At 67.3% G+C, this 57,671-nt stretch carries 45 protein-coding genes, 1 tRNA gene and 1 pseudogene (1 of these 47 running past the window's edge); 27 read left to right on the forward strand and 20 right to left on the reverse strand.

Annotated elements, in window-relative coordinates; all coding sequences use genetic code 11:
- Positions 1 to 220: 220 nt before the first annotated feature.
- Positions 221 to 3,382, reverse strand: coding sequence for a cellulose binding domain-containing protein (locus ABZU32_RS34065; protein WP_354929052.1), 3,162 nt, complete (start codon positions 3,380 to 3,382; stop codon positions 221 to 223).
- Between the two features lie 454 nt (positions 3,383 to 3,836).
- Between ABZU32_RS34065 and ABZU32_RS34070 the strand changes: the two genes are divergently transcribed.
- The 10 genes from ABZU32_RS34070 to ABZU32_RS34115 all read left to right on the forward strand — a co-directional run bounded on the left by ABZU32_RS34070 (position 3,837) and on the right by ABZU32_RS34115 (position 16,084).
- The gene (locus ABZU32_RS34070; RefSeq protein WP_354928918.1) at positions 3,837 to 5,516 is read left to right on the forward strand and encodes a sodium:solute symporter family protein; all 1,680 of its coding nucleotides are present in this window, start codon (positions 3,837 to 3,839) and stop codon (positions 5,514 to 5,516) included.
- A 107-nt stretch (positions 5,517 to 5,623) separates the two neighbouring features.
- Positions 5,624 to 5,944, forward strand: a complete 321-nt coding sequence (locus ABZU32_RS34075; protein ID WP_354928921.1) for a hypothetical protein — start codon at positions 5,624 to 5,626, stop codon at positions 5,942 to 5,944.
- Between the two features lie 87 nt (positions 5,945 to 6,031).
- Positions 6,032 to 7,015 (forward strand): LuxR C-terminal-related transcriptional regulator, encoded by a 984-nt coding sequence (locus ABZU32_RS34080; protein ID WP_354928923.1) that lies wholly within the window; start codon positions 6,032 to 6,034, stop codon positions 7,013 to 7,015.
- Between the two features lie 171 nt (positions 7,016 to 7,186).
- Positions 7,187 to 8,305, forward strand: coding sequence for a cellulose binding domain-containing protein (locus ABZU32_RS34085; RefSeq protein WP_354928926.1), 1,119 nt, complete (start codon positions 7,187 to 7,189; stop codon positions 8,303 to 8,305).
- A 243-nt stretch (positions 8,306 to 8,548) separates the two neighbouring features.
- Complete coding sequence (locus ABZU32_RS34090) at positions 8,549 to 11,881, forward strand: BTAD domain-containing putative transcriptional regulator (RefSeq protein WP_354928929.1); 3,333 nt, start codon at positions 8,549 to 8,551, stop codon at positions 11,879 to 11,881.
- A gap of 90 nt (positions 11,882 to 11,971) precedes the next feature.
- Positions 11,972 to 12,976, forward strand: a complete 1,005-nt coding sequence (locus tag ABZU32_RS34095; RefSeq protein ID WP_354928932.1) for a hypothetical protein — start codon at positions 11,972 to 11,974, stop codon at positions 12,974 to 12,976.
- Positions 12,977 to 13,192: 216 nt separating this feature from the next.
- Positions 13,193 to 13,339, forward strand: coding sequence for a hypothetical protein (locus ABZU32_RS34100; RefSeq protein ID WP_354928935.1), 147 nt, complete (start codon positions 13,193 to 13,195; stop codon positions 13,337 to 13,339).
- Positions 13,340 to 13,653: 314 nt separating this feature from the next.
- On the forward strand, positions 13,654 to 15,054 hold the full coding sequence (locus ABZU32_RS34105; protein WP_354928938.1) for a CHAP domain-containing protein: 1,401 nt from the start codon (positions 13,654 to 13,656) through the stop codon (positions 15,052 to 15,054).
- Positions 15,055 to 15,153: 99 nt separating this feature from the next.
- Complete coding sequence (locus ABZU32_RS34110; protein WP_354928941.1) at positions 15,154 to 15,831, forward strand: M15 family metallopeptidase; 678 nt, start codon at positions 15,154 to 15,156, stop codon at positions 15,829 to 15,831.
- A gap of 179 nt (positions 15,832 to 16,010) precedes the next feature.
- Positions 16,011 to 16,084: transfer RNA gene (locus tag ABZU32_RS34115), tRNA-Ile, on the forward strand.
- A gap of 204 nt (positions 16,085 to 16,288) precedes the next feature.
- Here ABZU32_RS34115 and ABZU32_RS34120 read toward each other — a convergent pair.
- The 11 genes from ABZU32_RS34120 to ABZU32_RS34170 form a co-directional block, all read right to left on the reverse strand.
- A complete protein-coding gene (locus tag ABZU32_RS34120; protein WP_354928944.1) occupies positions 16,289 to 17,632 on the reverse strand; it encodes a tyrosine-type recombinase/integrase in 1,344 nt (447 codons plus the stop codon).
- A 14-nt stretch (positions 17,633 to 17,646) separates the two neighbouring features.
- Positions 17,647 to 17,838 (reverse strand): helix-turn-helix domain-containing protein, encoded by a 192-nt coding sequence (locus ABZU32_RS34125; RefSeq protein WP_354928947.1) that lies wholly within the window; start codon positions 17,836 to 17,838, stop codon positions 17,647 to 17,649.
- Positions 17,835 to 19,451, reverse strand: coding sequence for a replication initiator (locus ABZU32_RS34130; RefSeq protein WP_354929055.1), 1,617 nt, complete (start codon positions 19,449 to 19,451; stop codon positions 17,835 to 17,837). The genes ABZU32_RS34125 and ABZU32_RS34130 overlap by 4 nt, the downstream gene beginning before the upstream one ends.
- Before the next feature lie 38 nt (positions 19,452 to 19,489).
- On the reverse strand, positions 19,490 to 19,639 hold the full coding sequence (locus ABZU32_RS34135; RefSeq protein ID WP_354928950.1) for a hypothetical protein: 150 nt from the start codon (positions 19,637 to 19,639) through the stop codon (positions 19,490 to 19,492).
- Positions 19,636 to 21,063 (reverse strand): FtsK/SpoIIIE domain-containing protein, encoded by a 1,428-nt coding sequence (locus ABZU32_RS34140; protein ID WP_354928953.1) that lies wholly within the window; start codon positions 21,061 to 21,063, stop codon positions 19,636 to 19,638. Before ABZU32_RS34140 ends, ABZU32_RS34135 begins: the two co-directional genes overlap by 4 nt.
- 84 nt (positions 21,064 to 21,147) lie before the next feature.
- Positions 21,148 to 21,459 carry a hypothetical protein gene (locus ABZU32_RS34145; protein WP_354928956.1) on the reverse strand — a complete coding sequence of 104 codons (312 nt, stop codon included), beginning with the start codon at positions 21,457 to 21,459 and terminating at the stop codon, positions 21,148 to 21,150.
- Complete coding sequence (locus ABZU32_RS34150; protein ID WP_354928959.1) at positions 21,456 to 21,728, reverse strand: hypothetical protein; 273 nt, start codon at positions 21,726 to 21,728, stop codon at positions 21,456 to 21,458. Before ABZU32_RS34150 ends, ABZU32_RS34145 begins: the two co-directional genes overlap by 4 nt.
- Positions 21,728 to 22,144: a plasmid replication, integration and excision activator gene (locus tag ABZU32_RS34155; RefSeq protein ID WP_354928962.1), complete on the reverse strand. Its 417-nt coding sequence runs from the start codon at positions 22,142 to 22,144 to the stop codon at positions 21,728 to 21,730. The genes ABZU32_RS34150 and ABZU32_RS34155 overlap by 1 nt, the downstream gene beginning before the upstream one ends.
- Positions 22,145 to 22,266: 122 nt before the next feature.
- The gene (locus ABZU32_RS34160; protein WP_354928965.1) at positions 22,267 to 22,983 is read right to left on the reverse strand and encodes a GntR family transcriptional regulator; all 717 of its coding nucleotides are present in this window, start codon (positions 22,981 to 22,983) and stop codon (positions 22,267 to 22,269) included.
- A 93-nt stretch (positions 22,984 to 23,076) separates the two neighbouring features.
- Positions 23,077 to 23,379 carry a hypothetical protein gene (locus ABZU32_RS34165; RefSeq protein ID WP_354928968.1) on the reverse strand — a complete coding sequence of 101 codons (303 nt, stop codon included), beginning with the start codon at positions 23,377 to 23,379 and terminating at the stop codon, positions 23,077 to 23,079.
- Entirely contained in the window at positions 23,376 to 23,786 is a 411-nt protein-coding gene (locus ABZU32_RS34170; RefSeq protein WP_354928971.1) for a hypothetical protein, read from the reverse strand. The genes ABZU32_RS34165 and ABZU32_RS34170 overlap by 4 nt, the downstream gene beginning before the upstream one ends.
- Positions 23,787 to 23,908: 122 nt before the next feature.
- On the opposite strand from ABZU32_RS34170, the gene ABZU32_RS34175 reads away from it, so the two are divergent.
- Positions 23,909 to 25,126, forward strand: a complete 1,218-nt coding sequence (locus ABZU32_RS34175; protein ID WP_354928974.1) for an XRE family transcriptional regulator — start codon at positions 23,909 to 23,911, stop codon at positions 25,124 to 25,126.
- Here ABZU32_RS34175 and ABZU32_RS34180 read toward each other — a convergent pair.
- The gene (locus tag ABZU32_RS34180; RefSeq protein ID WP_354928977.1) at positions 25,107 to 25,667 is read right to left on the reverse strand and encodes an NUDIX hydrolase; all 561 of its coding nucleotides are present in this window, start codon (positions 25,665 to 25,667) and stop codon (positions 25,107 to 25,109) included. The two genes, ABZU32_RS34175 and ABZU32_RS34180, sit on opposite strands and share 20 nt — an antisense overlap.
- Before the next feature lie 282 nt (positions 25,668 to 25,949).
- On the opposite strand from ABZU32_RS34180, the gene ABZU32_RS34185 reads away from it, so the two are divergent.
- The 3 genes from ABZU32_RS34185 (at position 25,950) to ABZU32_RS34195 (ending at position 34,819) form a co-directional block, all read left to right on the forward strand.
- Entirely contained in the window at positions 25,950 to 26,276 is a 327-nt protein-coding gene (locus tag ABZU32_RS34185) for a CU044_2847 family protein (protein WP_354928980.1), read from the forward strand.
- A 74-nt stretch (positions 26,277 to 26,350) separates the two neighbouring features.
- Entirely contained in the window at positions 26,351 to 30,379 is a 4,029-nt protein-coding gene (locus ABZU32_RS34190; RefSeq protein ID WP_354929058.1) for an AAA family ATPase, read from the forward strand.
- Between the two features lie 1,128 nt (positions 30,380 to 31,507).
- Positions 31,508 to 34,819, forward strand: coding sequence for a BTAD domain-containing putative transcriptional regulator (locus ABZU32_RS34195; RefSeq protein WP_354928983.1), 3,312 nt, complete (start codon positions 31,508 to 31,510; stop codon positions 34,817 to 34,819).
- A 147-nt stretch (positions 34,820 to 34,966) separates the two neighbouring features.
- On the opposite strand, the gene ABZU32_RS34200 is transcribed toward ABZU32_RS34195, so the two are convergent.
- Entirely contained in the window at positions 34,967 to 35,110 is a 144-nt protein-coding gene (locus tag ABZU32_RS34200) for a hypothetical protein (RefSeq protein ID WP_354928986.1), read from the reverse strand.
- Between the two features lie 227 nt (positions 35,111 to 35,337).
- Between ABZU32_RS34200 and ABZU32_RS34205 the strand changes: the two genes are divergently transcribed.
- A complete protein-coding gene (locus ABZU32_RS34205) occupies positions 35,338 to 38,478 on the forward strand; it encodes a BTAD domain-containing putative transcriptional regulator (RefSeq protein WP_354929061.1) in 3,141 nt (1,046 codons plus the stop codon).
- A 415-nt stretch (positions 38,479 to 38,893) separates the two neighbouring features.
- Here the strand turns inward: ABZU32_RS34205 and ABZU32_RS34210 are convergent, their stop codons facing one another.
- From ABZU32_RS34210 to ABZU32_RS34230, 5 genes are all read right to left on the reverse strand, one after another.
- Entirely contained in the window at positions 38,894 to 39,499 is a 606-nt protein-coding gene (locus ABZU32_RS34210) for a hypothetical protein (protein ID WP_354928989.1), read from the reverse strand.
- A gap of 236 nt (positions 39,500 to 39,735) precedes the next feature.
- A complete protein-coding gene (locus ABZU32_RS34215; protein ID WP_354928992.1) occupies positions 39,736 to 40,161 on the reverse strand; it encodes a VOC family protein in 426 nt (141 codons plus the stop codon).
- A gap of 27 nt (positions 40,162 to 40,188) precedes the next feature.
- The gene (locus ABZU32_RS34220; RefSeq protein WP_354928995.1) at positions 40,189 to 40,878 is read right to left on the reverse strand and encodes a type 1 glutamine amidotransferase domain-containing protein; all 690 of its coding nucleotides are present in this window, start codon (positions 40,876 to 40,878) and stop codon (positions 40,189 to 40,191) included.
- 352 nt (positions 40,879 to 41,230) lie between these two features.
- A complete protein-coding gene (locus tag ABZU32_RS34225) occupies positions 41,231 to 42,226 on the reverse strand; it encodes a zinc-binding dehydrogenase (RefSeq protein WP_354928998.1) in 996 nt (331 codons plus the stop codon).
- 336 nt (positions 42,227 to 42,562) lie between these two features.
- Positions 42,563 to 42,796: a hypothetical protein gene (locus ABZU32_RS34230; RefSeq protein ID WP_354929001.1), complete on the reverse strand. Its 234-nt coding sequence runs from the start codon at positions 42,794 to 42,796 to the stop codon at positions 42,563 to 42,565.
- Positions 42,797 to 43,782: 986 nt separating this feature from the next.
- Here ABZU32_RS34230 and ABZU32_RS34235 point away from each other — a divergent pair.
- Both ABZU32_RS34235 and ABZU32_RS34240 read left to right on the forward strand, forming a co-directional pair.
- Positions 43,783 to 43,986, forward strand: a pseudogene (locus tag ABZU32_RS34235) (RNaseH domain-containing protein); the annotation flags it as partial.
- On the forward strand, positions 43,932 to 44,822 hold the full coding sequence (locus ABZU32_RS34240) for an RNAseH domain-containing protein (RefSeq protein WP_354929063.1): 891 nt from the start codon (positions 43,932 to 43,934) through the stop codon (positions 44,820 to 44,822). The pseudogene ABZU32_RS34235 and the gene ABZU32_RS34240, both read left to right, overlap by 55 nt.
- A 324-nt stretch (positions 44,823 to 45,146) precedes the next feature.
- On the opposite strand, the gene ABZU32_RS34245 is transcribed toward ABZU32_RS34240, so the two are convergent.
- On the reverse strand, positions 45,147 to 46,607 hold the full coding sequence (locus ABZU32_RS34245; RefSeq protein WP_354929004.1) for an MFS transporter: 1,461 nt from the start codon (positions 46,605 to 46,607) through the stop codon (positions 45,147 to 45,149).
- 121 nt (positions 46,608 to 46,728) lie between these two features.
- On the opposite strand from ABZU32_RS34245, the gene ABZU32_RS34250 reads away from it, so the two are divergent.
- The 10 genes from ABZU32_RS34250 to ABZU32_RS34295 all read left to right on the forward strand — a co-directional run.
- Entirely contained in the window at positions 46,729 to 47,355 is a 627-nt protein-coding gene (locus tag ABZU32_RS34250; RefSeq protein WP_354929007.1) for a TetR/AcrR family transcriptional regulator, read from the forward strand.
- A gap of 234 nt (positions 47,356 to 47,589) precedes the next feature.
- Positions 47,590 to 48,594 carry a winged helix-turn-helix domain-containing protein gene (locus tag ABZU32_RS34255; RefSeq protein WP_354929010.1) on the forward strand — a complete coding sequence of 335 codons (1,005 nt, stop codon included), beginning with the start codon at positions 47,590 to 47,592 and terminating at the stop codon, positions 48,592 to 48,594.
- Between the two features lie 261 nt (positions 48,595 to 48,855).
- Entirely contained in the window at positions 48,856 to 48,999 is a 144-nt protein-coding gene (locus ABZU32_RS34260) for a hypothetical protein (protein WP_354853622.1), read from the forward strand.
- A gap of 84 nt (positions 49,000 to 49,083) precedes the next feature.
- Positions 49,084 to 50,226 carry a SagB/ThcOx family dehydrogenase gene (locus ABZU32_RS34265; protein WP_354929013.1) on the forward strand — a complete coding sequence of 381 codons (1,143 nt, stop codon included), beginning with the start codon at positions 49,084 to 49,086 and terminating at the stop codon, positions 50,224 to 50,226.
- Positions 50,186 to 51,244, forward strand: coding sequence for a SagB/ThcOx family dehydrogenase (locus ABZU32_RS34270; protein WP_354929016.1), 1,059 nt, complete (start codon positions 50,186 to 50,188; stop codon positions 51,242 to 51,244). The genes ABZU32_RS34265 and ABZU32_RS34270 overlap by 41 nt, the downstream gene beginning before the upstream one ends.
- A 100-nt stretch (positions 51,245 to 51,344) precedes the next feature.
- Positions 51,345 to 52,298, forward strand: coding sequence for a ThiF family adenylyltransferase (locus tag ABZU32_RS34275; RefSeq protein ID WP_354929019.1), 954 nt, complete (start codon positions 51,345 to 51,347; stop codon positions 52,296 to 52,298).
- A complete protein-coding gene (locus ABZU32_RS34280) occupies positions 52,288 to 53,262 on the forward strand; it encodes a hypothetical protein (protein ID WP_354929022.1) in 975 nt (324 codons plus the stop codon). Before ABZU32_RS34275 ends, ABZU32_RS34280 begins: the two co-directional genes overlap by 11 nt.
- 95 nt (positions 53,263 to 53,357) lie before the next feature.
- Positions 53,358 to 55,082 carry an ABC transporter ATP-binding protein gene (locus ABZU32_RS34285; protein WP_354929025.1) on the forward strand — a complete coding sequence of 575 codons (1,725 nt, stop codon included), beginning with the start codon at positions 53,358 to 53,360 and terminating at the stop codon, positions 55,080 to 55,082.
- A complete protein-coding gene (locus ABZU32_RS34290; RefSeq protein WP_354929028.1) occupies positions 55,075 to 56,904 on the forward strand; it encodes an ABC transporter ATP-binding protein in 1,830 nt (609 codons plus the stop codon). Before ABZU32_RS34285 ends, ABZU32_RS34290 begins: the two co-directional genes overlap by 8 nt.
- Positions 56,905 to 57,415: 511 nt before the next feature.
- On the forward strand, positions 57,416 to 57,671 hold the 5' end (the start) of the coding sequence (locus tag ABZU32_RS34295) for a S9 family peptidase (RefSeq protein ID WP_354929066.1). 1,094 nt of this gene lie beyond the right edge of the window; only the first 256 of its 1,350 coding nucleotides appear in the window; the start codon lies at positions 57,416 to 57,418; the stop codon falls past the right edge of the window.

Here is a 57,671-nt window from a genome sequence, read left to right on the forward strand (position 1 = left end):
TCTGGGTTATTTCACATCTACTACCCCACCTCCACTAACAGATCCCAACACACCCACCCCCCCGCCGGCCCACGGGCCCCGGCCCCGGGGCGGGCCCCGGCCCCGCGTCCGTCACCACGCCGGCCGGCCGGGTCCCGGCCGGTCGGCGGCGCGGGTGGCCCGTCGAGCCGGTGTCACCGATGGGCCCGGCGGCGGGTGTCCGCCGGGCCGGTGGCCGAGGTCAGCCGGCGGTGCAGGTGACCGGCGACGGGACGGCGTTGGTGCCCGTAGAGGAGGCGCCGAAGCCGAAGGTGGTGGAGGCGCCCGCCGCGAGGTTGCCGTTGTAGGAGACGTTCTTCACCGTGACGTTGGCGCCGCTCTGGGTGAGGGTGCCGTTCCAGAGCTGGGTGATGGTCTGGCCGTTGGCGAAGGCCCACTTCACCGTCCAGCCGGTGATGGCGGCGGTGCCGGTGTTCTTGACGGTCACCTCGCCCTGGAAGCCGCCCGGCCAGGAGTTGGTGACCGCGTAGGTCGCCGTGCAGCCACTGTTGCCGCCGCCGGAGGTGGTGGTGAAGGTGACCGGACTGGAGGCGGTGGAACTGTTGCCCGCCGCGTCACGCGCCACCACGTAGAAGGTGTAGGACGTGCTCGCGCTCAGGCCGGACAGCGTGAAGGTATTGCTCGTCGCCGTCCCCACCTTCACATCCGTCGTCCCCGCCTCCCGGTACACGTCATACCCGCTCACCCCGACGTTGTCGGTCGACGCCGTCCACGACAGCGTCGCTCCAGACGAGGTCACCGCCGACGCCGTCGGCGTCCCCGGCTTCGACGGAGCCGTCGTGTCGGTGGTGCCGCCGGAGGTGGTGGTGAAGGTGACCGGACTGGAGGCGGTGGAACTGTTGCCCGCCGCGTCACGCGCCACCACGTAGAAGGTGTAGGACGTGCTCGCGCTCAGGCCGGACAGCGTGAAGGTATTGCTCGTCGCCGTCCCCACCTTCACATCCGTCGTCCCCGCCTCCCGGTACACGTCATACCCGCTCACCCCGACGTTGTCGGTCGACGCCGTCCACGACAGCGTCGCTCCAGACGAGGTCACCGCCGACGCCGTCGGCGTCCCCGGCTTCGACGGAGCCGTCGTGTCGGGGGTGCTGCTGCCGTCGCGGTCGCCGTAGATGATGCCGCGGCCGTTGGTGCCGATGTAGACGCGGCCGTAGACGCGGGGGTCGCCGGTCAGGGCCTCGCCGATGTTGCCGTACTGGTGCTGGTCGTCATTGACGCGGATCCAGGTGCCGGCGGTGTCGTCGGACCGGTAGACGCCGTAGACGCCGTCGACCCGTCCGGCGAGGTAGAGCGCCTGGTAGGTCTTCCCGGGCGCCGCCTTGCCGAAGCCGATGTTGGTCGCCTCGGTCACGCCGCTCACCTTGGTGAAGGAGGCGCCGGAGTCGGTGGAGTGCCACAGGCCCCCGGTGCCGCCGGCCAGCCAGATGTCGCCCTCCGTGCCGGGCAGAGCCTTGAACTTGACGCCCGTGGAAGGCAGGCCGCCGGCCGCGGTCTTGGTGAAGGCGGCGCCGCCGTTGGTGCTCACGTAGAAGCCGCCGTTGGCGAAGGCGTAGAACTTGTTCTTGTTGACCCGGTCGGACTCGACGATCGCGTTGGAAGGCACGCCGGAGGACTGGCTCCAGCTGTTGCCGTAGCCGACGGAGTAGACGACCGGCTGACCGGAGTCACCGGGCGCCCAGACGAACCGGCTGCCGTCGGCGGCCGCCGCGACCGTGCCGCCGTTGTTGACGCCGCCGGGTTCGGTGCCCTGGAACCAGTTGGCCCCGCCGTCGGTGGAGAAGGCCACGTGGCTGTCGTTGGGCCGGTCGGAGTCGGTGAAGTCGCCGGCCCTCACCATGATGCCCGGGTTGGTCTCGGCGTAGTCGAGGCTCCTGGTGCTGGTGAAGACGGGCTGGGTGAACATCATCGACGGGACCTTGGTCAGGTCGTTGTGCCGGAACCCGCCGATGTCGCCGAGGCCGCTGACCAGGGGCGCGCCGGACGGCGGGCTGATCAGGTCCAGGACGGCGGTCTCCTCCAAACCGATGACCGTGGGCTTGATGGTGAACTGCCCGCCGGTGTCCCACTTGGTGAGGTCGGTGGTGCCGTAGATGGTCGCGCCCGTGCCGTACATCATGCGGTCGGAGTTGAACGGGTCGATCTCCAGCGACTCGGTCATCCACCCCAGCTTGGGGGTGACCTCGGGCGGGGCCGGGTTGGTGCCGAAGGTCAGCCACGGCGTGGCGGAGATGTCCATCTTGTAGCGGAACGAGCGGTCGGGATAGCTGGTGAAGTCCCACACGCGCGTCCAGGTGGCGCCGGAGTCGGTGCTGCGGAAGAAGATCACGTCCGGCCACCAGGAGACCTGCGTGGCCACCATCAGCGTGCCCGGGTGCTGGCGGTCGACCGACAGGCCGCTGTAGCCGAAGTAGTCGTCGGAGCTGCTGGACGGAATGGGGCTGATCTGGGTCCACGCCCCCGTAGCTGTCGTGTACCGCCACACCTCGCCCTTGGCCCCGTCGTACGGCCCGCCGGTGTCGCTCGTGGCGATGTAGAGATAGCCGTTGGTCGTGTCCAGCACGCCCTTGTGCGCGATGTAGCCGGTCGGCTGGCCGGAGACCCGCTCCCAGCTCGTCCCGCCGTTGGTCGTGCGGTAGACGGTGTTGCTCTTGTCGGCGACCCCGACGTAGATGGTCTGGGTCGCGCTGCCCGAGCTGCCGGTGCGCTTGTCGAAGGTCACCCACACGACGCCCTGGTTGTCGCCGTTGTAGGCGTCACCGGGGCTGGCCACATAGTTGCCGGCGTTGGGGAAGTTGGTCACCTTGGCCCAGGTGGCCCCGGAGTCGGTGCTGCGCCACAGGCCGTTCCCGCTCGGCGCCCCGAAGTACAGGACGCTGTTCTTGTTGGGGTCGATGGCCAGCCGCTCTCCCATGCCGCGGCCGGGCATGTTGCCGCCCAGCTTGAACGGCAGCGGCGAAGCCTGCCAGGTGGCGCCCTTGTCGCTGGAGCGCAGGATGGCGCCGTTGTTGGGGTCCCAGGAGTTGGTGTACATGCCGGCGGCGGCGTAGACCTTGTTGGGGTCCACGGCGTCGGTGGCGATGCTGACCACGCCGTTGTAGCCCCAGTTGTCGAACCCGACCCAGTCGAGCAGCGGGGTCCACGTCTGGGACGACGCGTTCCACCGGTAGGCGCCGCCGATGTCGGTGCGCGCGTAGATCAGGTCCTTCTGGCTCTGGTTGAAGACGATGCCGGGGACGAACCCGCCGCCACCGATCTGGACGTTCTTGAAGGTGTAGGGCTCGGACGCGGCGGCCGCCGAGGGCGGCGCCTGCACACCCGCGAGGAAGCTGGCGGCGAGCGCCATCGCGAGCATGCTGAGGAGCTTCTTGCGCATGAACGGTTCCCTTCGGATCGCCTCGAAACGCTTCGAGAACGCGGTCTACCGCCATGCACGATCAGGTGGGACCCTGACCGTCGACCTCCAGCGTGCATGGTACCGATGAGGCTCCTGACAGCCTCCGCCGAAGGTTCACACAACCCGTGCCAGGGCGTCAATAGTTTGGCGCTCAAACATTCTCCGGCAGGCGCGGGCGTGCGCCGGCCCGGCGGGAACCCTCGGCGGCGGGGCGGGAAAGCGGCCGGCGGCGACCCCGCCGGCCGGCGGGGACGGGGCCCGCGCGCCTGGCGGAGGCAGGCCCGCGGGACGACCAGGGACGACCGGGACGACGACCGGGGTGCGGCAAAGGCACGGCCACCGGCGGATCTCACAAGTGGCACGAAGCGGCAGGTGAAACCATGAAATTTCCGGGTAACGGGCGATGGTGCCTCATCACCTGACTCTCGCGGCGCAGGATCTGCGGCTGGACGTCAACCCTCTTGACTACCTCATCCTCGCGCTGTACTTCGTCACCGTCCTCGGCATCGGCTTCGCCGCGCGCCGGGCCATCAAGACCAGCCTGGACTTCTTCCTGTCCGGCAGGTCCCTCCCCGCCTGGATCACCGGCCTGGCGTTCCTGTCGGCCAACCTCGGCGCCACCGAGATCCTGGGCATGGCCGCCAACGGCGTGCAGTACGGCGTCGCCACCGTGCACTACTACTGGATCGGCGCCGTCCCGGCGATGGTGTTCCTCGGCATCGTGATGATGCCGTTCTACTACCGGTCGAAGGTGCACAGCGTCCCGGACTTCCTGCGCCGCCGCTTCAACGGCCAGACGCAGCTGCTCAACGCGATCACCTTCGCCGTGGCGCAGATCCTCATCGCGGGGATCAACCTGTACGCGCTCGCGCTGGTGATGGGCGCGCTGCTCGGCTGGCCGCTGATGCTGTCGATCGTGGTCTCGGCGGCCATCGTGCTCGCCTACGTCGTGCTGGGCGGACTGTCGTCGGCCATCTACAACGAGGTCATGCAGTTCTTCGTCATCCTCGCCGGCCTCATCCCGGTCACCGTCCTCGGCCTGATCAAGGTGGGCGGCTTCTCCGGGCTGGCGGACAAGGTGCGGCGGTCGGCGCTGGGCGAACCCGGCCTGCACGCCTGGGCGAACACCGGGTCGGCCGACGCCAACCCGCTCGGGGCGCACTGGATCGGCATCGTCCTCGGCCTCGGTTTCGTGCTGTCGTTCGGCTACTGGACGACGAACTTCGCCGAGGTGCAGCGCGGGCTGTCGGCGCGCAACACGCGGGCGGCGCGGCTCACCCCGATCGTCGCGGCCTACCCCAAGCTGATGATCCCGGCCGTGACCGTCATCCCCGGCCTGGTGGCGCTGGTGCTGTTCAGCGATCTCGGCAAGCCCGGCGGCCCGCAGTACAACTACGCGATCCCGCTCCTGATGGGCAAACTGCTGCCGAACGGCGTGCTCGGCATCGCGGTCACCGGCCTGCTGGCCTCGTTCATGGCCGGCATGGCGGCCAACATCAGCGGCTTCAACACCGTCTTCACCTACGACATCTGGCGCTCGCACGTGAAGAAGGACAAGCCCGATGAGTACTACCTCAAGCTCGGGCGCCTGGCCACCGTGGGCGGCGTCGTGCTCGGCATCGGCACCGCGCTGATCGCGGCAGGGTTCAGCAACATCATGAACTACCTGCAGACGCTGTTCTCCTTCTTCAACGCGCCGCTGTTCGCGACCTTCATCATCGGGCTGTTCTGGAAGCGGATGACCGCGTGGGCCGGTTTCTGGGGCCTGCTGACCGGCACGCTCGCCGCCTTCGCGTCCTACATCCTGTTCAAGGCGGGTGTGCTGGACTTCGGCACCGAGCTGAACGCCACCTTCTGGGGCGCCGGCACCGCGTTCGTGGTGGACGCGGTGGTCTCGATCGTGGTCACGCTGCTCACCACCCCCAAGCCCGAGAGCGAGTTGCGCGGCCTGGTGTACGGGCTCAGCGACGCCTCGATCGCCGACGACGCGCTGGCCGGTGACACGGCCTGGTACCGCTCGCCGGTGGTGCTGGGCATCGGCGCGGTGATCCTGGGCGCCGCCCTCTACATCCCGTTCATCTGACCCATGCCGTTGCCGAACCGATCCGCTGCTCCGCCACCGGACCGCCCGACCACCATCCCGGCGACGGCCGGGCAGACGACCGTTTCGTCCCCGATCGGAGACCTGCTGTGAACGACGAGAGCGACCGCAAGCGCGTCGCCCGGCTCTTCGACATCCGCCGCATCATCGGCGGCCTGTTCCTCATCTACGGCGCCATCCTCACCGTCGTCGGACTGCTGGACGGCGCGGAAGCGGTGCGCAAGGCCGAGGGAATCCGCATCAACCTCTGGACCGGCGTGGGCATGATCATCGTCGGCGCCGTCTTCCTGGTGTGGGAGCGGCTGCGTCCGGTCGACGCGCCCGATCCTTCCGCGGCACAGGACATGGAGGACATCGACAACACCAAAAAGGAGGCTGAGAACGAGACCGGCGAGCGGAGCGCGCCGTAGTCCGGACGCGGCCCTCACCTGCCGGAACGCGGCAAAGTGAGGTCGTATGTGGCCGAATATCCCTATTTCGGGTGTCATGATGGGGACATGCTGGAGCCGGTTGGGCTGAACTCCGTGGAGGAACTGACGTATCGGCTGCTGGTCTCGGCCGCCGAGGCGGAGGTCGGGGAACTCGGGCGGCACACCCGGCTCGGACCCGAACAGGTGGGAGAAGCGCTGCGGTCGATGGCCGCCAAGGGCCTGGTCCGCGAGGTCTCCCCCGGACGGTTCGCCGCCGTCGCGCCCGACATCGCGCTCGGCGCGTCGCTGCTGCGGCGCCAGCAGTCGCTGGACTGGGCGCGCCGCTCCCTGGAGGAGCTGTCGGAGGAGTACCGCGCCAACGTCCGCCGCAGGGACGCCGCCCAGCTCATCGAGGTGCTGCCCAACCGGGCCGCGATGCGCGAGCACCTGCTGCACATGCAGGACAACGCCCGGGAGGAGATCCTGGGCTTCTGCCTGGCCGGCCCGGTCGCGATGACCGCCGCCCAGAACGACGCCGAGCCGTCCGCGCTCGCCCGCGGCGTGACCTACCGCGTCATCTACGAACGCGCGCTGCTGGAGGAGCCCGGCATGCAGGCCGACGTCGCCCAGGCGATCAAGCTGGGCGAGCGGTCCCGCGCCATCCCGCGGCTCCCCGTGCGGCTGACCGTCGCCGACCGCCGCATCGGCCTGCTCACGCTCGTCCAGCGGCCGGGCCTGTCCGAGCCCACCGCGGCGCTGATCCGCGGCGGCACCCTGCTCGACGCGCTGCTCGCCCTGTTCGAGAGCCAGTGGGACCGCGCGACGCCGTTGAGCGTCATGGACGGCGGCGCCCTGTCGCTGGAGGCCGAGACGGCGCCCTGCCCTCTCGACCCCGACGACCTCTACCTGCTGTCGCTGCTGGTGGCGGGCGTGCCCGACAAGTCGATCGCCAGCCAGCTCGGCATCAGCCAGCGCACCGTCCAGCGGCGCGTCTCGGGCATCATGGAGGCGGCCGGCGTCCAGACCCGCATGCAACTGGCCTGGCACGCCGCCCGCGAACGCTGGCTGTGACGGCGACCGTCCTCAGTGAGGGAACGCCATGCGGAGTCAGGGCCCGTCCTTTGTAACTTTCACCGCCGGGCGCCATGTCATCGCAGGTCGAACCGGTTAAGCAGGCCACCTCCTTCCTAGCGGGGACGCCGCCTCCATACCATCGCCACGCGGACGAGGCGGAGGTGGAGCATGGCGACCGGACGCGCACTCCTGGCGATCATGGCGGCGATGATCGGGGTCCTGGCGTACACGGCGCTCGCGCTCGTGCCGCCGGCCCGCGCCGCCACCGTGCGGATAATGCCGCTGGGCGACTCCATCACCGGCTCCCCCGGCTGCTGGCGCGCCCTGCTGTACAACAAGCTGGTGCAGGGCGGCTACAGCGTGGACATGGTGGGCACCCTGCCGCCCCAGGGATGCGGGGTGAGCTACGACGGCGACAACGAGGGCCACGGCGGCGCGCTGGTCACCACCGTCGCCGACCAGAACCAGCTCCCCGGCTGGCTCTCGGCGACCCGGCCCGACGTCGTGCTGATGCACTTCGGCACCAACGACGTGTGGAGCAACCGCGCGACCAGTACGATCCTGGCCGCGTACGGCAAGCTGGTCGACCAGATGCGCGCGAGCAACCCGAACATGAAGATCCTCGTCGCGCAGATCATCCCGATGAACCCGGGCTCCTGCCCCGAGTGCGCCCAGCGCGTCGTCGCGCTCAACTCCGCCATCCCCGGGTGGGCGCAGTCCAAGAGCACCACCCAGTCGCCGATCGTGGTCGTCGACCAGTGGACCGGGTTCAGCACCTCCAGCGACACCGGGGACGGGGTGCACCCCAACGCCACCGGCGACCAGAAGATGGCGAACAAGTGGTACCCGCCCCTGGCCGCCCTGCTCGACGGCGCCACCCCGACGCCCCCCGTCACCCCGACCCCCACCCCGCCGACCACTCCGTCGCCGCCGGTCACGCCGACCCCGACCGCGCCGACCACCCCCTCGCCCCCTCCGCCCGGCGGCTGCGCGGCCACCTACCGCGTCACGAACTCCTGGCAGGGCGGTTTCGGCGCCGAGGTCACCGTCAGGAACAACGGCACCGCTTCGCTCAGCGGCTGGACGGTGAGGTGGACCTTCGCCAACGGCCAGACGGTCACCCAACTGTGGAACGGAACCGTGAGCCAGAGCGGCGGCGCCGTGACGGTCGGAAACGCGAGCTACAACGGCGACCTGGGCGCCGGCGCCTCGACCACCTTCGGGTTCAACGGCAGCTGGACGGGCGCCAACAGCGTCCCCTCGGCCCTCACCTGCACCTCCCCCTGACCGCCGAACGGAGGGTGGACGGCCCCTGAGCGCCCGGGCCGCCCACCCCCGCCCCCCCGTGGACACCGTCGCCGAGATCGCCGGCCCTGTCGGTCACGCACCGGATCATCTACGCTGGCTCCCACCGCGAGGCGGGTAACGGTCAGGGGGAACTCCCCAATCGTGTCGAACCGTTGCGTTGGACGAAGGCCGTCCACGGTTCACGTGTTCGGTGCCCCCGGGAGGTCGTCGCTGGAGGAATCCATGGAGTTCCGGCTCCTCGGTCCCATAGAGGTCTGGAACGGCGGCCGTCAGGTGCCGCTCGGGGGGGCGAAGCCGCGAACCCTGCTCACCGCGCTGCTCATCGACGAGGGCCACGTGGTCGGGGCCGAACGGCTCATCGACGCCATCTGGGGCGCGGATCCCCCGGAGACCGCCCGGGCGGTGTTGCAGACCTACATCTCGTCGCTGCGACGATCGTTCGAACGCGCGGACATGCCCCCCGTCATCGTGTCCCACCAGGCGGGTTACCTGGCCGACGTCCCCGCCGGCGCCGTCGACCGTTCCGCGTTCGAGACGCTCGTCGCCCAAGGACGCCGCGCGGCCACCGAGGGGCGGCACGAGGAGGCGGCCGAGCGGTTCCGCGCCGCCCTCGCGCTGTGGCGCGGTCCCGCCCTCGGCGGGATGGGCGACTCCTTCCTGCTCGCCGAGGCCCGGCGCCTGGACGAGCTGCGGCTCACCGTGACCGAGGAGCGCATCGCCGCCGACCTCGAGATCGGCCTGCACGAGCAGGTGATCGGAGAGCTGACCGCTCTGGTGGCACGCCATCCCACCCACGAACGCCTTCGCCATGACCTCATGGCGACCCTGAACCACCTCGGGCGGCGGGGGGACGCGCTCGCGGTCTACCGGCAGGGCGTGGAGGTCCTCGCGGAGGAGCTCGGCATCGACCCCGGCCCCGAGCTGCGGCGGTTGCACGAGGGCATCCTGCGAGGGGACCCGCGCCTGTCACCCGGGCGCCGCTCCCGGACGCGCCCGCCGGAGACCTCCGCGCCCACGGGCTCGGGGGCGGCGAGCGGAACGCCCGGCAGGCCCGGCCCCGGCGGAGCCGGGCCCGAAAGGTCCGGTGCCACCGGGGCCACTCCCGAGCGGGCCGGTACCGGCAGCACCGGTATCGCGAGGTTCCCGACCGGAAGGAGCGGTACCGAGAGGGCCACTCCCGAAGCGGCCGGTACCGAAAGGGCCTCTCCTGAGAGGGCCGCTCCCGAGAGGGGCACTTCTGAGAGGGGCATTCCTGAGAGGGGCATTCCTGAGAGGGGCGCCCCCGAGAGGGGCAGGCCGTACCAGCTGCCTCCCGTCATCCCCGACTTCACCGGCCGGACCGAGGAGACGGTCCTGTTGCGGGCGGCTCTGACCCGGCCGTCCGCCATGCCGGTCTGCGTGATCCTCGGCGCCGGCGGCACCGGCAAGTCGACCCTCGCGTTACGGGTCGCCCACGACGTCGCCGAGCGCTACTTGGACGGCCAGCTCTACGCCGAGCTGCGCGGCACCACCGAGCTGCCGGCGACGCCCGAGGAGGTCCTGGGCCGCCTCCTGCGCGAACTGGGCACGCCCGCGCCGGAGCTTCCGCCGACCCTGGAGGAGCGGGTCAACCGCTATCGCAGCCTGCTCTCCGGCCGCCGCATGCTGGTGGTGCTCGACGACGCGGCCACCGAACGCCAGGTCCGCCCGCTGCTGCCCGGCTCGGCGGGATGCGCCGTGCTGATCACCTCGCGCAACAAGCTTCCGAGCCTCGCCGGCGCCCTGCCGACGGAGCTCGGCACGCTGACCGTCGACGCGGCGCTCGCCCTGCTTTCCCACGTCGCCGGCGCCGAACGCGTCACCGCGGAGCCCGGACCGTCGCGGATGATCGTACGGCAGTGCGGGTACCTGCCCCTCGCCATCCGCATCGCCGGAGCCAGGCTCGCCTCGCGCCGGCAGTGGTCGGTGAAACTCATGGCCGACCGCCTCGCCGATGAGCGGCGCCGGCTCGACGAGCTCGCCGTGGGCGACCAGGAGGTCCGCGCCGGCATCGCCCTGAGCTACGAACTGCTGACCGGCTCGGTCCGCAGGGCGTTGCGGTACCTCGGTCTGCTCGGCCTTCCGCACTTTCCCGCCTGGGTCGCGGCGGCCGCCACCGGGTCGAGCCTCGACGAGGCCGAACGGGAACTGGAACAGCTGGTGGACGCCTCGCTGGTCGAGGTCGAGGGTGTCGACGCGATCGGCCAGGTACGCTACCGGCTGCACGATCTCATCCGGCTGTTCGCCCGCGAGCGCGCCGAGGCCGAGGACCCGCCACCGGAGCGCGTCGGCGCGGTGACCAGGGTGCTCGGCGGCTGGCTCTGGCTGCTGTCGAAGGTGCGCGCCGTCGAACCGTCGGGCACGATCGCGGTGCGCGAGTCCTACCGGCTCGCCCTGCCCATCGATCCGCAGGCCGCGCGGGCCGTCCTGGCGGCGCCCAACACGTGGTTCCGCATCGAGGAGGAGCCGCTGGTCGTCGGCGTCGAACTGGCGGCGGGACTGGACCTCGACGAGGCCGCGGTCGAACTGGCCTCCGCGCTGTGCCATTCCGCCTTCGCCGTGGAGAACCAGTTCACGGCCTGGAGCCGCACGCACGACGCCGCCCTGGCCGTCGCGCGGCGCAGGGGGAACACCGCCGGGCAGGCGACGCTGCTCGCGGAGCTGGGCCAGCTGCGATACGAGCAGGACCGCTACGCCGACGCGCAGGAGTACTTCGGCAAGGCGCTCGCGATGTTCCGCGCCGCCGGGGACCTGCGGGGAGAGTGCGCCATCCTCACGGGCATGGGCGTCGTCTGCCGCGAACAGGGGCACCTGCCCGAGGCGCTTCACTATCTCGACAGCGCTCAGCGGATGTGGCGCGACGAGGGCGACGAGGCCGCTCTCGCCCACGTGCAGCGGCTGGCGGGGTCGGTCAGGCTGGAACAGGGCGACCTGGATCATGCCTGGAACGACCTGGACCACGCGTTCACGCTGTACAGGCGATCGGGCAGCCGGCGAGGTGAGGCGCTGACCCTGCGCACCATGGCCCTGCACCACCTGGCCAGGGATCAGTACGCCGAAGCGGAGCGGCTGAGCGAACAGGCGGCGCACATCTTCGGCGACATGGGCGAGCGGCTGCTGGAGTGCTACGCGTTGCGCACGCGCGCCAAGGCGTGGCTCCGGCAGGGCAGGTGCGACGAGGCGCTGCCCGCGCTGGACGGCATCCTCGCCGACATGCGGGCCCTGCACGACCGGTGGGGCGAGGCGATCACCTTGCGCACGCTGGGAGAGCTCCATCTCGCCGTCGGGCACCTCCCGGAGGCGGAGAGCTGCCTGAAGGAGTCGGTGCGGCAGTGGGAGGAGCTGGGGCTTCCTCTGTTCCGCGCGCGGACCCTGCGTGACCTGGCCCTGCTGCACGAAGAGCTGGGACAGTACGCGGCGGCCGAGACCGTGCGGGCGGAGGCGGTCGAGATCTTCCGGGCGTACGGCTCTCGCGAACACGCGGAGCTCGCTCCGCTGCGGAGAACCGGCTCCGCGCAGGAGGACGTCGTTCTGTAGAGCGGCCTACAACGGATTTACAGCGGTATTGGAGCGCGCGGTCGCACTCTTTCGGAGCCAGATCGAATCTGTCCCGAAATGAGGCATCCGATGAGTGCATCCCCCTCGCGTCCCGCCCGTGGCGCCCTCCGGCTCGCCGGAATCACCGCCATGGCGCTGACCTGCAGCCTGCTGATCGCGCCCGCCGCCATGGCCGGTCCCACCCCGGCGCCCAGCGCGAAGGCCAGTGACGTCGGCGCGCTCCGAGCCGTCGCCGCGTGCGACGCGAACGGCACCACCTCCACCGACTCCGCCCTCGCGACGCAGCTCAACGGCTCGCTGAAGGCCAAGATGAAGGGGTACATGTCGGCCTACCGCGTCTCCTGCGCGCGGATGGTGGTCAAGGCCGTGCGCGACCGCGGGCTGAACCTCAGGGCCGCCGTCATCGCCATCACCACGACGATCGTCGAGTCGAGCATCGACAACATCAGCGAGGAGCTCGACCACGACAGCCTCGGGCTGTTCCAGCAGCGGGCCTCCTGGGGGACCAGGGCCGAGCGGCTGAACCCGGACTGGGCCACCAACGCCTTCCTCAAGAAGATGCAGTCGAAGTACCCGGACGAGAAGTGGCTGACCGCGCCGATCGGCGAGGTCTGCCAGGCCGTTCAGGTGTCGGCGTACCCGGACCGCTACCAGCCGCAGGCCGGCGACGCGAAGATCATCGTCGATGCCATCGTGGCCTCCCAGGCGCCTCCGGACCCGGTCGACTACGGGGTGCTGGACTTCACCCTGTCCGACAGTTTCGACTCCAACACCAACACCCGGCCGGTCATTAGGTACGGCAACAGCCCCATGATCCCCATCATCGGCGACTGGGACGGCGACGGCGTCGACACCCCCAGCGCCTACGACCCCACCACCGCCACCTTCCACCTGTCCAACAACCCCTCCAACGGCCAATCCCAGTACAACATCAAATACGGCAACCGAAACTCCATCCCCATCGTCGGAGACTGGGACGGCGACGGAAAGGACAACATCGGCGTCCGCATGGGCTACAGCTTCTACCTACGCACCTCCACCATCACCTGCACCACCTACACCACCACCTTCTAAGGCTACGGCAACACCACCTGGATCCCCGTCTTCGGCGACTGGGACGGCAACGGCACCGACACCCCCAGCGCCTACGACCCCGCCACCGGCATCTTCTACATCTCCAACAACCCCGCCAGCGGCGACGCCGACTACCACTTCAAATACGGCAACGACTACTCCACCCCCTTCGCCGGCGACTGGGACGGCGACGGCAAGACCAACGTCGGCGTCCGCATGGGCTACACCTTCTACCTGCGCACCAGCCCCGTCACCAGCGCCACCGAAACCACCCGCCCCGTCCCCTTCGGCAACACCGCCGACCTCCCCGTCATCGGCGACTGGAACGGCGACGGCACCGACACCCAAGGCATCGTCCGGTAGCTCCTTCCGGCCCCGTCCCGGTGCACAGCCGGGACGCCCCGCCGTCCCCCCACCCCACGCCCCTGTGCCGCCGTGACCGACACGGCGGCACAGGGGCGTTCCGCGTCGTCGGACACACCGCCCTGGCACTCCCCCGCGCGCCCGCCGCCCGCCGTGCGCCGTGCGCCGTGCGCCGTGCGCCGACGACGCTGTAATCCCCTCGCACGCCGGCCGCCGGAAGCTACAGCGCACTTACAGCAAGGTTGGAGCGCCCACCCGGATCCTTCTCACACGGAGATCGGCAGACCCGCAGGACTTACCGGAAAGGAACTCCCATGAGTTCGATCACCCCCCGCACCGGGACCACGACGACCCGCTCGCGCTTCCTGCGCCGGCTCGGCGGCGGGCTGGCCACCACGGCTCTGCTCGGAACAGGGCTCATCGCGACCACGACCTCCCCTGCCGCCGCCGCGTCGCGCGCGACGATCGTGTCGGTCGCCCAGGGCCAGCTCAACAACTCCTCGCGCAACCACGAATCGCCGATGGGCAGCGGCTGCAACTTCTACACCGGGTACTTCCGCTCCTGGAAGCCCTCCTCCGGGTGTCCCTCGACCGACGGGGTCCAGTGGCGCGACAGCGACTGGTGCGCCGACTTCTCCAAGTACGTGTGGAAGAACGCCGGCGTGCGCAACGCCGACATCGCCGAGACCGACGGCGGCGTGCTGACAGGCTGGGCCGCCTCCTTCAAGAACTACGGGACCAAGTACGGCACCTGGCACGCCCGGTCGAGCGGCTACACGCCCCAGCCTGGTGACGCCGTCGTCTTCGACTGGGACCGGGACGGCGACATCAACCACGTCGGCATCGTCAAGTCGGCGACCTCGAGCACCGTCTACACCATCGAGGGCAACGCCAGCGACCGCGTCAAGGAGAACAGCTACTCGCGCTCGGACGGCGACATCGTCGGATACTCCGCTCCCCTCGGCATCGACAGCACCCCCGACCCCGAGCCCGAGCCGGTCGACTACGGGGTGCTGGACTTCACCCTGTCCGACAGTTTCGACTCCAACACCAACACCCGGCCGGTCATTAGGTACGGCAACAGCCCCATGATCCCCATCATCGGCGACTGGGACGGCGACGGCGTCGACACCCCCAGCGCCTACGACCCCACCACCGCCACCTTCCACCTGTCCAACAACCCCTCCAACGGCCAATCCCAGTACAACATCAAATACGGCAACCGAAACTCCATCCCCATCGTCGGAGACTGGGACGGCGACGGAAAGGACAACATCGGCGTCCGCATGGGCTACAGCTTCTACCTACGCACCACCCCCATCACCAGCACCACCGAAACCACCACCAGCTACGGCTACGGCAACACCAACTGGATCCCCGTCGTCGGCGACTGGGACGGCAACGGCACCGACACCCCCAGCGCCTACGACCCCGCCACCGGCATCTTCTACATCTCCAACAACCCCGCCAGCGGCGACGCCGACTACCACTTCAAATACGGCAACGACTACTCCACCCCCTTCGCCGGCGACTGGGACGGCGACGGCAAGACCAACGTCGGCGTCCGCATGGGCTACACCTTCTACCTGCGCACCAGCCCCGTCACCAGCGCCACCGAAACCACCCGCCCCGTCCCCTTCGGCAACACCGCCGACCTCCCCGTCATCGGCGACTGGAACGGCGACGGCACCGACACCCAAGGCATCGTCCGATAACCCCCGCCTGCTCTGATCCAGGCCCCTGTGCCGCCGGCCACTCGGCGGCACAGGGGCACTTCCCTCTTGCCATCAGACCAAGAACGAGGTGTCGTCCCCATGCCACAGATCACGTTGTTGTCCGACTCCCGGATCCTCGCGCTGCCGGTGGAAGAATGCGGCCAGCCCCTGGTCGACCTGCGCGGGTTGGACGGGGTGCTCATCGACCAGCGGCTCGCGGATCCGGCGGGGGCCTACGCGCACCTGCGGCTCAGCGTCGCCGAACGGCTCGTGGCGGCTCAGGCGCTGCTACCGCCGGAGCTCAGGATCCTGGTGATCGAGGGATACCGGCCGCCGGTACTGCAGGAGCGGTATTTCGCCGAGTCCGTCGAGGAGCTCCGGGACCTGCACCCCGACTGGAGCGCCGAACGCCTCCGCCGGGAGGCGGGCCGGTACATCTCTCCTCCCGAGGTGGCGCCGCACGTGGCGGGCGCCGCCGTGGACCTGACCCTCTGCAGCGAGGCCGGGGCCGAGCTGCCGATGGGCACGGAGGTCAACGCCACGCCCACCGGCCCTGACGGGGCGTGCTACACCGCCTCCCCGGACATCTCGCCGGAGGCGGCCGGCAACCGGCGCCTGCTGGCCTCGGTCCTGACGGCGGCCGGCCTGATCAACTATCCGACCGAGTGGTGGCACTGGTCGTACGGGGATCGTTACTGGGCCTACGTGAGCGGAGCCCCGGCCGCCCGCTACGGCCTGCTCGACACCCCCGCCCTGGCCGGCCCGCCCGCCCGCTGAGGTCGTCCGCGGCCCTCACCTGCACCTCTCCCCGACCGCCGAGCCGAGGGCGGGCCGCTCCCGTACGCCGGGGCCGCCCACCCTCGTCCTCGGTCTATCAAACTTGTGCAGGACGCGGCCAAAGTGAACAACTCCCCATGCTCACATGACCGCCAACTTATGAGAGACTCCAGGCTTGCGGGGCGGTAGCTCAGCCGGTCAGAGCAGCGGACTCATAATCCGTAGGTCGTGGGTTCAAGTCCCACCCGCCCTACTCCGCTACCAGGGAGAACCCTTGTTGACCTGGCCTTATACCGTAGGCGTCCCGAGCGATCATGCAGGCGGACGCCGCCAGATGCAGCCGTAAGCCGGTGCTCGCGGGATATATGCGGGATGAAACTGCCGTCATTCTCCCAGGTCAGACATGCAAAAACGAAGGGCCACGGGGTGACCGTGGCCCTTCGATGGTAGATCGTCCTCATGCCGTCAACGCGCCGGCTATGCGCTGGTTGGCGATCTCGCGTTGCCCGTCGATGCACTTGGCGTAGACCCGCAGCAGCACATCCACGCTGTGGCCCGCCCGTTCGGCTACGTCCGGGGCCGGGACGCCCACGTTGAGCCAGAGCGAGACCGCCGCATGCCGCAGGTCGTACGGCCTGCCCGCCAGCGGTGAGGTCACCTGGTCAGGGGTCAGCGCGTACGTCCGGGCTTCTTTCCAGACCTTGCCGTACGCGGTGCCGGCGAAGACGCTGCCGGTCTTGGTCCGAAACAGCCGCCCGTCCGGCGCAGTGCCGTACCGGTCGAGGTGCTCCCGAAGGATCTTCACCAGTTCGGGCGGGATCGGCACGTCCCGGATGGCCTTGCGCCGCCGTTGCTTGAGCCCGCGGACGTCATGCGTCTGCCCCGAGTCGGAGAACCGCCGCGGGCTCTCCGGTCGCGTCTGTTCCAGGGTCAGCAGGCCCCACCCGGTTGCCGGAAGATGACAGTCCTTCGCTCGAAGCCCCGCCGCCTCAGCAGGTCGAAGACCGGCGAAGTACATGCAGGCGAACATGCCCGCCAGCATCGCCCCGCGCGACCGGCCAACGTACGTCACCGCGACGAGGAGCTCCCGAGCCTGCGCGGGGTTGACCACCACACGCCGGTCTACCTCACCCGAGATCTTCGCGGGCTTCCAGTTCACCCGGTCCAGCGGATTTGCCGAAAGATCCCCGAGTTCGGCCGCGTACTCCAGCGCGTGATGGAACACCGCCCGCTTACGCCGGAACGTCGAGTCAGCCGCCCTCGTGCCGTCGAGGGTGACGGACAGCGCCTCCAGCGCGGCCCGTGCGGTCTTGGCGTCCTCCAATTCGACGATGGGCAGCGATGCCGCCATGAGCCACCGCAGCGCCGCCGCCTGCTCAGGGTCGAGGGTGCTCCGCCGGTCGTCAGGCAGGAACGTGTGCTTCCGGAGGACCGTGCGCATGATCGCCGTAGTCGGCTTGCCCGGCCGGTCGTGCAGCAGGGCGAGCGTGACACCGGTCATCGTGTCCGTCATACCCTCGCGGGACTTGGCCGCCGCGTGAGGCCATCTGGTCAGCACGTACGCCTGCGCGAACTCCAGCCACGTACGGGCGTTCTTGGCCTTGACCAGCGACTCAGGCAGTCCCGTTTCCAGGTCGAACGCCTCACCGCGTCGAGCGGCCTGCCGCAGGTCCGACAGAAAACTCTCGGCGAGGGCCTTGGTACGCAGGGTCTTGGACTTCTGCCGGCCGCCGACCTTCCACCGCACCTCATACGACGCGGTCTTGCTCGACATGTTGCGGCGAATGTCCCAGAACTTCACGTCATAGCTGGTGTTCACGCCGCCTCCCGCAGGGACTCAAGCCAGGCGTCGAACTCGCTGCGATACAGCCGGATCTCACCGTTGGGCAGCTTGAACCCCAATGGCGCCTTGCCGATCTCCCGCCAGCGGTAGAAGGTGCGGACCGAGATCCCGCCCAGTTCGGCGAGGATGTCAGGAACGGTCATCAGCTCGTCGTGCTTCTTCACGCTGCCCTCCCGCCGGTTGTCGAATGATCTTGTGTGGGTTGCCCGTCCGCTTCCGCCTGGAGACGTTGCATGGTGGTGCGCCAGCGTTGGCGTTCGGCGACCGAGCGCAGTAGCCGCATGGCGAGCGGGGGGACGTTGGCATCGCCGTTGGGTACGGGGCGCCAGATGTAGCGGTCGGGGTCGGTGGCCGCCTGGTCGCCGTTGAGTCCGAGTGCTTCCAGGACCCAGGTGCGGCGGTCTTGCTTGTGTTCGGTCAGGGTCTTGTTCGACCACTTGCGCGAGACCAGGACGCGCCGTCCGGCGTAGCCGAGGTGTTCGGGCTTGTGTGCCTTGCCCTTGCATCCGCCCGGCCGCATGCCTGCTTTGGCGCTCTTGGGTTGTACGCCGTAGCGCAGCCAGTTCGGGCAGGTGGGCGAGCACGGCTCGAAGCGCAGTGCTTCGGCCATCCGCGCGGCGTGGTCGCGTTGTGCGGGGTTGTCGGGGTCGAGGGTGTCGCCGATGGACTTGGTCAGGTACTTGGACAGGTAGCGGATGCACTGGTCGGCATCCGGGGTGCCGGCCAGGACGCCCTGAACGTCGACCTGGGTACCGAAGCGGAGCACGTGCAGCGGTTCGGCATCTTCGTCCGTTCCAAGTTGGTCGAGTGCCTGATCCCAGGTGGGGAGGATCTCCCCGGTCGCGGGGTCGAGGTAGTCGCCGGCCCGATCGTCGGCGTTGGCTTGGTCGTGTTCGACCCACACGGGCAGGTGTTCGCCCTCGTAGACGACCCGGTCGGCTTTGGGCCACCACACTTGGTGGTAGGTGGCCGCCGCGATGGCCTTGATCTCGGCGCGGGGCAGGGTGCCGCGTACGGCCATGTGCAGGTGCGGAGCGAGCCGCTTTTGTGGTTCGACGCTGGCGAAGTACTGCACGTCGTAGCCGGCCACGCGGCGGAGGTTCTGCACGAACCGGTCGACCAGCTTGGAGAAGTGCAGCGCGTCCCTCGCGGCCCGCCGGTAGTCGTAGGTGTCGGGGTCGACCGGCGCGCCGTTGTTCACCCGCCCGTAGGAGGGCAGGGTGAGTGTGACGAACAGCGACGGCCGGTAGACCTTGCCGTCCGAGGCGGTGAAGGTCCGGCCCAGGGTGGTGTTCTGTCGTGCCCGCTTGGGCAGGTCGGGGGCATCCTGCCGCCGCCTGGTCGACCGCTTGCGCCTATGTGCCGTACGGCCGAGGACACCGCCGCGCATGCCCGAGGCGTTGATCTCGGCGTCCAACTCGGCGATGGCGGCGTCCAGATGCTCAACCGGTTCGCCGGCCGCCGCGGCCTGATCACGCTGCACCTGCACATCAGCCCGGAACCCAACCAACCACTCTTGATCCGCGTTCGGTTCGTCCGGGGTGATGACCGGTTCGGCTTCCAGGTGCCAGCCCTCGCGGCATTGCGCCATTCGCAGGTGCCGGTTCCGCTTCGCGCACGAGGGACACTTGCTCGCCAGGGTCGCCCCGCACGGGACATCGATGATCTCTGTCTTGCCGGTCTGAGTGTCGATGCGCTTGAGCGGGATGGGCCGGATGCACACGCCATGCTGGACGGCGACCGCCTCGACCACGTCCCGCGCCAGCGGTTGGGCCATCCGCACCGCCCGCGGCGTCTTCCGATCCACGGATCCGGTCACGCGGCCTCCCCGGAGTCGAGGAGACACAACGCGCTGTGGCCGCATTCACGGCACTCGACCATCCCGCGCACCGGGTCCAGCCAGAGCATGTTGAGCGTGCCGCAGACCGAGCAGCGCAGCCCGTCGAGGAAGTGCGCCAGCGTCATCGACTCTCCCCCGCTCCGGCGTACTCGGCGACCATGGCGCGGATGTCGGAGTCGGAGACGTAGGCGGCCCGGACCCGCACGGGATCGGGGTCGGCTTCCAGGCGGACATAGCCGATGCCGGCGCCACGCGTCGGGTCGGGTGAGATCTGGTCGGCCAGCGCGCCCCGGTCGCGGGCGCCGTCGCCCAAGACCATGTCGACCTGTTCGGACTCATCGAGCCGTAGCGCGATCTTGTCGGGGAACAGGTTGCGGATGTTCATGACCTCCTTGCGCGGATCCTGGAGCGCCGCCATGACGCCGACACCGACCGCGCGACCTTGCGTGGTCAAGGTGGCAAGGGCACTGGTGATGCGCTGGCGAAGGCCCTTGTCCGATTGGTAGGCGGTCAGGAACGCCACCTCGTCGACGAGCACCAGGACGAACGGGTCAGCGACGGTGGGAGTGTGCGAGCGGCGTAGCCCGGCGTACCGGTCGGCGCGTTCCTGCATCACCTTCACCGCCGCTTCGAGCAGGTCGGCGCACTCGGCGGGGGTTGCGGCGTACCGGCCGCCGAACAGCGCCCGCCCGTAGGACAGTTCCATCCGCTTGGGATCCAGCGCCCACAGCTCGACCAGCCCGTCCGCCGCCGCCGGGAGCAAGCCGCGGACCGTCGACCAGAGGTAAGAGCCCTTGCCGGCCCCGGTCGCCCCCGCGATCAGGACATGGGTTCCATGAACCTTGAGTAGGTACGGGGAGCCGTCCTCACACATGCCGATCTCGACCGGCCCCACCGACGCCGTCTCAGAGATCGGCACGGCCGGTATGGGCACGATCAGCGGATCATGACGCGGGAAGGTCAGCGTCAGCCGTCCGGCCCGCTCGACCCCCACCCGGCACGAAGTCGACCCGAAGCCGTGCGCCAGGTGCTCGATACGGTCGGACCAGTCCTTGACCGCCTGCCCGGACAGCATCCGCACCGTGACCCGGTCGGCCCACGAGTCGCACTCGACCTGGACCAGACGAGGCAGGTAGTCACGGCCCCGGAGGTGACGGCCGAGCCCGGAGACGATCATCACCGGTTGCCAGTGCCGCCGGTAGATCCAGAACCGGCGCCAGAACGCCAGCAGCCGCCAGGAGATCCACCGCGTGAACGAGGCGCGGTCAGCGGTGAACCAGCCCACCAGCGCCGAGCAGAGCACGACCAAAGCCAGCAGAAGAGGCAGCCAGCCTGCCAGCCGCCATACCGACACCACGGCCGAGATCAGGAGCGTGACGATGGGGTGAACGACGATCAGCCGGACCAGACCGGCCAGGCAGCGCCACACGAAGATGATGAGCGTGATGATCGCGGGGGTCTGCATGACCGCCGGCCGGAACACGACCGCGGTGTCAGGAGTCGTGGAGACGAGATTCCGCGTCTCGTCCCCGGGGAGTCGCTTGAACATAAGCTTGGTGCCTCTCGTGATGTGGAGTCAGGGGAGAACCCAGGGGCCGCCGGAAGTTGCCGCTTCCAGCGGCCCCGCTCACGATCAGGCCGCCGTCTCGGAAGGGCCGGCCGGGTCGGTCTGCGCGTCCCGCAAGCGCTCGCAGTCGGCGAGGTAGCGGGCAGCGGCGGCGAACAGCTCACGAGCCACGGTGATGTCCTGGTCGGTAACCGGACCGGCCCCCGTGGTGGAGATCGACACCATGCCCCGTCCTGCCTCCATGGAGAGATAGGGGCGCTCGTCGTCGATCACTGCCGCGCGGATGCGCAGCGCGCCTGTGTGGTAAGCGACCGAGACACGCGGGTCACGATCGGGTTCGAGGGTCACCGTGATGTAGGTGTAAGGACGCTCGCTCATGCCCGCGCCCCCGTGGTGCGAGGCGAGCGGAGGAACATCCGCTCAACCGAGACGGCGAACGCGTGCGCCTCGCTGGCGAGCTGCCGGGCGAAGTCGACGTCCGAGGCGGTCACCTGGTCGCTGGCGGTCGTGGTGACCAGGACCGAGGTAGCCCCGAAGTCCAGGACCAGCACCGGGGTACGGGTCGGGTAAGGGTGATTGCCGGCCTTGGCACCGTGACCGGTGTTGAGGTTGATGATGCTGGTCGCGCGGGACCTGCGACGGGACATCAGATGCTCTCCTTAGCAGCGTTGGGGGTCTTGGACGAGGCAGGGCGCAGGCCGCGCATCTCGCGGACCCGGATGGAGTAGGCCAGCCGGCCGTTCCCGTTGACGTACGGGGTCACGGACACGCCGTCGAACTCGACCGGCGTGAACGGCAGCCCGGCCATCGGCGCCGGCGGGACCGGCTGAGCCGGCGCGAGGATCTTGACCGCCACGGTCTTCTGAGCGGGCTTGAGCGTCGGGTCGGCGTCCATGACCGCGACCTGCCAGACCAGTTCGCGGGTCTGCTTGTCGCGCGCCTGCACGAACCGGCCGTTGGTCGAGGCGTCGAAGTCCTTGACCGGCTCGACCTCCCCGACCACGTAGCAGCCGTGCGGGAAGACCATGTCGAAGCTGACAGGGATGGGACCTTGCAGAGCCATTGGGGGCGTCCTCTCAGCGAGGTAGATACTCATTGAGTCGACCACTTGTTCGACTGAGTTACACGATAAGACTACCGCACTCGTCCGCACAAGTGCTTAAGGCAAACGAGTACGGCTGAGGCTTAACTCACCTGGTAGACGTCTTCAAGCTCATGCAGGTCACCCGGCAGAGCGACGCTCAACAGCAGGAGCACGGCGCCGGCGGCATCGTGCACGGTGGCCAGCACGCCGAGGACCGGCGCGGCGGAGCCGAGCAACTCCGCTTCCTCCTTGGTCGGCTTCCTCGCGGACAGCCGTTCGATCACGTGATCAAAGCGCGCGTGCTTGACCGACTGGAGATGCTGCCGGATCCCGTGCCGCAGGGGTTCGGGCTTGTCGACGTCGGTACCGAGGGCGAGTTCCAGAGGGAACCACAGGGACTCCACCGCTGACACTCTGTCCTGATGTCTGGCCACGCGCCGTCGGACGATCACGGGAGTGCGCTCCCCCACGCCCAGCAGTCGCGCGATGTGCCGTGGCGCTGGCAGCCGCTCGACTCCGAGCAGATTCTCAGCGGTCTCGGACTGCTCAGCCGCCATCAAGCCCGGCCGGATCCGATCGGGCGAGCTTTCGGGGCGGCCTTTCACGAACGACCCGCGACCGTGTTCCCGTTCAATCCACCCTTGCATGGCGAGGGTTTGCAGCGCTCGGACCACGGTCGTACGGCCGACGCCGAACTCTCGCACGAGCTGCGTCTCCGAGGGCAGCATCTCGCCGGGCGCGTACTCGCCATCTTGAATGCGCTGTTGAAGCGCCGTCATCACCTGGGCGTACTTCGGTGGGGCGAAGTCCATGCTCACGTTAACCGCCCGATCGCTCTTCCACTTGTCTGCATAAGCACAGTACCGGCTGAGTGCCAGGCTGTCAGGAACTCACCGCCGAGCGGAGGACGGCTATCGCGCCTGCCCTGACAGCAGGGCCAGCCATATCGCGCCGCCCTCCACATAGGTCCAGGCGTGACTGTAGGAGACGACCACCGCCGCGCCCTTGGCGGTCATCCGCCGGATGAACGACATGCCGCCGCCCTGGCACAGCTCATACCAGGTGACCCGATGTTCGTGACAGGTCCACGCCACCACCCGAACGCGGGCGAAGCGAGCCGAGGCATGCCAGGCCAGCTCATCGCTACCAGGTTGCAGCGGCGGAAGATGCGGAGCAGGGCAGGAGGTGCCCCAGGACGGCGTTCGGTTGCTCACCGATCGGCCCGGTTGAACCGCACCGTCCCCGCCGGGTCCACAGTCGCCCGGAAGATCACCCGCCGTGCCCAGTCATCGGGCATGACGCCGAACTCGTGCACGCGGTGCATGATGCGGCCCCGAGGCTGCACACGCGGGTCCATCTGACGCAGCGCCGTTCGCAGCGCGTCCATGGAACTGGCCTGCCCAGAGGTGGTGCCACACGGGCCGGCCTCGTCGACGCCCTCGGGTCCCATGAAGACCTCCCAGTCGAACATCTCGACCAGCGGCGCCGGACCCTCGCAGTACAAACAGTCTTCCTGCGAGGCGGCAAGCATCCCCAGCAACGCCCCCGCGACCCGGCCGCGCCGAGTGACGATCTTCCAGCCCCGCCCGTTACACGCGCTGCACTTAACTGCCGTTGTCATGCCCGAAACAATGGCGCGCAGAATCTTTCGCCCCTATTCCGCGCGGATATTCCACCGGGAGATATAGGCTCACGAACACCACCGATGCGCGACCATCTTCGAGGCAGCGACCGGAGGACGACATGCACGGAAACGCTTTCGACCCCATCCACATCCCCGCATGGGTATGGGACCGCGCAGAAACCCGCGACATCCTGAAAAATCGCGACGTGGCGGGACTGTTCAACATCGCTGTCAAGTACGCCGGCGCCAGCCAGGTACGCATCAGCACCGCAACCGGCATCGCCCAAGGCCGCATCAGCCAGCACATCCGCGGCCTGCGTCAGGTCACCGACCTTGAGGTGTTCGAACGCATCGCCACCGGCTTGGGCCTGCCCGACCATGCCCGCATGCTCTTCGGTCTGGCCCCGCTCGACACCGCCTCACCCACCGGCAACCACGGCGATGAGCACCAAGAGCAAGCCGACGAGTTGCGCACCCAGCTCGAAGCCGCCGCCACCGTCGACACCACCATGGTGATGATCCTCAACACCGACACCAACAACCTGCGCCTACTGGATCGCCGCCTCGGCAGCGCGGCCATCGCCGACAAGATGCGCGCCCAGATGGCCCAGATCGAGCGTGCGCACCGGCACGCCGTACGCCCCGGCATCCGCGCCCAACTCGCCCGCATCCTCGCGGAAACCGCATCCCTGGCCGGCTGGCAGGCCATCAACACCGGCGCGCTCAACGACGCCTGGAACCACTACGAGAACGCCAAAGCCGCCGCACGCGGGGCCGACGAGCCGGCCATCCTCGCCTACGTCTCCGCCGAACAGGCATACGTCCTCATGGACCTCGGCCAACCGGCCCAGGCGACCGAACTCCTCCAGTACATCCACACCACCCACCGCGACCGCATCCCGGCCCGGTTACGAACGTGGCTTGCCGCCGCAGAGGCCGAAGCAGCCGCGATACTCGGCGACGAGGCCACATGCCGACACGCCCTCGCCCAGGCCGCCGCACTCCTACCGGACGGACCCGGCGACCCGGACATGCCCTATCTGTCCATCGACGCCCACCACCTCGCGCGCTGGCGAGGCAACTGCCTCGTCAGATTCGGCGACCCCGGCACGGTCGAAGATCTGCGCTCAGCCCTCGCAGGCATGGACGGGACCTACAACCGCGCCGAATCGGCCCTGCGCTGCGACCTGGGACATGCCCTACTCGCCCTGGGCGAGCCCCAAGCAGCGCAAGGCCACATCCAACGAGCTCAGCAACTCGCCACGATGACCGGATCCAGCCGACAGCGCAAACGCATCGACGAACTCGTCCGCGCCGTCAAGCTCGCCCTGAACTGAGCCGCTCACGCGCCGCGTACACACCTACCAACGTCCCCGACGTCCAGATATCACCACGAGCGATCATCGCCGGCACCTCCGACAGCGGAACCCACTCGATGAGATCCGCCTCGATCTCCCCTGTCGGACTCCCGACCAGTTCGACCCCGCGCGCCAAGAACACGACATGCTCGGAGTCGACCATGCCCGCCGCCGGCTGATACGTGACCAGGTGCTCGATCTCCTTGGCCCGATACCCGGTCTCCTCCTCGATCTCCCGAAGAGCCGTGGCCGAGGCATCCTCACCGACCTCGATGAGCCCACCGGGCAACTCCCAGCCCCACCGGTCGAACAGGAACCGATGCCGCCACATCAACAGCACCCGGTCCTGATCATCGAGCACCACCGCGATAGCCGCCCGGTCCAGATGCACCGCATGGTGCTCGAACCGCTCCCCGTCCGGGATCTCCACATCCACGAGCCCGAGCCGGATCCACCGGTTGTCATACACCAACCGCTCACCATGCACGATCCACCGCGACCGCTCTTCATTCGTAGCCACCCCCCGAAGCTACCGCCCAGCATCACTCAGGTACACGGCGACATCTACGACCTGGCAAGCAGCGGAATGCCGAGCGTTACTTAAGGTCATCTGAAATGGTGCTATTGGTCAGACCGTAATAACCCCGGATGCTCACGCACTCCGCTTCAGTCCACGGGCCGCTGTCAGCTCCACGTCTACGGCTACCCCGACAGAGCCTCGCGATGGGAACGGTCCCACTTCTGTAGACGCAAGACCAAGCCGTCTGATAGGTGTCATGACTCACCCACTGGAGGAAGTTGCATGACTCGTAGAGCCTTGATCGCGTTCGAGACAGCTGGCTCTCAGATCTTCGTCGAGGTAGACGAACAGGTCCTTGGCCCAGAGCGTGTCGCCCTTCGAGACAAAGCTGTAATGAGTGCGAAGGTGAGCTTCAATGAGGCGATCAGCGTGATACGCCCGGCAGCACAAGCGATACTCGATGAGACCGCGAAAGTCAGGACCGCGCCAGACGAAGTCGAATTGACCCTCGGGCTGAAATTCACCGCCAGTGCGGCAGTCCTCGTGGCATCAGGCTCAAGTGAAGCTAGCTGTGTCGTAAAAATGGTCTGGAAAAACACCCCAGCTTAAAGATGAGTACCGAGGCACGTGCTCCACTGCAATATCTAGCTCAAGTGCAGTGGCCGAGCGGCACGACGGCTGGAATGGCGATCATACTCAGCGAGAATCGCTTGGTTACTTGCGCGCACGTAGTAGAACGACTTGTGGAGGACGCACAGGACGCGCTTACCAATGGTCGAGAAATCGTCGTTCACATTGGCTGGCCACTTTCACCGGGTGCCGTCGGGCGTGCGCGTGTAATGTCAGAATGGTGGAGGCCAAAGGATCCTTACGGGCGCGGGGACCTCTCCATTCTAGAAATTCTGGACGCTCTTCCAGATACCGCCGAACCAGCTCCACTTGCAGACATAAGCAATCACGAGGGACACCTTTTCAAGGCGTATGGTCTTCCAGAAGATGATCTATATCTAGTTTCATGCGATGGAGCGATCCGGGGCTATGAGGGCCCCGGCGGCACATGGGTGCGTCTCGAAGGAAGAGCCGGCCTGGGACGAACAATTAGTCCGGGCTTCTCCGGCACCGCCGTGTGGGATCAGAGCGTTGAGGCCGTCGTCGGCATGGTAGTCGCACGTGATCAAGTGCTTGACGCCAGAGGCGGCTTCTTCATACCAATGGCAGAGATGGTTAAGTCGTGTCCAGTTATAGCGAACTACGCTCCTACCTCTTTTGAGCGAAGTATCGATGCGCGAGAGCACTGGATACCACGAGCGCGCGGAGTAAGTAGCAGCGCTGAAAGTGGTTGGTATTTTACCGGCCGTGAGACTATCTACAGAGAGTTGACGGCTAACTTTTTTAGTGGGGCTGCGATAAGCAGAAGGCTCTACTGTGTAACGGGAGGCCCCGGGTCGGGAAAATCGGCCATTCTTGCACGACTCCCCGTGCTAGGAGATAGACGCCTCGCTAAGCACGCACAGCGAAACAGCTATGAGCGGACCCTAGAACATGTCGACGTAGTGGCGATATACCTACGACAGAAGAACTTCCTCGAAGTACTCGACGAGATAGGCCGCGCTCTGGGGTATAAAGTCGAGACTTTTGATCAGCTACAGCAAGCAATCGCGAAAAATCACAGGAGGACCACCCGTCCTTTGGCGCTGATCCTAGACGGGCTGGACGAGGCGGCCGACCCAAATACTCGTGACCGCCTAGCCCGAGAACTAGTGAAGCAACTCGGCTACTACGCTGGAGAACTCCGTCTCACCCTCATAGTGTCTTGTCGGTCAGGTATTCCCGGAAGCGAGAATGAGAAACTCGTAGAGGCCCTAGGATCACGTCGACATGTGCTCACTGTCGACAAACCCCCCTACATTGATAGGAAGGAATTACAAAACTACGTGGAAGCCCGACTACTCGGCCGGGCTAGCGATGGTGCGGTAAATCCTTATGAGGACCGCCCTAAATATGCGGCTACTCTCGCCAAAGAAGTGGCTGCGGCCGCATATCCGAATTTCCTTGTCGCACAGTTGGTCGCTAGGTCACTACTAGACGACCCTGTAACGACAGAGCATCGCCTAGCACAAAAGAAGTTTCCCAGTACAGTGGCGGACGCTCTTTCTGATTATCTAGCAAGATTCGGTGAAGATCGACAACGTGCTACGGATTTGCTGACTGGGCTCGCCTACGCGCGCGGAAGCGGATTTCCAGTCAGCGATCTTTGGCTGCTAGTAACTGAGCGCCTTACCGGATCTCAATACAGCAAAGAAGATCTTAAATGGCTACTTAACTCCGCAGCAGCATTCTTGATCGAGAGCATCGATGACGACAGGCACAGGCGCTACCGCCTCTACCATCAAGCGCTAGTGGATGTCCTCCAAAGCCTTGGCGGGCAGCATATAGTTTACGATTTTCTCGCCGAATACTGCTTGGCCGTAGAAGATGCCGAAATTATTGCGTACCTTAGAGAGCACCTTTCGGGGCATGCCTTAAGTGCAGAACGCCTCGATCATTTACTTACTAATCCTAGGCTTCTGTCGCTCTGCAATGCCCGAGGCGTACTCCGGGATAGTGCAAGAGCTGACGTAGCTCTGACGAGTGACGCAATCAACGCAAGAGTAGCTCTCGCTGCGAAAGCCCACACTCTAGATCTCGCGTCCAGCCAAGCCAAGCGCTCTGCGTATCTCGGTCTAGCCAGTCATCAATACGAAGTGCCTGCATTAGAGGAGCATACGCTTAAGCACTGGTGGCGCTGCTATTGGGGGGAATGGCAATCTGTCAGCGAGCATGAAGTGCTACTTCGCGGCGAATTCGTCGCGCGGCTTTCGACAGTTTTGCTGGACGATGAGTATCTGATTGTCGCCGGCGATGACAATGGATATATTCGTATCATCGATCCGATTACACAGACTACTCGATTTGAGAGGAAGCTCGACTCCGCCGTAACTGCTTTACACGTAGTTGACGCATCTCGAACGCCGAATTTTCTCGTTGGGACCGAAGGGGGAATAATATGGGTAATCAAAATATCTCGGAGTGGCCTACGTGTCGATAAGGCTGCCAAAATTGCGGGAGTTGTTAGTGCGTTGTCGGGAGCACTGCCGACCAAGGGAGATCTCCGTATACTCGCCGGATCGACTGCTGGCACTTTGTTATTCCAACGGAGAAGGTCCGGCCGGCGCGTCGAGGAACGCCGAAAGGAACTCCGGACGCAAATCTCTGATATATCCTTCTTCGGCCGCAGAGGGTTGTTCGCTCTTGTAGGTCAACGGGATGGTCGCGTCGAAGTTTATATGCTCCCAGAGCTCCGCCAAGATCCAGGATATGGACTCGATATACAAGAAAGCATTAAGAGCGTTTTCGTGACCCCTTCTCCTCCGGACCAAGGACAATCTGTACTTGTTGCCACTCAAAACTACATACGGGAATGGAATCTAGATTTCGGCGTTCCCGTGAACAATAGGTTCAACATTCCCGGCGACGGCAATGCTGTCGTCTCGTTCGAGCTGAACCAGGTAGAGATGCTTCTCGCAAGTGACAATGAGGTTATACGCGTTCTTCCTTGGAAAGTATCGGGGAACGAGCTGACGCTTCGCGGCCATGACGAATCTATCCGAGATTTATCTTCTTTAGTGATAGAAGGTCGTAATTATGTCGTGAGCTCTTCAGACGATGGCACCGTAAGGCTGTGGCCTATCGATATTAGAAACGAGCAAACCGAACTGAGGAACCGGTTTGAAGCGTGGACAATCAACATCAATCCGTACAATCATGAATCGATCGCCATGGTCGACGTACACGGTCGAATGCGAATAGAACCAGTAGGTGGATCGATCAAAAGCCCTCATGTTGGAACGGTTGACGACATTCAGTTCTTAAAAGGGCAGCCTATTAGGGCTTACCGTAAGGGGGGTCGAGATGGGGGTACTTTTATTGAAGACGTGCGAGTGAGCGAATCGCTATCCGATTGGTTGTTACTTGTTGTTGTATCCAACAGCTTGATCGCTCTTGCCCAAGATGACTTACTGATCCTGGGTGAATACTCTCCGGGGTCGCCATCTACTTGGCGGGCAATCTCCCGGATTGGATTATCTGGGGATATCAGACTATTGCATGCAGCGAGATTGGGGGCCGACTTCAGCCCAGCAGTAGTTGCGGTAACCGAGATTTCTCGGAGCCGCAGGGTACAGGTTTTTGATTCGCGGGGTCGCGCCCTCATCCCCGCGTTGGCGAGTGAGGCGGAGAAGTATATAGAGCAGAATCCATATATAGAAGATGAGATTTCCGATGCCAGTGCGTTTCGCGCCAGTAACACTGATTGGCTAGTCTACGTGGGGCTGTCACAGATAACCCTTATAAAGATGGGTGAGGATGAAAACGAATGGGAAGAACATCGGACTGTCCAACGCACGTCTCTGGGTTTCGCGCTTTTGGAGCATGTCCACTTCAATGATCGCCATTGGCTAATCCTGCTTCAGAGCGGCGCTATATTGATAATGGATGCCCTTAAGTTGTCTCTCGTTGATACCATCGACTTAGGTGGCGGGCATCCCCTCGCGTTGGCAGCCGCACAGATGTTGCACCATCCTGAGCGCTGGGCGGTAACCGTGGGCATGACGACTGGCACGCTAGCGTTTGAGATAGACCTCAGCGTATTGGCCAACGAACCTCGACCGTGACAAGTGGCTTCCGAGTACAATTTCAACACGTGACTGCGCACACTTGATCTGTTGCAGAATTGTGCTTATAGGTATCAAGCGGCGGCGCGCCGCGCCGCCGTACGCCCCGCTCCGGCGTCCCCGCGCCGCGCGTGCGGCCTGGGGGCCGGTCACGGCGCGGGCGCCCCGCGGGGCATCGCCGTAGCGGGCGCCGCGCCATACGCGACCATCTCGCCGACCGCCGGCACGCCGCCGCGTTCTCGCCGTAGCCCTGCACCCGCTGCCCGATTGTCCGGGGCAGGCGGAACCTGTCAAGGACGGCTGTGCCGGCAGGACAACCGATCGGGGCGGAAGGTCACCGGTCGACGGACACGCGAAGCCATCCTTGACAGAACCCGCCTGACAGTCCCGGAGTTGGCAGCTATCGGGGGCAGGGGAATCGTGGCGCACCCCAGAAGGATGCAGGCCGAGGGAGTCGACGGCCCGCGTCCTCTTCGCCCGCCGCCAGGAGCCAGCCACAGCGACCGCGGGATATGCGCGGGATGATCTACGAGTGTGAAGGCGTCCGCCTGGTACTCAGCACCAGCTCACAGGCAGCGCCGTTCACGAGACGGCCGATCGACTCATAATCCGTAGGTCGTGGGTTCAAGTCCCACCCGCCCTACTCACCAATACCGCGTTCGACCTGATCTTTCTCGGGCTTCGCCGACCTCGGATCTCGTTTCTGATCATGGTTGGTCGCTCGGTGGTCGCTCTTGTATACGGACCGTGTACGGCGGTAGATCCCAAGCCACCCGCCGAAGAGTCGGCGGGCCTGCCGCGTTCAGCGCGACCCCCGACATGTGGGGCAGCAGGCTCCTGCTCAGAGACTACGGGTCCGACCCGGCCTCCCGGCGGCGTCGCGGCAATCATCACCTTGGCCACCACCATTGCCGACAGCGGCAAGGCGCCCGAACCCCGCGCTGACGCCGGGCAACTGCATCCGATCGGCAGACCGCAATGACTGGCCAATCTTGAGATGGGTGTAGCTCTTGAGCAACGGATTTCCTCTGCGGCAAGGAAGTCATAAACTCGTCCCATTCAGGGTGGATGGTGCGACCTTGCCCGTACGGTGACGATTCATCCAAGCAGTCCAGGAGGTCGGCCGGCGTGACTGTGCCAGTTCGTCCAGCGGGTGGCGAGGCCGCAGCGGCAGCCGGTAGCGTCCTGCGGCTGCAGATTCTTGGCCCGTTGCGGCTGTGGCGTGGCGATGAGGAGCTGGAAGCGGGTCCGCGGCAGCAGGCATACCTGCTCGCGCTGCTGCTCGCCAGGGAAGGGCAGCTGATCAGCACGTCCGAGCTGGTCGATCTGATCTGGGGCGACGACGCTCCCGCCAGCGCGGTCAACGTCATCCACAAGTACGTCGGCACGCTGCGGCGCCTGCTGGAGCCTACGCGGCCGGTCCGCGGCAGCGGTTCCTATCTGCGGCGCCGGGCTAACGGCTACCTATTCGTGGCCGGGACCGGCATGTTGGATCTGGCCGTCTTCCGGGAGTCCGTCCGAGCCGCCGGACAGGCCGTCGCGCGGCAGCAGTGTGAGGCGGCGCTGGACGGGTATGTGGAGGCGCTGGGGTTGTGGCAGGGCACCGCGGGCGAGGGGTTGGCCCATGGACCGGCCGCGATGTCGATCTTTGCGGGACTCAACGGTGAGTTCATGACCGCGTGCGCGGCGGCCGCCGAACTCGCCATCTCGCTCGGCCGTCCCGAGCGCGTGCTGCCGCCGTTGCAGTTGGCCGCCACGATCGCGCCGTTGCACGAGCCTCTGCACGCCAGCCTGATCACCACCCTGGGTGCCGCCGGGCAGCAGGCACAGGCCCTGTCGGTGTACCAGACGATCCGCGCCCGCCTGGCCGAGGAACTCGGCATCGATCCCGGGCCCGCGCTGCGGGCCACGCAACAGCGATTACTGAACAACACTCCAGCCCCGCCGGTGCGGATGATCGACGGACAGCCCGCCGGGCAACCACCTGCCCCCTGGCAACGAACCATCGCACCCGCCAAGCCGCCCGCGGTAAGTCTGGTCGGCCGGACCACAGAGCTCGCCGTGCTGCGGCAGGCGACCGAGACAGCGCTGACCGGCGGCAGAGGGCTCGTCATCATCGAGGGTGAGCCCGGGGTGGGCAAGACCCGCCTCCTGGAAGAGAGCGCCGCCGACGCGGATGGGCGTGGTGCGCTCGTCGTGTGGGGCCGCTGCCTGGAGGGCGACGGTACGCCCTCGATGTGGCCCTGGGTGCAGGCGATCGGCACTGTGCTGAACGCGCTGCCCACCGCACGGCAGAAATGGCTGGCCACCGAACTCGGCCGACTGCTCAACCCGGATGACGAAGGCGCCGCCGCGCGGGCCATGCCGGACGGCGGTGCCCAGTTTCGGCTGTTCGAACAGGTCGTGGCCGCGATCGGCGAGGCCTCCGTGCTGCGGCCGGTGCTGCTCGTCCTCGACGACCTGCAATGGGCCGACGTCACCTCGCTGCAGTTGTTCAGCCACCTGGCAGCACGGTTGCCAGCCGGCGCGACGGTCATCGGGGCGCTGCGTGACCGTGCGCCCATGCCGGGTACGGAGTTGTCGCGCATGCTCGCCGCGGTCAGCAGGGTCTCCGGCCAGCGCCGCATCCAGCTGGGCCCGCTCAACCCGGCCGAGGTGGCCGAACTCGTATACGAGGAGACAGGCCAGGCACCCACTCCGGGCACCGTCCGCGACATCCACGCCCGGACCGCGGGCAACCCGTTCTTTGTCCGCGAACTGTCGCTGCTCCTCAGCACTGGCGGCATGCTCGGCGAGGGCGAGGGCGAGGGCGAGAGTGGAAGTGGGAGTGGGAGCGAGCGCGGGGGCGGGGGCGAGGCGTCGATTCGGGCCGGAGTGCCGTCCACTGTGCTGGACGTGGTGCGCGACCGGCTGTCCGGCCTCGATGAGGGTGCCCGGAGGCTGCTGCAGGTCGCCGCGCTCATCGGCCGCGACATCGACCTCCGCCTGCTCGCCGCTGTCGCCGGCCTCGACGTCCAGGTCTCTCTCGACCGCCTGGGGCCTGTGGAAGCGCTTGGCCTGCTCGAACCCGCGGCTGGGAACCCGTTCTCCCTGCGCTTCTCCCACGACCTGGTCCGTGAGGCAGTCGCGAGGACGACCCCGCAGTCGCGCACACCCCGGCTGCACCTGCGCGTGGCCGACGCGCTCGAGCGCGCCGACGCGCTCGGCGACCATGCCGCCGAGCGAGTCGCTCACCATCTGTGGTCCGCCGGCCCGCTCGCCGATCCGCGCCGTACCGTGGCGGCGCTGGTGCGCGCGGGCCGCCGGGCCGCGACCAAGCTGGCGTTCGAGGCCGCCGAGCGGCAGTTGCGGACCGCCGTGCAGGTCGCGCGGGCGGCGAGCCTGTCCGAGCTGGAGTTGTCCGCCCTGTCCCAGCTGATCGCGATCAGGGGCATGCTCACGATGTACGGCACCTCGGCGGTCGATCTGCTGGAACGAGCGGAGCACCTGGCCAGGAGTCTGGGGCGGGAACTCGACGCCACCGTCTTCCTCTACTCCCGCTGGGCGGCGCATGCCCAAGGTCTCGAGCGCGATCACAGCAGGCCGCTGGCGCGACGGATGCTGGAGCAGGGTAAGACGTCCTCCGATCCGCTCGTGCGCGCTTACGGCCTGCAGACGTGGGGACTGCAGCAATTCACCGAAGGAGACAACGAGGACGCGTTCCGCTGCCTGAGCGAGGCGGGCCGCATCCTGATGACCCGCGACGACCCGCGCGAGCAGGACCCCGTCTGGTACGACCTGAAACTGCTGATGATCGGAAAGCTCGCGGAGACGACCGCGCTGCACGGGGACGTCGACGGGGCGCGATCGTTGCTCGACATGCTGGAGGCCGCAGGCGACGACCCTTTCACCGTCACGGTGTGGGCGGCCCACACGTCGAGGACGGAGGCGTTCATCGATGACCCGGTCCGGGCCCTGCGCGCGGCGGAACGTGGGATCGCCGCAGATCGTCAGTTCTCCTTTGTCTTCCTCGGCACGTACCAGCGGCTGGTCCGGTACTGGGCTCTCGCCAAGACCGGCCGGGATCCGGCCGGCGCGGCGGCGGAGGCCGAGCGGCTCATCGCCACCAACCTCCTCGATCCACAGCGCGCGAGTGTCACGATCTTCATCGGATATCTCTGTGAGATGTGGCTGGTCGCCGGGGCGCTCGACCAGGCCGCCGCGGCCCTCGAGCAGGCCGAGGCCTACCTCGATCGCTACAACGAAGGCTTCGCGGAGGGATTGCTCCTGCTGCTGCGGGCCCGGCTGCTGCACGCGAGAGGGAAACCCGTCGCCGAGGTCGGGGCGGCCGCCGACAGAGCCCGTACGGCGTCCGCCGCACGTGGCAACCACTTGTTCGCGCGGCGTGCGGAAGAGTTTCTGGCCGCCTTGGACGATCCGCCGAGCAGCGGCACCGGATGAGGCCCCGCGGCCCGGGGCCAGGCGTGGACCGCCGGGCCTATCGGCTTCGCTGGTGACCGGTTTGCCGTCGGGCGGTTTGTCGTCGCTCGAAATGAGACCGGCCATCTCACAAGAGCTTGTTGAGCGGTCCAAGGGCATACCTGTCGTTCAGCGGAGCTTCTCCCAGGCCCCGACGGACGTCGAGCGGGCCCGCAGCATGGCGTAACCCGTGCCCGTGTAGTCCAGCTCAGGGGTCGTCAGGCTGACGGGCCCCGCCGAGAGCGGCCTGCCGATGATCGGTGCTACAGACATCCTCAAAGAATTTCGGGCCGTAAACTCGTCCGCGCAGGGTCGGAGTACGTGCGACCGTCACCCGCACAATCAATTCTCTGCCACATCATCCCAGGGGGTCGAAAGGCGTGGCAGTGCCAGTCCACTTCAGGGAGCCCGGCGGTGAGGACCAATCAGCATCCGGCAGCCTCCTGCGCCTGCAGATTCTCGGCCCGTTGCGGTTCTGGCGTGGCGGTGTCGAACTGGACGTGGGTCCCCGCCAGCAGGCTTACCTGCTCGCGTTGCTCCTGGCCCAGGAGGGCCGGCTGGTCAGCGTGGGCGAACTGGTCGATCTGATCTGGGACGACGATGCTCCGGCCAGCGCCGTCAACGTCATCCACAAGTACGTGGGCGCGTTGCGGCGACTGCTGGAGCCCGCGCTGCCGATCCGTGGAACCGGCTCTTACCTGCGGCGCCGGAACAACGGCTATCTGTTCGTGGCCGGAACCGGCATGCTCGATCTGGCCATCTTCCGCGAGCGTGCCCAAGCCGGCCAGGCCACCCTCGCTGAGCGGCAGGAGGAGGCGGCGCTCGACTGCTATGTGAAGGCCGTGGAGTTGTGGCAGGGTCGCGCGGCTGAGGGGCTGGCCTACGGGCCGACCGCCATACCGATTTTCGCAGGGCTGAATGGCGAGTTCCTGGCCACGTGTACGGCGGCGGCCGAACTCGCGATCTCGCTGGGACAGCCGGAGCGCATGCTCGCGCCGTTGCAACTGGCCACCTCGATGTCGCCGTTGCACGAGCCGGTGCACGCCAGCCTCATCTCCACCCTGGGCGCCGCCGGGCAACAGGCACAGGCGCTGTCGGTGTACCAGACGGTCCGCACCCGCCTGGCCGAGGAACTCGGCATCGATCCCGGGCCCGCGCTGCGGGCCGCGCAACAGCGGGTGCTGAACGAGACCGTGACGCCCGAGTCCGTGCGGATAACCGACGGGCAGCCCGCCAGGCAACCGCCCGCACCCTGGCAGCACGCTCCAGCAGCGGCGATGCAGTCCGCCGCCCCGCTGATCGGACGGACAGAGGAACTCGCGGTGCTGCGGCAGGCGACCGAGTCGGCGCTCGCCGGCGGCAGAGGGCTCGTCGTCGTCGACGGCGAGCCTGGAGTGGGCAAGACCCGCCTGCTCGAGGAGATCGCCGCCGAGGCGGACCGGCGCGGGGCGCTCGTCGTCTGGGGCCGCTGCCTGGAAGGCGATGGGACACCGTCAATGTGGCCATGGGTACAGGCGGTCGGCACGATCCTGAACGCGTTGCCCGCCGCCGCGCGGGACAAGTGGCTCGCCACCGAACTCAGCCGTCTCGTCGACCCGCACGACGACGGATCCGCACCGGCGATGCCGGACAGCGGCGCCCAGTTCCGCCAGTTCGAACGGGTCGTGGCCGCCGTCGGTGAGACCTCGGCACTACGACCAGCCCTGCTCCTCTTCGACGACCTCCAGTGGGCCGACGTCGCGTCGCTACGCCTTTTCGGCCATCTGGTGACCCGGCTGCCGGACCGCATAGCCATCATCGGCGCGCTCCGCGATCGTGCCCCCACGCCCGGCACGCACTTGTCGCGCATGCTCGCCGCCACGAGCCGGGTCGCGGGCCAGCGCCGCATTCGCCTCGGCCCGCTCAGCCTCGTCGAAGTGGCCGAGGTCGTCCGCAGTGAGACCAACCAGTTCCCCGCTCCCGGTGCCACCCGCAGCATCCACGCCCGCACCGGCGGTAACCCGTTCTTCGTCCGGGAACTGTCGCGGCTGCTCGCCGACGAAGGCGTATTCACCCAAGACGCCGTGGCCAGGGCGGGGGTGCCGTCGACGGTGCGTGACGTCGTCCGGGACCGGATGGGCGAGCTCAACGATGACACGCAGCGCCTGCTTCAGATCGCCGCGCTCATCGGCCGGGACGTCGGCCTTGCCCTGCTCGCCCGCGCTGCCGGCCTCGACATCCCGACCTGCCTCGATCGCCTCGAACCCCTGGAAGCGCTGGGTCTGCTCGGCCCGACCGCCGACGACCCGTACGCGTTCCGTTTCGCGCACGACCTGGTTCGCGAGTCGGTCGCCGGGACCACACCGCTGTGGCGGACACCCAGCTTGCATCTGAGCGTCGCGGACGCGCTGGAGCACTTCGACGCGGAGGGCGAGTCCGTCGCCGAGCGCCTCGCCTTCCACCTGTGGGCCGCCGGCCCGCTGGCGGACTCGGCGCGTACCGCGCACGCCATGGTGCGCGCCGGCCGCCACGCGGCGGCCAAGTCCGCCTTCCAGGCCGCCGAGCGGCACCTGCGACAGGCCGCGGAGATCGCGCGGACGGCGGGCCTGGCAGAGGTGGAACTGTCCGCGCTGTCGCAGCTCACCGCAGTTCTCGGGATGAGTTCGATGTACGGTGACCTGATCCCCGAGCTGCTGGAACGCGCCGAGCAACTCGCTCGTGGCCTCGGCCGGGAAGTGGAAGCCACCGACTTCCTCTTCTCCCGCTGGGTCGTGCATCAGCAGGGTATCGAGCTCGACCGAAGCGGCCCGCTAGCGCGTCGGCTGTTCGATCAGGGCAAGGCCTCCAGCGATCCGATCGTGTACGCGTACGGCATGCATGCCTGGGGCCTGCACCAGTGGGACCTGGGCAACATCAGGGAGTCCTTCCGCCTCCTGACCGAGTCCCACCAGGCCATGCTTCGCGACCTGGCCGAGGGCGAGGACAATCCGGTCCGCCACGATCTGCAGTTGCTGATGATCGGAACGCTCGCGGAGATCTCCGCGCTGCACGGTGAGGCCGACGCGGCGCGGGCACTGCTGGACACCCTGGAGGCAGATGCGGGCCACGACCCCTACGCGGTCACGATCTGGTCCGCCATCGCCGTGCGGACCGCGGTGATCGTCGGCGACTCGGCCTCGGCGTTGCGCGCGGCCGAGCGGGGGATCGCCGTGGATCCCGGCTTCTCCTTCGTCTTTCTCGGCACCTACCAGCGGCTGGCCCGGTGGTGGGCACTGGCCATGACCGGTCAGGACCCGGCCGGAGCGGCGGCGGAGGCCGAGCGGCTCATCGCCACGAACCTCCTCGGCCCACCGCGCTCGTGCGTGGCGACCTGGCACGGGCTGCTCGGCGAGATGCGGCTCGCGGCCGGAGCACCCGCGGAGGCAGCCGCGGCCCTGGACTTGGCCGATCACTATGTCAACACGTATGGCCAGCGCTATCCAGAAGGTCTGATCCTGCTTCTGCGAGCGAAATTGCTGCAGGCTCTCGGCAAGCCCGTCGCGGTCGTCCGGGCCACCGCCGAGAGAGCCCACGCGCTGTCGGCCGAGCGCGGGGCACACCTGTTCGCCCGCCGCGCCGAAAGGTTCCTGGCAGAGCTCGGGGATGAGCCGACCGGCGGTTGATCACTCCCGGCCGCGGGCGGTGACTTTCCCCCGCGACGCGGACGTCCGAGCTGAGGTCACTCCGCGGCACGGGACAACCTGAAGCGGCTGTTCTCACTTCCCGGCCAGCCGAAAATATTTCCGTCACCTTGCCGGACCGGGAATTCAATTGCGGCGTCTACGGTCCGAGAACAGCACCCTCCTTCTTTCCGTCCGCGCCGACCTGCTGGTCAGCGACCCGCCGGTCATCGGCGGCACGCTCATTTCAGCGGATACCGGCAGATGCCTTTTCTCTCGGGTGACCTCAGAACGCGCGTCCGGTGAGCGGGGGAATCCAACAGCCGTCAGCACGTGACATCCCTCCGGCAGCGTGCGTGTGCGCCGCCGAGGGATCCGACGCGGGCAAGATGTGTTGATCATGCGAGGCGAGAAGGTCTCACCCCAGATAGTTATAGATGTAGAACTTTTCCCACTCCGCGGCCGAGTCCGCGCGCGCCCGGAGCATGCCGTAACCGCTACCTGCGTAGGCATACTCGGCACTCACGTATTTGCCGTTCTTGGCAGACTGGATGGTGCAGAGGTTGCCGGAACATGCGATACGGAACCTCTCCCAGTCTCCGACGGAGTCCGCGCGCGCCCGGAGCATGCCATAGTCGGCGCCTGGGTAGTCCAGTTCGGCACTCACATACTTACCTGTCTGATACGCGCTGAAGGAGTAGTTCCCACCGCCCAATTGACAGACACGGAAAAATTGCCATCCGCCCACGCTTGTTGACGTAGCACTGAGCATACTCCCGGTATATCCCGAGGAGTCGGATCGGGTGCTCCAATAACGGACCATGGCCGGGGACTGGATGTACACATTTGTACATGTGGCGGCGGCCCTTTGAGCGGCGTCGTGCTGCTGCAGAAAATCGGCGAAGGTTTTGCCGGCTGCGGGAGTGGGGGTCGTGTCGGCGATCGCCGTGGGCGTCGCGGTCAGTACGAGTGCTCCCACCGCCACGGTCATGCCGAGCTTGCGGAAGACGTTTCTGGCTTTCATGTTCCTGCTTTCTACGAACTTTCTGCTGATGCCTGCTGCTGCCGCTACCGGTGGCGATGTCGGCAGGGCCGTGGAAGACGTTGCGGAAAGGGCAAGCCGACCGCCTGTACGGTGTCATGCCTGAGTGGATCATTTGATCGCGGTCGGCGCGCTGACATCGCTGATCCCTCGCCAGGCTCTATCTGCTGATCGCGTTGCGCCTCCGATACAAAGGACCGCCGACAGTCGCGCGGGCGTCAGACGCCGGGTGCCATCACCTCCAGCTGGATGTTGTCGATGTCGCGGAAGATGACCACGGAGTAGACGAAGGGCTCTGTGACGCTTTGGATCCCGGAGTGGGCGACCCCGAGGCTGTCGAGCCAGTCGGACCAGGCGATGAGTCCTTCGCGGCCGTCGACCTGCAGGGAGAAATGGTCCAGGCCGGTGCGGACCTCGTTGAACTCCTCGCCCTGGTTGCCGGTGTTGTGGTGCAGGCCGATGGCCAGGCCGGTGTTGGGCTCGATGACGAGTTCGGCGTAGCCGGTCCATTCCCGGCCGTAGTGCGGCAGCGTTCCGTCCACGAGCTTGGCCTGGAAGACCTTCTGGTACCAGGCCACGCTGGCCTGCAGATCCCGGACGGTGAAGGCGATGTGGTGCACGCCGGAGAAGGGGGGTGTGCTCATCTGTGGTTCCTGTTCATGGTTCGGGGGTCAGGCCGGCTGCTTGTCGGCCAGGGCGATCAGTTCGAGTGCGGCCGGTCCGGAGGAGGCGGGGTTCTGGCCGGTGATGAGCAGGCCGTCGGTCACCACGTACGGCTGGAAGTCGCCGACCTTGGAGAAGTCGGCGCCCTTGGCGATGAGCTCGTCCTCGACCAGGAAGGGCACGACCTGGGTCAGGCCCATGAACTCTTCCTCGCTGTCGGTGAAGCCGGTCGCCCGACGGCCCGCCACCAGCGCGGTACCGTCCGGATTCCTGGCGTGCCGCAGCACTCCGGGCGCGTGGCACACCAGCGCCAGCGGCTTACCCGAGGCCGCGATCTGCTCGATCAGCCGGATCGACTCCGGGTCTTCCGCCAGATCCCACAGCGGGCCGTGCCCGCCCGGGTAGAAGACCGTGTCGAAGTCGCCGGCGGACACCGAGTCCAGCCGCACCGTTGAGGCCAGCTGCGCCTCGGCCTCGGCGTCGGCCTCGAACCGCCGCGTCTGGTCGGTCTTGAACTGCTCCTCATTGCTCTTCGGATCCAGCGGCGCCCGCCCGCCCTTCGGCGAGGCCAGCGTGATCTCCCACCCCGCGTCCTTGAAGTGGTAGTACGGCGCGGCCAGCTCCTCCAGCCAGAACCCGGTCTTGCGCCCGGTGTTCCCCAGCTGGTCGTGCGAGGTCAGCACGATCAGAACCTTCATGGTCTCGCTCCTCATCTCGTTTGCGTCAGGTGCGTCGCCTCGCAGAACGTACGGGGTGTGTACTGGACAGGCTCTGGATGAAATGTTGAGCCTTACTGGATTGGTGGCGGACCGAGCTCTGTAAGGAACCGCTCGGCGCGGCGGGCGAACAGGTGGGCCTCGCGCTCGATGGACGACGACCTGGCGTTTTCGGCGGCGGCCCGGACCACGGCGTCGACCTCACCGCGCGGCGCGGTGATCTCCGCACGCCCGTTGGGCCGGCCTGGGAGAAACCGGCGCGGGAGATCGTCCGTCCGCGGTCGCGCACGGCCCGCGGACGGCTCCGGGGGGGGCCGGCCCGGCCGGTCGGCGCTCAGGGGCGCAGGATGAGACGGATCGGGTCGCCTTCTTTACTGGCCAGCCGGTGCAAGGCGGCCTGCGCCTCCGTCAGCGGCAGGACATCGCTTATCGATCCGGTCAGGTCGAGCCGGCCGCGCGCCGTGAGGTCGATGAGCTGGTGCAGGTGGTCGGGTTGGGAGCCGAAGTGGCCACGTACGGACTGCCCGAAGTGGGCCAGTCCGAGGTCGCTGGGCACGGTCAGCGGCTCGTTGGCCAGGCCGACCACGATCAACCGGCCGCCCCTGCCGAGGAGCGCCATTGCCTGGTCGCGTGCGTGGGCGACGCCGGCGAAGTCGAAGGCGGCGTCCAGTCCGAGGCCCCTCGTCAATGTGTCGACGGTCTCGCCCAACTGGGGGTCGGCGGGGTCGAGGACGGCGTCGGCGCCGGCGTTCATCCCTCGCCGCCGGGCCGCTGGGAGCGGGTCGATGGCGATCACCGGCGCCGCGCCGACGAGGCGCAGCAGTTGCACCGCGTGCGCGCCGAGCCCGCCGACGCCCCAGACCGCCACCGCCTCGCCGGGCCGGACGGCCGCGGTGGCGGTGATGGCCGCCCAGGGGGTGGAGACGGCGTCGGGGATGATGCAGGCCTGCTCGAACGACAAGCCGGCGGGGATGGACACCAGCGAGCGGACGGAGGCCAGGGTGTACTCGGCGTAGCCGCCGTCGAAGTCCACGCCGCGGGTGCCGAATCGGTCGGGCTCTCCGGCCTGCAGGACCACCGGGTCACCGACCGTCCAGCCGGTCACCCCCTCACCGAGGGCGTCGATGACGCCGGACACCTCGTGGCCGAGCGTCACCACATCGCCGACCAGCAATTTGGGGGTGAGTGTTCCGTCGGCCAGGTGCACGTCGGACAGGCACACGCCGGCCGCACGCACCCGGACGCGGACCTGCCCGAAACCGGGCTCAGGCACCGGCACCTTCTCCACGCGCACCTCGCGGGAGGGGATGTGAAGCCGGGCTGCGAGCATCTCGGCCATGATCACCTACATTCGTTTCCAGTCGAGAGTCGTCAGGACAGGAAACGGACGATCCACGCCTACGACGGCTGGAACTCGAGCCTGCGCCCGGCTCGCCGCCGATCCGCATGCGGTCGAGCCCGGGGCGACCCCCGTCTCCTCGGCTGCAAGATGCGGCGATCAGACCGAAAGTTCGATTCCCCGAGGACCCAGTACCAGAAGATGATGGTCCGCGGCGCGCGGGTGCGCTGTCACGGAAAGCCCCGGCCGCCATATCATCCGCATCGCCATGGATGCGGGTTTGGAGCCGCACCTCCTCGCGCCGCTGGTGGACGCCGGGCTGACCCCCTACCGCGGCATGAAGAGGCTGCGCGCCACCGGGAGGCTCGGCCCAGGGCGCACCGTCGTCGTCAGCGGCATCCGCGGGCTCGGAAGCCGCCACGGATCCTTCAGTCGCTCCTCGCTCGCGCGCTGCAGGCTGTCGAAGTCCTCCCGGAAGTACTCGACGTCGATGGCCAGCGACCGGCGCATCTCGTCCAGCAGCGCCCGCATGATCTCGGCGCGCTGGCCCGGCTCGGCCATTCCACAACGCGGGAATCCGATGGTAGATCAATAGAGTGAGATCCGCGTCGCGGCGGTTTCGGAACACCGGAAGGGTGCCCGTGTTTGGGTTCACCAGAGAGATCTCTTGCGGGGTGAGGGTGAAGACGCGCGTCCCATCATCACGTTCGGCCGGGTCGGATAGAAAGAATGCGAAGCGCGCGGTTGGCTCATGGAGTTTGCGTCCGGTGAGGGAGAGCAGGCAGAAGTTGTAGCTGGAGTGCACTCCTGGGAAGAGTGGCTTGCTGTTCTCGAAGTCGTACAGGTGGCGTACAACCTCTCTTTGAATTAGGTCTTGGAAGAGGAACTGCGCACCCGCGCCTGTGGCGATGGCGGTTGGGAGGATCGCTCCGAACCGTCCTTCGGATGCTGCGATCGCTGCGAACCGTTCCATGAACAGATGGTCGACCTGGAGTGAGTTCACGCCTTTGGTGGAGAGTCCTCTTCCGCACAGCGGATATGCGCCTGACTGCCCGAAGAACAAGAACGAGGACTTCACCCGGCGTCGGGCTGCATGGTAACGGTCGCCCGCTTCAGGGCGTTCCTCGGTCCATTGCAGGATTCTCGCGCGTCGGGCAGCACCCGAGAGCTTGGAGATCGATGGCTCGACGACGCTGAAATATTCCTGGTCCTTGAAATCGACCTTGTCCCATGGCGGGTTGCCCAGCACGCACGAGAATCCACCTGTCCAACCAATGGTCGGAGCCTCCCCGGGCATGTCTTCGTCCCGCACCATGAACACGTCTGGAAAAGCCAGGTGCCAATGGAAGAAGCGGTACTCCTCATTAACTGAGTCAACGGATATGACGGCGAAGGCTGAGACTCTCGGCTCGAGGGTTGTTCGGCCGGCCTGACGCGCGGGCGGGTCGACGAAGGTCAGCAGCTTGCGGGCTTCCTTCTTCAACGCCTCGGGCGGCACCTCCTTCAGCGAGCGGACGAATGGCCTTGGTGAGAACCTGCCCTCCGGCATGCGGTACGCCGCGGTCTGGCTCGTCAGGAAGAATCGCAGGGCACGCAATCGGTGGGCGGCGTACGTCCCTATCGCTGTGCTCGTGACTCCGCGGAGATCGGGCAGCGGAATCGCCACTGTCCAGGGTTGGGACCCTGAGGCGAATGCCTGGATCTCCTACCCCGCGTTGTTGCTGAAGCTGACGCGGCTCGCGGAAGTCGCCGTACCCGGCACCGAGAACGGCGAGCGGGGCAGCTACCACCGCGCCATGGACAGCAGCGGCGCGACACCGAGGAGTGGCTGCAGAAGATGCTGCGTTCCCTGCGCGGCGCTCCCACGCTGCTCCTCGCCCACGGGCAGAACGCCCGCTCGCACTGGACGTGGCTGCAGGACGGCCACGTGGAACCAGATCGCATCCGCGACGGCCACGCGCCGGCTCGGCGGCTGCACCCGAACCTGCGGCTCGTCCGCCTGCGGACCGCGCAGGGCCGGGAGACCCCTCAGTGGTGGGGCGTCAACCCGAAGGACGAGGCGAACGGACTGCCGTCCCACCTGTGGGTGCCCCAGTGTGACGGGACGAGCCGCGTCTTCTACAGCACCACCCCTAAGCCCGTCCAGTTCCAGACCTCGGCCATCACGGCTGACAAGCTGGCCCCTCGCCTCGGCGGCGAGCACAAGGGCGATACCAGGATCGACACCAACATCCCAGGCTGGAATCCAGGGCTGGTGGAGATCGCCGTCCTCGGATGCCACCAGGACGACGGTGACGATCCGGAATCGCTGGCGCTCGCCGTGCATCAGCTGCGTCAGCCACCGGACTACCCGCAGGCCCTCGCTCTGCCCTTGCCGCTCCATCTGGCGGGACTTGGCCAGGAATACGTCCTGCCGACGCTCGCGGAAGAGGTTGAGGATGAGGCTTCAGCCCTCGATGAACCGCGACCCACAGATACCGACGTGATCCCAGCGGGTGACGGCGCCCTGGACTCGGCCATGGCCGCAGGACTCTTCGCGGAGCCGGATCCGGAGGAGGAGCGGCAACCATCACTTCCTGACGTGTGAGGTACGGGCTGGAAGCCTGGTCATCGACGACTTACCCCAGCTGTTTCTCTCACCCGGCGAAGGATCCCTCGCCGGGTGAGCTCGTCGGTCACCACTCGCGTGGCTGGCGGTTCTCCGGCAGACCTTGATCCAGTGCCTCACCGTCCCGAGAGACGGGCCACTTTGTCACGCGGGGTCGCGGCCGGCCCGGGAACGACGCGCAGGGTGATCACGCCGTCGCCCGGCAACGGCCACTGGCGTCGTGGCGGATCCCTGAGCCACGCGTGCACGTGGTCAGAGATTCCGGTCCGGGCGGCACCTCGGCTATGGAGCGATCTCCCCAGGTCAGACCTCGTGGTGGGGAATGTGTCCTTTGCCGTACGCAACGTGGGCCATCAGAAGGGTCACCACGATCCCGGCCGCGACGACGAAAATGGCGTGGCTGATTCCTTCGGCCATGGCGACCCGTAATCCATCCCCCAGGAGTCCTTCGGTGCCGGCGTTGGCCACGAGCACCAGGATCGCGAGCCCCACGACGGCTCCGACCCCTGATCCGGTGGATGCGATCGCCGAGGCGACGCCCTGTTCGCGATCACGCACTCCAGTGGCGGCGGCGATGAACATGGCCGTGAAGATGACGCCGTCGCCGATGCTGACGGCGATGAGTCCTGGGATCAGCGTGGCGTAGGAGCCGTCGGGAGAAGTCGCCAGCCCCAGGGCGACGGCCCCGGCCGCGCCGATCGACAGGGCGAGGGTCAGTGTGCGCCGCAGGCCGATGAGCGTCACCACCCGGCCGCCCACTGTCGAACCGGCGACCACCACGACGGTCGGAATCAGGAACGCGATTCCGGTTTCCAGGGCGTCGTAGCCGAGGACATCCTGGAAGTAGATCGACAGGAAGTAGAGGAGTGAGCCGAACGTGGTCATGAACATGAATGCGATCGCCACGGCCATCCTGAGGCTCCCGTTGACCAGAAGCCGTGGCGGGAGAAGCGGATCACCACTACGCCTCTCGATCAGCACGAATGCCACAGCCAGCAGAAGGCCCACCGCCGCCGCGGCAAGGATCACCGGTGAGCCCCAGCCCAGATCGGGGCCCTGTACAAGCGCGAACACCAGCAGCGTGATGGCGCCTGTGGCGGTCAGCGCACCAGGCAGGTCGAACATACGCGTCCTGTCGCGAGGCGGATCGGCGTCGATCAGGAAGAGCGTCCAGACGAAGACCGCGCCCACGAGCGGGACGTTGACGAAGAACACCGCTTCCCACCCGAAGGCTCGCGTGAGCACGCCGCCCAGCAGGACGCCCACGACCAGACCCGCCGCGCCGGAACCTCCCCAGACGGCCAGGGCGCGGTTGCGGTCGCGGCCCTCCGCGAACGTGGTGTTGATGAGCGCCAGCGTGCTCGGAAAGACCAGCGCTCCGCCGAAACCCTGAACCGCACGCGCGATCAGCTGGATCAGGGGTGTCGTCGCCAGCCCTCCCGCGAGCGAGGCCAGCGCGTAAAGCGTCAGGCCGACGAGGAGCATCCGCCGCCGGCCGAGCAGATCCGCCGCGCGGCCCCCGAACAGGAGGAACCCACTGGATGCCACCGCGTAGACACTGACCACTGATTGCAATGTCTGCGCCGAGTAGCCCAGGTCATGCCCCATATCGGGCAGGGCGACCACGACGATGTACTGGTCGAGCGAGACGATCATCATGGCGAACGACAGCAGCGCCAGCGTCGCGGCACTGCGACCTCGAACAGCCCTGGGGCCTGGATGAAGACTCCCGGAGACTCCAAGGATCTTCAGTTCGTTCTTCATGCGTGGCCTCTCTTCATGCAGGGGAGGGCCGATCGAGACCGGCCACGGGCAATGAACTGAACTGTACAGAACAGTACATCTAAAACTCAACAGTACAGTTCAGTTCGGATAGGATGACGCCGTGACGACAACGAGCAGGCGCGTCCCGTCAGGAGAACGCGCGGCGCGCAAACGGGCCGCCATCGTGCGCGCGGCACAACAACAGTTCCTGGAGCGGGGTTTCGGCGCGGGCATGGACCACATCGCCACCGAGGCCGGCGTGTCGAAGGTGACCGTCTACAACCACTTCGCCAGCAAGGAGGAGCTGTTCACCGAGGTGGTGAGCGATGCGCTCGAACAGGCGCTCGGCCAGACCGTGTACGCCCTGCACGAGCGCCTGCGCACCGGCGACGACCTGCGCGACATCCTGACCGCCACCGCCCGCAAGTGGGTGGAGGGAATCGCCCAGCCCGAGGTGCTCGCCCTGCGCGCGCTGATCACCTCTGAGGCCCGGCGCTTTCCCGAACTCGGCCGCGCCTGGCGCAAGCAGGGACCCGATCGTTTCGCCGAACCGCTGGCCGCCGCGCTCAGCGCGCGCGACGACCTGGACATTCCGCACATGGAGCTGGCGATCATCCAGTTCTACGCGCTGGTGCTGTACCCGCACATTGTGCACAGCGCCTACGGCGACAGGCTCGACCCTCAGTTCACCGATGACCTCATCACCACAGGGGTCGACATGTTCCTGAGGTACTACCAGAGGCACTGAGCGTGAATCGCCGGGAAGCCGATACTCCCGATCAGCTTCGGGGCTCGGCATCGACAGCACCCCGACCCGAGCCCATCGACCGCTGAGTACTGGACTGGACAGCCGAGACATGTGGTCCCAAAGCCGGTGGTGAGCCGCACGTTCACAGGAGCCGTAGATCATCTATGTATCGGATGTTTCACGTTTCGTTGAAGCATTCCAGGAGAGATGTGGCCTCCGTTTAAAGTCCCTCCCGTGGGGACCCAAATAGCCGCGAAGAGCAGGGTGTGGAGCGAGTTGCGGCTGAGCTCCCCGCCACGGCTCCAGATCTCGATCTCGCCCAATCTGACCGCGCTCGCCATGATCGCCGACGCCCTCGCGGGGCGCCAGCGCGGCCTGCCCGAATCGTGGCGTAAGGCGATCGCCTCACAGGTCGGCCCGCTCGGCCAGGACGCCGTGCGCCCGCTGGCCGTACCCGGCAGCTCGATCGCACCGGACAGCATCGTGCCGTGCTCCCCCACCGACGGCGATGTCACCGTGCAGTCGCAGGTCAGCGCCCTGCAGGACATCTCGCCCGACGCTCTGATCAAGGATCTGGAGCAGACGTTCGGCCCGGGGACGCCGCCGTTGCACTGGCGCTCGGCTGCCATGCGGCCCGAGCGCTGGCTGCGCGGGTACGCCGGCGCCCTGGCCGACGTCTGGAACACCACGGAACCGCTGTGGAAGCGCGCCCGCCCGCTGCTCGACAGGGAGGTCGAGCGGGTGGGCGTCGCGGCCGTGCGGGGCGGCCACGAGTTGTTGCTGGGCGCGCTGAGCGAGCGCATCGTCTACGGCGAGCGTGGCCTGCTCATCTCCGACCTGGAATCGAGCACGTTCGAGCTGGGTGACAGGAAGCTCGTTCTGGTGCCCATGTTGGCCGGCAAGGACGCCGTGATCGTCAGCCTGGACAGCCCGGACGCCGTCTGGATCGCCTATCCGGTGCCCGGTGCGGGCTCGTTGTGGCGTAAGCCCGTCGCGCCCGCGGGGAACGAGCTGTCGGCGATCCTGGGTCCGGTCCGCGCACACCTGCTCTGCGCCCTGGAACAGCCCATGACCATGAGCATGCTGTCCACGGACCTGCAGATCGCGCCCAGCGGCCTGACCTACCATTGCGACCGGCTGCGCGCCGGACGGCTGATCATGCGGGAGCGCCGGGGCCGCGAGATGTGGATCACCCGCACCCGCCGAGCGGAGGAGCTGCTGGAGCTGTTCCGCCGCTGACAGAGGCCGGCGGACAGGCGAGAAGGGACCCCTGGGTGCTACTCAGGTTCCAGCGCGAGACCTGTCGACGCACACCGCGCGAGCAGCGGCACACCGTCACGAGGATCCCGATCACACGCTACGCCTCTGGACGTCATGGGCATTCCGGGCACGAGCCCGGACCATGACGAGGCGCGTGCGTCCAGAGAAATTCCAGGTTGATTCCAGTCCGAACATTCAGGCTTTCCGGTGTCAGCTTCATTCCATTTCAGGGAGGAAGATATGTCCACCAGCACGTCAGCGCTCGCGGCCGAGGTCTCCGGAAAGCTCGGGGCCGGGGTCGAGTTGAACCCCGCGGACTTCACCGTGGAGGCGCTGCCCGAGATGCCGATCGCGCTTCGCCAGATGGAGAGCTCGCGGCCGTAGGTCGTCCTCATCGCCCTGGAGTGGTGTGCTTCAGGGCGATGAGCCCGTTAGTCGGCCACGTCGATCACGAAACTCTGGAATCCCATGTCTGACACCGCTGATCCGTTGCTGCGGATCGTTCCGACGGTTCGCCTGGTCCCGCCGCCGAGCATCTGGTCCACAGAACGCTGGTACGTGATGAACATCGCCGCGCGCAGGGAGATCCTGCTGGGCAGCGCCGCGGCACAGGTCTTGCTGAGCTTCTTGCGTGCCGGTTCGGCCGAAGAGCGCCTCGAAGAACTGAAGCGATCGGCAGGACTGGAGTCCGACGCCGGCCGGTCCATCGTCGAGCGGTTGGTGACAGAAGGATTCCTGACGCCGGATCGCGATGATTCCCGTCTTGAGGAGACCGAGCGGCGATGGCGCGACGCCGGATGGCAGGCCGCATTCGACCACCACCTGCTCACCTACGACTATCCGTATCTGAACTACTCCGAGTCGGATGCACCGGCCATGGACAAATCGATTATGGAGTTGTTCGCCGCCGAGAGCTTCGACGTGAACCGATACAAGGAGCACGCGGGCTCGCTCGCTGTTCCCGTCGTGCGGACCGCCGAAGCTCTTGAAAGCCTCGCCCGGCCTTTCGCCGAGGCGTGGGACCGTCGAAACGGATCCGAATCCCTGCCCGTGGCCACATACGACAAGCTCTCGGCACTGATCTCTTCGAGCTTCGGGCAGCTTCGCTCGCGCAGAGTCCGGTCGAGTGTTCCGCGCGCCCCGCTGGTTCGCAAGACGAGCCCTTCCGGTGGCTCAAGGCATCCGGTCGAATGCTATGTCCTCGCGCGGAAGGTTTCGGGGCTCACGCCCGGGACCTACCACTTCGCCGTCAGGACCTCCGAGCTGGAGCGGATCGGTGATCTTCCCGGCGATGACGTGCTCAAGCCGATGCTGCAAGGCCTGTGGCGTGCGCCTTTCGAACCGGCGGCCTTCGTCGTGGTGACGGGCCTATGGGAACGCAACATGTATCGCTATCGCGAGCCTCGGACGTTCCGCACCGTGTTCATGGACGCCGGTCACGCCGCGGCGACCATGGAACTCTGCGGACAGGCCCTTGATCTGCCGGTCTTCTGGCAGCACGGAGTCGACGACATCGCCGTGCACGGGCTGTTCGGGCTGCAGAAGGAAGGATTGGACGAAGGTGTCCTCTATGCGGCGGCAGTCGGCCGAGCATCGACAGAACTCTCCTGAACCCCCCGTTAATGCCGCACCACGATGGGCGGCGGGCACGGTCGTCATCCCCGACGAGGACGGTAAGGCCACCGTGCGGAGTCCGTTCGCGAATTCCGCCGTCCTCATGGGGCGGCGCGCGCTGATCTCGCTCGCGGCCGGCGAGAACGACATCTCGGGACTCGCGATCCTGAAAAACTGCGGCCTCCTTGATGCCGATGCGATCGACGATGACACCGGTCGTAGCCTGGAGCACTGGCATGCCCGTGGCTGGTCCCACGCCCTGACCACCTATCTGTGGTCACGGCGTGCGTCCTTCCAGGATGACGGAGAGGCTTACCGCGACCGGCAGATGGAGGCGCTCGCCACCTTTCTCCGTGAAGACGGACCTCCGCCGAGCCCGCGCCGGGCGGCGACGCGGCCAATGGTCCTGCCTGAGCCCGCACCGCTTCCGGAGACGCCCGTCGGCGAAGTCCTGAGGAAACGGGTCACTTCACGTACGCTGCATCGCCGCGCCTTCGGTGACCAGCGACTGTCCGACCTGCTGGGGCACGGCTTGGCCCGGGCGAGCCGCAATCGCGATCCGGACCCGGCGGATCCGCAGCGGTTCCTCTTCAGTTACGGCGCGGCGTTCGACTACTACGTGGCGGTCTACGACGTCCACGGGATCGAGTCCGGAATCCATCTCTACGATCCGTCCACGCACGCGCTGGACGATCTCGGAACGGTACACGGCGAAGCCGAGACCCGGGCGGCGTGCAAGGAGCTGTTCATCGGTCAGCGTCAGGTGGAGACGGCCGCCGCGACGGTGTTCGTCGTGGCCGACTTCCCGCGCTATCAATGGCGCTACCGGCATGAGCGGGGCCTGCGCAATCTCTACTTCGACTCCGCGAGAGTCGGCCAGGCATTGATCCTGGTGGCGACCGCCTGCGGCCTGCAGACCTGGCTGACCCCAGCCGTCCGCGACTCGCTCGGTGAGCGACTCTTCCAGCTCGCGCCCGTCGACCATCAAGTACTCACGACCGTGACCGTCGCATGAAAGGCCAGATGACGTGCTGAGATTCCACCGAGGCTGGGGTCACTTCCAAACACCGGCGGGCGGCGAGGTGTGGTCGCTGACCACGAACGAGCGTTTCGGAGTGAACGGCGACCCGCGGTTCGTCCAGCAGATCTTCGAGATGCTCGACCAAGGCATCGCTCCCGGCTCTGAGATCGAGCCGCCGGGCGCCGCCCCTCTCATCGAAGAGCTGCATCGCATCGGCGCCGTCATCGATGACAAGGATCAACGACCCGGCATCGCCGACCCCGAAGGGCTTTACGTCCATCAGAGCGAGTTCTTCTCGTTGTGGGAGACGCCGGAACTCTCAGGCGGCGCTTTCCAGGACGCCCTTCGCGGTTCGACAGTGCTGATCGTCGGAGTCGGAGCGTTCGGCACCTGGATCGCTCTCAACTGTGCACGGATCGGCATAGGGACCATCATCCTCGTCGATCCCGACACGGTGGAGGCCACGAACCTGCCTCGGCAGGTTCTCTACCGAACCACTGACGTCGGCCGGCTGAAGGTCGAAGTGGCCGCCGAGATGCTCGCCGTATCCGACCCCTCCGTCAAGGTCGTGACCCATGAACGTCTGATCCGCGAGGTCACCGATCTGGCGGACCTCGCCGAGAGCGCGGATCTGGTGTTCAACTCTTTCGGCTATCGGGTCGCCAACATCAGGGACATCATCGCCGAGACCTGCGTGCGCACGTCCACCCCGTCGCTGCTGTCCGGAGGCAGCACCCTGGGTCCGCTGTACGTGCCGGGCAGGACCGCCTGCTATCAGTGCATGGTCGACGGCGACAGTGCGCTGACCAGCACGATCGACAAGGCGGTGGCCAACGAGTGGCTACCGCCCAGGTCCCCCTTCGCCCCGCTGATCGCCGCCATGTCGTCGCTCGCGGTCTGGGAGGCCACCCGTTTCCTGACCGGCTGCTCGGCTCCGTTGACCGCGAACGCGGTCTGGTCGATCGACCTTTTCAAGTACGAGATGACGCGCATCACAGGAGACCGGCGTCCGTCATGCGCGGTCTGCGGAAGCGGAAATGATCGCTGACCTTACGGCCCGCCGGCAGGCTCTCCTCGCGACCGAACTCGACCACCTGCGTGCGTGGCGGCCCGGAGGCTCGCTCTCCGAGCTCTTCGTGGGCATCGAACGCCGGACGCGGCGTGAGGTCGTGGTGAAGTTCCCTCGTACGGATCTGGACGGCCCGTACTGGAGGCCGGCGTTCGCTCGCGAACGTGCCCTTGCCGAGATGTTGACCGGGAGCGGTGCCGTCGTTCCTGTCGCGGAATCCCATCACCGAATGAAAGCCCGCTGGACCGCCCAGGCCGAGGGTCCCGCACCCTTGATCACCCCGCGGTTCGGCACGGACCTCAAGGCATGGCGGGAGACCGCCGGCGCGGAGCAGATCCAGCGCGTCTGGACCGCCCTCCTCGGCGCGGTCGCTCGGCTGCACGCCAGAGGTGTCGTCCACCGCGACGTGCGGCCGGACAACGCCGTGACCGACGGTGAACGAGTCAGACTGATCGACCTCACATTCGCGCGGGAACTGCACGGCCCCCCACTGATCTCAGAAGAGCACGCGTTCTACCGTTATGCGCGCCCACTGACCTACCGCCCATTCGCTCCGCCGGAAGCCTTCCTCGGTATGTCGAGTTCACCGGAGGCGTGGCGGCGCGCGGATGTGTACGCACTCGGCGTCAGCCTCCACGTGCTCTGGACGGGGCGTACGCCCGATCCGGTGGCGGCGGACGACGAGCTGCTCGACAAGCTGACGGAACTGTTCCTCCGGTGTGAGGACGTCGTCGCCCGGCAACGGAACTCCGCGGCGGTCCTGCGCGCCTTGGCGGAGAACCATCCAGTGCCCTCACTGGATGAGGTGCCCGGACCGCATGGAACGTCTCTTCCGAGCCGAGTATGCGACCTCGTCCGGGCGATGTGCGCCATCGAACCGAGTCACCGCCCAGAAGCATCGGCGGCCGTGAAAGTGCTCGGCGAGGTGGGGGCGGCTTCATGAACGTCTTGTCGTGGCTCCGGACACGCTTGTCAGGGCGCGCCGCGTTCGAGGTGGTCCTGCTGGCGGTACGAGCCTCTCCTCGAACATTCGCCGCATTGGTCCTGTTCACCGTGATGGCCACCGCGATGCCCCCGCTGTTCGTCCTGGCAGGGGGGTGGGTGGCATCGGACATCACGGCCGGTGCGCCGGCCTCGGTCAGCCTGACGGTTCTCGTCTGCGCGTATCTCGGTGGGCAGATCTTGACCCCGGTCAGGCAGACGCTCGCGGTCGTCCTGGCCCGCCGGGTGGAGCACGCGGTCCGAAGCGAGATGCTCGCCGTGGTCGACCGGCCGGCCGGTATCGCCCATCTGCATGACGAGCGATTCGTCGGTTCCTTGCGAGCCGCGCAGGCCGCCTCGTCGGGCTACTTCACCGTCGGTGCGGCGGTGCGCGGCCTCGCCGAGGTGTGCCCAGGGCGGCTCAGCGCTCTGGTGACCGCCGTGATCCTGGCCCACTACCTCTGGTGGGCGCCGATCGTCCTGGCCGGAAGCTGGCTTCTCTACCGCTCGGCCGTTCGATCGGAGGTCCGGGCCGCGGTGGCCGGCCGGGAGTCCGGACGACATTCGGAGTCGGTGAGCCGGGCGGACTACCTGCGAGGTCTGCTCCTGGACAGTCGACGGTCGGCGGAGCTCATCTTGATGCCCGGTGCGAGGCCGTGGCTGGTCGGCCGGTTCGAGGATCGCTGGTCGGAGGTGAGCGCGGCCAAGGCCGGACGAAATCGTCGTGCGGCGGCACAGGTGTGGGCCGGAGCGGTGGTCGTCGGGGCCCATCTGCTGGTCGCCTGGGCCGCCCTCGACCAGGCTCGGCGGGGAGAGTTCGGCACCGCGGCGGTTCTGGTCGTCCTGCAGGCGATGGCCGGCATGGAGTCGCTGGGCTGGATCGGGCCGGAGTACATGGTGGAGTACGGCGCTCCGGCGGCCGCCGAGGTGAGACGGCTCCCCGCCGCCCTCGACCGCACGCGCGATGTTCGTTCCGGTCCTCGGCCGATCCCCTCCACTTTCCAGACGATCACTGTGCGCGAGGTCGGTTTCGGCTATCGAGACGCTCCGGTCCTGCAGGATGTCGATCTGGAGCTCAGAACAGGCCGTTCGCTGGCCGTGGTCGGTCTGAACGGTGCGGGAAAGAGCACGCTCGCCAAGCTGCTGACCGGTGCACTGGATCCGACGCGAGGCATGCTGCAGGTCGACGGCGTGCCGTTGACCGAGTTCGACCGCCGAGGCTGGCTGTCCCGATGCGTGGTCGCCGATCAGGACGTGATCCGCTATCCGCTCTCGCTCGCGGCCAACGTCGCGCCCGGCGCACCGTCGCCTGACCTCGAACTGGTCGAGAAGGCGCTCCGGGAGGCCGGCGCCGACCTCTTGCTGGACCGCCTTCCGGACGGGTTGGACACCCTGCTGCTCCCCGAAAGCGCTCAAGGTGTCGACCTGTCCGGCGGGGAGTGGCAGCGGCTGGTCCTCGCGCGGATCCTCTACCATCTCACCTCACTCGGGAACCGATCCAGCCTGGTCATCCTCGACGAACCCACGGCGAGTCTGGACGTACGAGCCGAAGAGCGTTTCAACCAGAGGTTCAGTGAACTCGCGACCTCGACCACGGCCGTGCTGATCAGCCACCGGCTGTCGACCGTCCGCCACGCTGACGAGATCGTCCTGCTGGACCGGGGCCGCGTCATCGAGCAGGGAACCCATGACGAGCTCATGAGCGGCCCGACCCGGTACGCCCAGATGTTCCGCCGCCAGGCGGAGCGCTTCCGTGCCGCCAAGGAGGATGTCGATGACTAGCAGGTTCGCACCGGTGCTGCTGCTCTTCAGGGCGGCCTGGCGGACATCGCCGCGCAACGTGGTGACCGTACTTGTCTGCGATCCCCTGGGACGGGTGGCCGAGCCTCTCGTCGCGGTCGGCGTCGGCGTGGCCGTGGCGGGAGTCCTGTCCGGAAGCCGGCCGCAGCAGCTGCTCGGTGTGACGCTGTTCGTCACGGCTCTCCTGCTGATCCATGTGCTCGGCTCTCTCGGGATTAGAAGCAGGGTCCGGCTCGAAGCGGAGACCGCCCGGACGATCGACGGCTGGCTGATCCAGGCGATGCTGGGGCTGCGCACGGTCGACCTGCTTCAGGGCGGGGCACTCCGGGAACGCATCGACCGCATCAGGTCCAGGGAACGCGTGGACCTCACCGGGTCGGCGTTCGGTGGACTGGTCCTGGTCGTCGGGGCCATCCTCCAATTCGGCCTCACGGTGCTGCTCCTCGCCAAGGTCAGCCTCTGGCTCGCACTCATCCCGGTCCTGTCCGTACCCGCCCTGCGCTGGAACGGCCGCGCGTTCAGCGCCGAGGACCATGCGGACGAAACGGCCGGCCCGCTCGTCGACCGGGCCGGCGTCCTGGCCGAGCACCTCGCGTCACCAGCGGGTGGACTGACCGCACGAGCCGGTGGGGCCGGTGCCGGGCTGGTCCGCCGCGCCGAAGAGCTGTGGGACGAAGCCGACCGCTGCCGGGATCGGGGAGACCGATCAGCGTTCGCGTGGACGCTGGCAGGCACGGCGATCATTTCCCTGTCGGTGGCCGCCGCTCTCGGCTGGACGGCCTGGGCCGCTGCCGGAGGGAAGCTCGGGCTCCCGGACCTGGCGATGGTGATCGCGCTCACCGGTCAACTGGGCATCGTGCTGGGCAACCTGATGCAGCAGACGACCAGGGCCCGTCGTCTCATGCGGGTCGCCCGTGACCTGGACGGTGTGCTGGGCGAACTTCAGCGGCAAGGCGCGGCGCCAACAGCAGGTACAAGGCAGGAGGTGCCCCGTGGGGGCGGGGAGCCTCTGGTCCTTTCCGGACTGAGCTACACCTACCCGGGGCGTGCGGTTTCCAGCGTCAGCGCGGTGAACCTGGAGATACCGTCCGGATCGGTGGTCGCCGTGGTAGGCGAGAACGGCTCGGGAAAGACCACGCTGGTCAAACTCATGGCCGGACTCCTCACTCCTGACTGCGGTGAGATCTCCAAGGGAGCGGCGACCCTCACCGCCGAATCCCGGCGGCACTGGCAGCAGAGCGTGACCGCGCTCATGCAGGACTTCGGACGATATGAGCTGACCGTCCGCGAGGGTGTGGCGCTCGGCGACGTCGAGGCCGCGGCGAAGCGGCCGGAGCTGCTTCCGGCCGCCTGTACCAGGGCCGGCCTCGACCAGGATGTCGAAAAGCTACCGGACGGACTGGAGACCCAGACGGGATCCCGCTGGTCGCACGGGGTCGATCTTTCGGGCGGCCAATGGCAGAAGATCGCGCTGGCGCGCAGCTATGTGCGGCAGGACTGGCGGCTGTTCGTCATGGACGAGCCCAGTTCGGCACTCGATGTCGAGGCGGAGGCTCGTCTGTTCGACCGTTTCCGTGAGCTCACAGCGCAGTGCCGGGCCGTTGGAGGGATAGCGCTGTTCGTCAGCCACCGGCTCGCCGCCACGGCGCAGGCCGACCTGATCGTGGTGCTGGACGACGGTGTCATCGCACAGGTGGGCACTCCGGGGGAACTGCGGAATTTACCTGGGCTGTACCAGGAGTTGTCAGCGATCCAGGAGAGCAACTATGACGTCAGCGACACACTCGACTCCGCCGCGAGGTGATCTGGCCGCCGCCGGGGCGTCGATCCCACGCAGAGTGTTGTTCGGGCAGGAGACCAGAACAAGCCTGGCACTCTCACCGGATGGACGGTCGCTGGCGTGGCTGGAACGCCGGAACACCCACTGGCAGGTCCGGACGGCGACCCTCGAGAACCTGACGGCGGGCGGCGAGGGCACCTGGCTCACCGCCCTGCCAGGAGGCGTCGAAGATGTGAAGTGGGCGTCGGATGACGCGCACCTGCTGGTGACCCGTGACCCTTACGGGGATGAGCGGACGGTACTGTCGGCCGTCGCCATCCGTGGGACCGCGACACACGATCTGACGCCGCCGGGCGTCTCCGCGCGGCTCCTGGCCGTCTCCGGACAGCGACCGGAGCTTCTGCTCGCCAGCGTGGGTGGTCATCTCGAGCGCCGCGAGATCAGCACCGGGGCAAGGCTGTCCGTGCGGCCGAACCCGGGCTTCTTCCGATGGATCATCGACCACGCGTCCCTGGAAGCGGAGGGCGGTCTCCTCATGCGCGGAGACGGCGGCATCGACGTGTGCGCCCGCGCAGGGGACACCTGGCCGGTGGTCTTCTCCGTCGGTCACGAGGATGCCGCCACGACGAGCCTCGCCCGTTCGTCGCAGGGCGGTCGCTACTTCTATCTGTTGACGTCAGCGGGCGCGGAGACGACCCGGCTGGTCAAACTGGACACGCGTACCGGAGAGATCGTCGAGATCCTCGCCGAGGCGCCGGACGCGGACGTCTGCTCGGTCTGGTTCGAGCCGG

The sequence above is a fragment of the Sphaerisporangium sp. NPDC005288 genome (genome assembly GCF_040607475.1).
Classification (GTDB): Bacteria; Actinomycetota; Actinomycetes; order Streptosporangiales; family Streptosporangiaceae; genus Sphaerisporangium; species Sphaerisporangium rhizosphaerae.

Excerpts from the sequence above, each read along its gene's own strand:
- ABZU32_RS34065 (WP_354929052.1), bottom strand. The coding sequence starts at position 3,382 with ATGGCGCTCGCCGCCAGCTTCCTCGCGGGTGTGCAGGCGCCGCCCTCG.
- ABZU32_RS34070 (WP_354928918.1), top strand. The coding sequence starts at position 3,837 with ATGGTGCCTCATCACCTGACTCTCGCGGCGCAGGATCTGCGGCTGGAC.
- ABZU32_RS34080 (WP_354928923.1), top strand. The coding sequence starts at position 6,032 with ATGCTGGAGCCGGTTGGGCTGAACTCCGTGGAGGAACTGACGTATCGG.
- ABZU32_RS34085 (WP_354928926.1), top strand. The coding sequence starts at position 7,187 with ATGGCGACCGGACGCGCACTCCTGGCGATCATGGCGGCGATGATCGGG.
- ABZU32_RS34090 (WP_354928929.1), top strand. The coding sequence starts at position 8,549 with ATGGAGTTCCGGCTCCTCGGTCCCATAGAGGTCTGGAACGGCGGCCGT.
- ABZU32_RS34095 (WP_354928932.1), top strand. The coding sequence starts at position 11,972 with ATGAGTGCATCCCCCTCGCGTCCCGCCCGTGGCGCCCTCCGGCTCGCC.
- ABZU32_RS34100 (WP_354928935.1), top strand. The coding sequence starts at position 13,193 with ATGGGCTACACCTTCTACCTGCGCACCAGCCCCGTCACCAGCGCCACC.
- ABZU32_RS34105 (WP_354928938.1), top strand. The coding sequence starts at position 13,654 with ATGAGTTCGATCACCCCCCGCACCGGGACCACGACGACCCGCTCGCGC.
- ABZU32_RS34110 (WP_354928941.1), top strand. The coding sequence starts at position 15,154 with ATGCCACAGATCACGTTGTTGTCCGACTCCCGGATCCTCGCGCTGCCG.
- ABZU32_RS34130 (WP_354929055.1), bottom strand. The coding sequence starts at position 19,451 with ATGGCCCAACCGCTGGCGCGGGACGTGGTCGAGGCGGTCGCCGTCCAG.
- ABZU32_RS34135 (WP_354928950.1), bottom strand. The coding sequence starts at position 19,639 with ATGACGCTGGCGCACTTCCTCGACGGGCTGCGCTGCTCGGTCTGCGGC.
- ABZU32_RS34140 (WP_354928953.1), bottom strand. The coding sequence starts at position 21,063 with ATGTTCAAGCGACTCCCCGGGGACGAGACGCGGAATCTCGTCTCCACG.
- ABZU32_RS34145 (WP_354928956.1), bottom strand. The coding sequence starts at position 21,459 with ATGAGCGAGCGTCCTTACACCTACATCACGGTGACCCTCGAACCCGAT.
- ABZU32_RS34150 (WP_354928959.1), bottom strand. The coding sequence starts at position 21,728 with ATGTCCCGTCGCAGGTCCCGCGCGACCAGCATCATCAACCTCAACACC.
- ABZU32_RS34155 (WP_354928962.1), bottom strand. The coding sequence starts at position 22,144 with ATGGCTCTGCAAGGTCCCATCCCTGTCAGCTTCGACATGGTCTTCCCG.
- ABZU32_RS34170 (WP_354928971.1), bottom strand. The coding sequence starts at position 23,786 with ATGACAACGGCAGTTAAGTGCAGCGCGTGTAACGGGCGGGGCTGGAAG.
- ABZU32_RS34175 (WP_354928974.1), top strand. The coding sequence starts at position 23,909 with ATGCACGGAAACGCTTTCGACCCCATCCACATCCCCGCATGGGTATGG.
- ABZU32_RS34185 (WP_354928980.1), top strand. The coding sequence starts at position 25,950 with ATGACTCGTAGAGCCTTGATCGCGTTCGAGACAGCTGGCTCTCAGATC.
- ABZU32_RS34190 (WP_354929058.1), top strand. The coding sequence starts at position 26,351 with ATGGCGATCATACTCAGCGAGAATCGCTTGGTTACTTGCGCGCACGTA.
- ABZU32_RS34200 (WP_354928986.1), bottom strand. The coding sequence starts at position 35,110 with ATGTCTGTAGCACCGATCATCGGCAGGCCGCTCTCGGCGGGGCCCGTC.
- ABZU32_RS34210 (WP_354928989.1), bottom strand. The coding sequence starts at position 39,499 with ATGAAAGCCAGAAACGTCTTCCGCAAGCTCGGCATGACCGTGGCGGTG.
- ABZU32_RS34215 (WP_354928992.1), bottom strand. The coding sequence starts at position 40,161 with ATGAGCACACCCCCCTTCTCCGGCGTGCACCACATCGCCTTCACCGTC.
- ABZU32_RS34220 (WP_354928995.1), bottom strand. The coding sequence starts at position 40,878 with ATGAAGGTTCTGATCGTGCTGACCTCGCACGACCAGCTGGGGAACACC.
- ABZU32_RS34225 (WP_354928998.1), bottom strand. The coding sequence starts at position 42,226 with ATGCTCGCAGCCCGGCTTCACATCCCCTCCCGCGAGGTGCGCGTGGAG.
- ABZU32_RS34230 (WP_354929001.1), bottom strand. The coding sequence starts at position 42,796 with ATGGCCGAGCCGGGCCAGCGCGCCGAGATCATGCGGGCGCTGCTGGAC.
- ABZU32_RS34245 (WP_354929004.1), bottom strand. The coding sequence starts at position 46,607 with ATGAAGAACGAACTGAAGATCCTTGGAGTCTCCGGGAGTCTTCATCCA.
- ABZU32_RS34260 (WP_354853622.1), top strand. The coding sequence starts at position 48,856 with ATGTCCACCAGCACGTCAGCGCTCGCGGCCGAGGTCTCCGGAAAGCTC.
- ABZU32_RS34265 (WP_354929013.1), top strand. The coding sequence starts at position 49,084 with ATGTCTGACACCGCTGATCCGTTGCTGCGGATCGTTCCGACGGTTCGC.
- ABZU32_RS34270 (WP_354929016.1), top strand. The coding sequence starts at position 50,186 with ATGCGGCGGCAGTCGGCCGAGCATCGACAGAACTCTCCTGAACCCCCC.
- ABZU32_RS34280 (WP_354929022.1), top strand. The coding sequence starts at position 52,288 with ATGATCGCTGACCTTACGGCCCGCCGGCAGGCTCTCCTCGCGACCGAA.
- ABZU32_RS34290 (WP_354929028.1), top strand. The coding sequence starts at position 55,075 with ATGACTAGCAGGTTCGCACCGGTGCTGCTGCTCTTCAGGGCGGCCTGG.